The sequence below is a fragment of the Pseudomonas sp. NFACC32-1 genome (genome assembly GCF_900101215.1).
In the GTDB taxonomy this organism is placed as follows: domain Bacteria; phylum Pseudomonadota; class Gammaproteobacteria; order Pseudomonadales; family Pseudomonadaceae; genus Aquipseudomonas.
This window is the reverse complement of record NZ_FMUL01000004.1, coordinates 57,672-115,342: the sequence shown is the minus strand read 5'-3', so window position 1 is coordinate 115,342 and position 57,671 is coordinate 57,672. Positions and strand designations below refer to the sequence as shown.

51 protein-coding genes (2 of these 51 cut by a window edge) are annotated in these 57,671 nt (G+C 61.7%); 22 read left to right on the top strand and 29 right to left on the bottom strand.

Annotated features, from left to right (window positions below):
• From BLP99_RS08430 to pmbA, 3 genes are all read right to left on the bottom strand, one after another.
• Positions 1–1,145, bottom strand: partial view of a class II fumarate hydratase gene (locus BLP99_RS08430; RefSeq protein ID WP_076405556.1) — the 5' portion only. The gene continues 232 nt to the left of window position 1, outside the view; 1,145 of the gene's 1,377 nt are visible here — the first part of the coding sequence; its start codon is at positions 1,143–1,145; the stop codon falls past the left edge of the window.
• A complete protein-coding gene (locus BLP99_RS08425; RefSeq protein WP_072388402.1) occupies positions 1,138–1,533 on the bottom strand; it encodes a FagA protein in 396 nt (131 codons plus the stop codon). The genes BLP99_RS08430 and BLP99_RS08425 overlap by 8 nt, the downstream gene beginning before the upstream one ends.
• Positions 1,534–1,715: 182 nt before the next feature.
• Positions 1,716–3,062, bottom strand: a complete 1,347-nt coding sequence (pmbA, locus tag BLP99_RS08420; protein ID WP_092180151.1) for a metalloprotease PmbA — start codon at positions 3,060–3,062, stop codon at positions 1,716–1,718.
• A 152-nt stretch (positions 3,063–3,214) separates the two neighbouring features.
• Here pmbA and yjgA point away from each other — a divergent pair, with 152 nt between their 5' ends.
• Positions 3,215–3,739: a ribosome biogenesis factor YjgA gene (gene yjgA, locus BLP99_RS08415; RefSeq protein ID WP_072388406.1), complete on the top strand. Its 525-nt coding sequence runs from the start codon at positions 3,215–3,217 to the stop codon at positions 3,737–3,739.
• A gap of 44 nt (positions 3,740–3,783) precedes the next feature.
• Here the strand turns inward: yjgA and tldD are convergent, their stop codons facing one another.
• The 8 genes from tldD to mreB form a co-directional block, all read right to left on the bottom strand.
• On the bottom strand, positions 3,784–5,226 hold the full coding sequence (gene tldD, locus BLP99_RS08410) for a metalloprotease TldD (RefSeq protein WP_072458690.1): 1,443 nt from the start codon (positions 5,224–5,226) through the stop codon (positions 3,784–3,786).
• Positions 5,227–5,231: 5 nt separating this feature from the next.
• Entirely contained in the window at positions 5,232–6,095 is an 864-nt protein-coding gene (locus BLP99_RS08405; RefSeq protein ID WP_072388409.1) for a carbon-nitrogen hydrolase family protein, read from the bottom strand.
• A 78-nt stretch (positions 6,096–6,173) separates the two neighbouring features.
• On the bottom strand, positions 6,174–9,977 hold the full coding sequence (locus BLP99_RS08400) for a YhdP family protein (RefSeq protein ID WP_072430758.1): 3,804 nt from the start codon (positions 9,975–9,977) through the stop codon (positions 6,174–6,176).
• A gap of 61 nt (positions 9,978–10,038) precedes the next feature.
• Positions 10,039–11,496 (bottom strand): ribonuclease G, encoded by a 1,458-nt coding sequence (gene rng, locus BLP99_RS08395; RefSeq protein ID WP_072388413.1) that lies wholly within the window; start codon positions 11,494–11,496, stop codon positions 10,039–10,041.
• 56 nt (positions 11,497–11,552) lie between these two features.
• Positions 11,553–12,149 (bottom strand): Maf family protein, encoded by a 597-nt coding sequence (locus BLP99_RS08390; RefSeq protein WP_092180149.1) that lies wholly within the window; start codon positions 12,147–12,149, stop codon positions 11,553–11,555.
• Between the two features lie 32 nt (positions 12,150–12,181).
• Positions 12,182–12,670: a rod shape-determining protein MreD gene (mreD, locus tag BLP99_RS08385; RefSeq protein ID WP_072388417.1), complete on the bottom strand. Its 489-nt coding sequence runs from the start codon at positions 12,668–12,670 to the stop codon at positions 12,182–12,184.
• Positions 12,667–13,755 carry a rod shape-determining protein MreC gene (gene mreC, locus BLP99_RS08380; RefSeq protein WP_072430756.1) on the bottom strand — a complete coding sequence of 363 codons (1,089 nt, stop codon included), beginning with the start codon at positions 13,753–13,755 and terminating at the stop codon, positions 12,667–12,669. Before mreC ends, mreD begins: the two co-directional genes overlap by 4 nt.
• A 140-nt stretch (positions 13,756–13,895) precedes the next feature.
• Complete coding sequence (mreB, locus tag BLP99_RS08375) at positions 13,896–14,933, bottom strand: rod shape-determining protein MreB (RefSeq protein WP_002555108.1); 1,038 nt, start codon at positions 14,931–14,933, stop codon at positions 13,896–13,898.
• Positions 14,934–15,304: 371 nt separating this feature from the next.
• Between mreB and gatC the strand changes: the two genes are divergently transcribed.
• The 6 genes from gatC to BLP99_RS08345 all read left to right on the top strand — a co-directional run bounded on the left by gatC (position 15,305) and on the right by BLP99_RS08345 (position 20,531).
• Entirely contained in the window at positions 15,305–15,592 is a 288-nt protein-coding gene (gene gatC / locus BLP99_RS08370; RefSeq protein WP_072388421.1) for an Asp-tRNA(Asn)/Glu-tRNA(Gln) amidotransferase subunit GatC, read from the top strand.
• Between the two features lie 16 nt (positions 15,593–15,608).
• Complete coding sequence (gene gatA, locus BLP99_RS08365; RefSeq protein WP_092180147.1) at positions 15,609–17,060, top strand: Asp-tRNA(Asn)/Glu-tRNA(Gln) amidotransferase subunit GatA; 1,452 nt, start codon at positions 15,609–15,611, stop codon at positions 17,058–17,060.
• A gap of 10 nt (positions 17,061–17,070) precedes the next feature.
• Positions 17,071–18,516: an Asp-tRNA(Asn)/Glu-tRNA(Gln) amidotransferase subunit GatB gene (gene gatB, locus BLP99_RS08360; RefSeq protein WP_072388425.1), complete on the top strand. Its 1,446-nt coding sequence runs from the start codon at positions 17,071–17,073 to the stop codon at positions 18,514–18,516.
• A 149-nt stretch (positions 18,517–18,665) separates the two neighbouring features.
• Complete coding sequence (locus tag BLP99_RS08355; RefSeq protein ID WP_072388427.1) at positions 18,666–19,043, top strand: septal ring lytic transglycosylase RlpA family protein; 378 nt, start codon at positions 18,666–18,668, stop codon at positions 19,041–19,043.
• A gap of 49 nt (positions 19,044–19,092) precedes the next feature.
• Positions 19,093–20,154 (top strand): calcium/sodium antiporter, encoded by a 1,062-nt coding sequence (locus BLP99_RS08350; protein WP_072388753.1) that lies wholly within the window; start codon positions 19,093–19,095, stop codon positions 20,152–20,154.
• Complete coding sequence (locus BLP99_RS08345; protein ID WP_092180145.1) at positions 20,151–20,531, top strand: carboxymuconolactone decarboxylase family protein; 381 nt, start codon at positions 20,151–20,153, stop codon at positions 20,529–20,531. Before BLP99_RS08350 ends, BLP99_RS08345 begins: the two co-directional genes overlap by 4 nt.
• 170 nt (positions 20,532–20,701) lie before the next feature.
• Here the strand turns inward: BLP99_RS08345 and BLP99_RS08340 are convergent, their stop codons facing one another.
• The 6 genes from BLP99_RS08340 to kdgD form a co-directional block, all read right to left on the bottom strand.
• A complete protein-coding gene (locus BLP99_RS08340) occupies positions 20,702–21,661 on the bottom strand; it encodes a DUF4917 family protein (RefSeq protein WP_072388431.1) in 960 nt (319 codons plus the stop codon).
• A gap of 85 nt (positions 21,662–21,746) precedes the next feature.
• Complete coding sequence (locus BLP99_RS08335) at positions 21,747–22,688, bottom strand: AEC family transporter (RefSeq protein WP_072388433.1); 942 nt, start codon at positions 22,686–22,688, stop codon at positions 21,747–21,749.
• Positions 22,689–22,900: 212 nt separating this feature from the next.
• Positions 22,901–24,454 (bottom strand): galactarate dehydratase, encoded by a 1,554-nt coding sequence (gene garD, locus BLP99_RS08330; protein WP_072388436.1) that lies wholly within the window; start codon positions 24,452–24,454, stop codon positions 22,901–22,903.
• A gap of 13 nt (positions 24,455–24,467) precedes the next feature.
• A complete protein-coding gene (locus BLP99_RS08325; RefSeq protein ID WP_072388438.1) occupies positions 24,468–25,832 on the bottom strand; it encodes an MFS transporter in 1,365 nt (454 codons plus the stop codon).
• A gap of 84 nt (positions 25,833–25,916) precedes the next feature.
• A complete protein-coding gene (locus BLP99_RS08320; RefSeq protein ID WP_072388445.1) occupies positions 25,917–27,362 on the bottom strand; it encodes an aldehyde dehydrogenase family protein in 1,446 nt (481 codons plus the stop codon).
• Positions 27,363–27,489: 127 nt separating this feature from the next.
• On the bottom strand, positions 27,490–28,401 hold the full coding sequence (kdgD, locus tag BLP99_RS08315) for a 5-dehydro-4-deoxyglucarate dehydratase (RefSeq protein WP_072388447.1): 912 nt from the start codon (positions 28,399–28,401) through the stop codon (positions 27,490–27,492).
• A gap of 451 nt (positions 28,402–28,852) precedes the next feature.
• Here kdgD and BLP99_RS08310 point away from each other — a divergent pair, with 451 nt between their 5' ends.
• Together BLP99_RS08310 and BLP99_RS08305 are read left to right on the top strand one after the other, a co-directional pair.
• Complete coding sequence (locus BLP99_RS08310) at positions 28,853–29,284, top strand: hypothetical protein (protein WP_072388449.1); 432 nt, start codon at positions 28,853–28,855, stop codon at positions 29,282–29,284.
• A 49-nt stretch (positions 29,285–29,333) separates the two neighbouring features.
• Complete coding sequence (locus BLP99_RS08305) at positions 29,334–29,684, top strand: hypothetical protein (protein WP_072388451.1); 351 nt, start codon at positions 29,334–29,336, stop codon at positions 29,682–29,684.
• Positions 29,685–29,887: 203 nt separating this feature from the next.
• On the opposite strand, the gene BLP99_RS08300 is transcribed toward BLP99_RS08305, so the two are convergent.
• From BLP99_RS08300 to BLP99_RS08285, 4 genes are all read right to left on the bottom strand, one after another.
• Positions 29,888–30,634 (bottom strand): FadR/GntR family transcriptional regulator, encoded by a 747-nt coding sequence (locus BLP99_RS08300; protein ID WP_072388453.1) that lies wholly within the window; start codon positions 30,632–30,634, stop codon positions 29,888–29,890.
• Positions 30,635–30,877: 243 nt separating this feature from the next.
• On the bottom strand, positions 30,878–32,605 hold the full coding sequence (locus BLP99_RS08295; RefSeq protein WP_072388455.1) for an ABC transporter ATP-binding protein/permease: 1,728 nt from the start codon (positions 32,603–32,605) through the stop codon (positions 30,878–30,880).
• A gap of 88 nt (positions 32,606–32,693) precedes the next feature.
• Positions 32,694–33,254 (bottom strand): response regulator transcription factor, encoded by a 561-nt coding sequence (locus BLP99_RS08290; RefSeq protein WP_025211826.1) that lies wholly within the window; start codon positions 33,252–33,254, stop codon positions 32,694–32,696.
• A complete protein-coding gene (locus tag BLP99_RS08285) occupies positions 33,247–34,509 on the bottom strand; it encodes an ATP-binding protein (protein ID WP_072388458.1) in 1,263 nt (420 codons plus the stop codon). Before BLP99_RS08285 ends, BLP99_RS08290 begins: the two co-directional genes overlap by 8 nt.
• A 227-nt stretch (positions 34,510–34,736) precedes the next feature.
• Here BLP99_RS08285 and BLP99_RS08280 point away from each other — a divergent pair, with 227 nt between their 5' ends.
• Positions 34,737–35,453 carry an SIMPL domain-containing protein gene (locus tag BLP99_RS08280; protein ID WP_072388460.1) on the top strand — a complete coding sequence of 239 codons (717 nt, stop codon included), beginning with the start codon at positions 34,737–34,739 and terminating at the stop codon, positions 35,451–35,453.
• A 188-nt stretch (positions 35,454–35,641) separates the two neighbouring features.
• Here the strand turns inward: BLP99_RS08280 and BLP99_RS08275 are convergent, their stop codons facing one another.
• Positions 35,642–35,950 (bottom strand): Txe/YoeB family addiction module toxin, encoded by a 309-nt coding sequence (locus BLP99_RS08275; protein ID WP_072458692.1) that lies wholly within the window; start codon positions 35,948–35,950, stop codon positions 35,642–35,644.
• A complete protein-coding gene (locus tag BLP99_RS08270; protein WP_072388464.1) occupies positions 35,916–36,200 on the bottom strand; it encodes a type II toxin-antitoxin system Phd/YefM family antitoxin in 285 nt (94 codons plus the stop codon). The genes BLP99_RS08275 and BLP99_RS08270 overlap by 35 nt, the downstream gene beginning before the upstream one ends.
• A gap of 399 nt (positions 36,201–36,599) precedes the next feature.
• Here BLP99_RS08270 and BLP99_RS08265 point away from each other — a divergent pair, with 399 nt between their 5' ends.
• The 9 genes from BLP99_RS08265 (at position 36,600) to BLP99_RS08225 (ending at position 49,224) form a co-directional block, all read left to right on the top strand.
• Positions 36,600–38,201 (top strand): ABC transporter substrate-binding protein, encoded by a 1,602-nt coding sequence (locus BLP99_RS08265; protein WP_072388466.1) that lies wholly within the window; start codon positions 36,600–36,602, stop codon positions 38,199–38,201.
• 255 nt (positions 38,202–38,456) lie between these two features.
• A complete protein-coding gene (locus BLP99_RS08260; RefSeq protein WP_072388468.1) occupies positions 38,457–40,082 on the top strand; it encodes an ABC transporter substrate-binding protein in 1,626 nt (541 codons plus the stop codon).
• 315 nt (positions 40,083–40,397) lie between these two features.
• Positions 40,398–41,999 (top strand): ABC transporter substrate-binding protein, encoded by a 1,602-nt coding sequence (locus tag BLP99_RS08255; protein ID WP_072430747.1) that lies wholly within the window; start codon positions 40,398–40,400, stop codon positions 41,997–41,999.
• A gap of 171 nt (positions 42,000–42,170) precedes the next feature.
• A complete protein-coding gene (locus tag BLP99_RS08250; protein WP_072388472.1) occupies positions 42,171–43,586 on the top strand; it encodes an OprD family porin in 1,416 nt (471 codons plus the stop codon).
• A 75-nt stretch (positions 43,587–43,661) separates the two neighbouring features.
• Positions 43,662–45,257 carry an ABC transporter substrate-binding protein gene (locus tag BLP99_RS08245; protein WP_072430746.1) on the top strand — a complete coding sequence of 532 codons (1,596 nt, stop codon included), beginning with the start codon at positions 43,662–43,664 and terminating at the stop codon, positions 45,255–45,257.
• A gap of 75 nt (positions 45,258–45,332) precedes the next feature.
• A complete protein-coding gene (locus BLP99_RS08240) occupies positions 45,333–46,343 on the top strand; it encodes an ABC transporter permease subunit (protein ID WP_072388476.1) in 1,011 nt (336 codons plus the stop codon).
• Positions 46,344–46,353: 10 nt separating this feature from the next.
• A complete protein-coding gene (locus tag BLP99_RS08235; RefSeq protein WP_072388478.1) occupies positions 46,354–47,265 on the top strand; it encodes an ABC transporter permease subunit in 912 nt (303 codons plus the stop codon).
• 10 nt (positions 47,266–47,275) lie between these two features.
• On the top strand, positions 47,276–48,244 hold the full coding sequence (locus BLP99_RS08230; RefSeq protein ID WP_072388480.1) for an ABC transporter ATP-binding protein: 969 nt from the start codon (positions 47,276–47,278) through the stop codon (positions 48,242–48,244).
• Positions 48,244–49,224, top strand: a complete 981-nt coding sequence (locus BLP99_RS08225) for a peptide ABC transporter ATP-binding protein (protein WP_072388482.1) — start codon at positions 48,244–48,246, stop codon at positions 49,222–49,224. Before BLP99_RS08230 ends, BLP99_RS08225 begins: the two co-directional genes overlap by 1 nt.
• Positions 49,225–49,410: 186 nt before the next feature.
• Here BLP99_RS08225 and BLP99_RS08220 read toward each other — a convergent pair whose 3' ends face one another.
• From BLP99_RS08220 to BLP99_RS08195, 6 genes are all read right to left on the bottom strand, one after another.
• Positions 49,411–49,872 (bottom strand): hypothetical protein, encoded by a 462-nt coding sequence (locus BLP99_RS08220; RefSeq protein WP_072388484.1) that lies wholly within the window; start codon positions 49,870–49,872, stop codon positions 49,411–49,413.
• A gap of 170 nt (positions 49,873–50,042) precedes the next feature.
• Positions 50,043–50,270, bottom strand: a complete 228-nt coding sequence (locus BLP99_RS08215) for a hypothetical protein (RefSeq protein WP_072388486.1) — start codon at positions 50,268–50,270, stop codon at positions 50,043–50,045.
• 200 nt (positions 50,271–50,470) lie between these two features.
• Positions 50,471–51,754 (bottom strand): C4-dicarboxylate TRAP transporter large permease protein DctM, encoded by a 1,284-nt coding sequence (dctM, locus tag BLP99_RS08210; RefSeq protein ID WP_072388488.1) that lies wholly within the window; start codon positions 51,752–51,754, stop codon positions 50,471–50,473.
• Complete coding sequence (locus BLP99_RS08205; RefSeq protein ID WP_072388490.1) at positions 51,751–52,383, bottom strand: TRAP transporter small permease; 633 nt, start codon at positions 52,381–52,383, stop codon at positions 51,751–51,753. The genes dctM and BLP99_RS08205 overlap by 4 nt, the downstream gene beginning before the upstream one ends.
• A gap of 66 nt (positions 52,384–52,449) precedes the next feature.
• Complete coding sequence (locus BLP99_RS08200; protein WP_072388492.1) at positions 52,450–53,445, bottom strand: TRAP transporter substrate-binding protein; 996 nt, start codon at positions 53,443–53,445, stop codon at positions 52,450–52,452.
• Between the two features lie 283 nt (positions 53,446–53,728).
• Positions 53,729–55,312, bottom strand: a complete 1,584-nt coding sequence (locus tag BLP99_RS08195; protein WP_072388494.1) for a peptide chain release factor 3 — start codon at positions 55,310–55,312, stop codon at positions 53,729–53,731.
• Between the two features lie 351 nt (positions 55,313–55,663).
• Between BLP99_RS08195 and BLP99_RS08190 the strand changes: the two genes are divergently transcribed.
• The 3 genes in view from BLP99_RS08190 to BLP99_RS08180 are tightly spaced (at most 24 nt apart) and all read left to right on the top strand, a layout consistent with a single transcriptional unit that may run on beyond the window.
• The gene (locus BLP99_RS08190) at positions 55,664–56,380 is read left to right on the top strand and encodes an ABC transporter permease (RefSeq protein WP_072388496.1); all 717 of its coding nucleotides are present in this window, start codon (positions 55,664–55,666) and stop codon (positions 56,378–56,380) included.
• Between the two features lie 24 nt (positions 56,381–56,404).
• On the top strand, positions 56,405–57,298 hold the full coding sequence (locus tag BLP99_RS08185) for a glycine betaine ABC transporter substrate-binding protein (protein WP_092180143.1): 894 nt from the start codon (positions 56,405–56,407) through the stop codon (positions 57,296–57,298).
• A 12-nt stretch (positions 57,299–57,310) separates the two neighbouring features.
• Positions 57,311–57,671 carry the 5' portion of an ABC transporter permease gene (locus BLP99_RS08180; protein WP_072388500.1) on the top strand. It continues 332 nt past the right edge of the window, so only the first 361 of its 693 coding nucleotides appear in the window; the start codon lies at positions 57,311–57,313; the stop codon falls past the right edge of the window.

Sequence of the window (57,671 nt, the reverse complement as noted above, 5' to 3'; positions counted from 1 at the left end):
ATGGCCTTGTCCGCCAGCAACCGGCTGACATTGGCCATCAAGGCGATGCTGCTCAGCAGGTTCTGAGCGATGATCGGCAACATCACATTCAGTTCGAAGTTGCCCGACTGGCCGGCCACGGTGATCACCGTGTCGTTGCCGATCACCTGGGTCGCGACCATCGCGGTGGCTTCCGCAATCACCGGGTTGACCTTGCCGGGCATGATAGAGGAGCCCGGCTGCAAGCCCTCCAGTTCGATCTCGCCCAGGCCAGCCAGGGGCCCGGAATTCATCCAGCGCAAGTCGTTGGCGATTTTCATCAACGACACCGCCGTGGTCTTGAGTTGCCCGGAAACCGCCACCGCGGTGTCCTGGGAACCGATCAGGGCGAACAGGTTCTTGCCAGGAGTGAATTGCACCTGGGTCAGCAGGGTCAGCTGCTGGCTGAACAGCTCGGCGAAGCGAGGGTGGGCATTGACCCCGGTCCCCACCGCAGTGCCCCCCTGGGCCAGGGCCTGCAGGCTTGGCAGCAGGTCCTGCAGATGGCCGATATTGGCTTTCAACTGCTGCGCCCATCCCTCCAGCACCTGGCTCAGGCGGACCGGCATCGCATCCATCAGGTGGGTGCGACCGGTCTTGATGAACGGATGAACCGCCACCGCCTTGCGCTCGATCACCTGGACCAGATGTGTCAGCGCCGGCAACAACTGCTCATGCAAGGCCAGTGCGGCGCTGACATGAATGCAGGTGGGAATGATGTCGTTACTGCTCTGCCCGCAGTTGACGTGGTCGTTAGGATTGACCGTCTCTCCCAGCAGCCGGCTGGCGAGGGTGGCGATCACTTCGTTGGCGTTCATGTTGGAACTGGTGCCGGAGCCGGTCTGGAAGATATCCACCGGGAAGTGATCCATGAAATGACCTTCGAGCAACCCTTGGGCCGCATCGACGATGGCTTTGCCCTGGGCCGCGCTGATCTGTCCCAGCTCCACGTTGGCCCGGGCGGCGGCGGCCTTGGCCAGGATCAGTGCGCGAATGAACGCCGCCGGCATGCGCTGGTCACTGATGGGGAAGTTATCCACGGCACGCTGGGTCTGCGCGCCGTACAGGGCATCTGCCGGGACATGGAGCTCGCCCATGCTGTCGCGTTCGATACGGGTATTACTCATCGGGAAATCCTTGTACCGGTTCATTGAGAGAGAGGGAGGGTGCCAGGACACAGGTCGCCAGCGCCCAGGCATGGCTCTGCCAACGCCTCAGGCGACATTGGCAGAGTGATTGGCGTTCGAGATCGCGCAATGGCCGCCAGGCCTGGTCAAGACAGAGCGCCCGCCAGTGCCAGGGCAGCGCGATATCCGAGGCGGTGTCGAGCAGCAAGCGAAAGGCCGTTTCGCCGATCATCCATGGCGAAGTGGCGGTACAACAGGCCAGATAGCGCCCCTCAGCCAGGTAATGCTCAATCAACCGCGGTTCGTCCGGGTTCATCGCGCAACGGATCTGGCGACTCATCCAGCGCCAGCTTTCAAGGTAAGGCTGTTCGTGCAAGGCAGGACTCATGACCGGGGCTCAATCGGCAAATGAGATTCATTATTAGATGATAATAAGAAGCAACACAAGTCTGGAAAGGAACAGATTGTGCCATCGGGAGCCCATGTCCTTGGGCCAGATAGGGTCAAGCGGACACAAAAAAAGGCGCGTCACCCGCTAGGATGACGCGCCGTCCTTATTGCGATGGCAGGTCAGCTGCCCGCCACCGTCATCCGTTCGATCAGCACGGAACCGGTGCGGATGTTGCTGCGCAGTTCCAGGTCGTTCCCCACGGCGAGGATCTGCTTGAACATGTCGCGCATGTTGCCGGCGATGGTCACTTCCTGGACCGGGAACTGGATCTCGCCATTTTCGACCCAGAACCCCGCCGCCCCCCGGGAGTAATCCCCAGTCACCATGTTCAGGCCGTGGCCCATCAGTTCGGTCACCAGCAACCCACGTCCCATGCGGCGCAGCAAGGCCGCCTGGTCCTCTTCGCCATGGCTGACGAACAGGTTGTGCACGCCACCGGCATTGGCGGTACTCGGCATACCGAGCTTACGGCCCGAATAGGTGCCCAGGATGTAGGACACCAGCTCGCCCTTCTCCACGAACGGCTTGGCATAGGTCGCCAGCCCATCGCCGTCGAAGGCCGAACTGCCCATGGCTCGCATCAGGTGCGGCCGCTCATCGATCGTCATCCATTCCGGAAACAGTTTCTGCCCCAGCGCGCCTTCGAGGAACGAAGACTTGCGATACAGATTGCCGCCGGACACTGCCGACAGGAAACTGCCGAACAGCCCACCGGCCAGTTCGGCGGCAAACAGCACCGGCACTTCGCAGGTCGGCACCGGCCGCGCGCCCAGGCGGCTGGCCGCCCGCTGTGCGGCTTTCTGGCCGATGCTCACCGGGTCCGCCAGCAGGCTGCCCTGACGGTTCACGTCGTACCAGTAGTCGCGCTGCATCTGCCCGTCGGCCTCGGCAATCATCACGCAGCTGAGGCTGTGACGGGTCGAGGCGTAGCCACCAATGAATCCGTGACTGTTGCCGTAGACCCGGCAGCCCTGGTGGGTATTGAGCGTCGTACCGTCGGCGTTCCGGATCCGGCTGTCGGCATCGAACGCCGCCGCCTCGCAGCGCAACGCCTGTTCGATGGCCTGCTCGGGCGTGATGTCCCAGGCGTGAAACAGGTCGAAATCAGGTTGTTCCTTGCACATCAGCGCCGCATCGGCCAACCCCGAGGCTTCGTCTTCGGACGTGTGCCTGGCAATCGCCAGTGCCGCGGCGACGGTTTCGCGGATGGCATCAGGACCACTGGCCGAAGTGCTGGCCGAGCCCTTGCGCTGGCCCACGTACAATGTGATACCGAAACCCTGGTCGCGGTTGAACTCGACGGTCTCCACCTCCCGCTGGCGCACCGACGTCGACAGTCCCTGCTCCAGGGACACTGCCACTTCGCAGGCGCTGGCGCCCTGTCGCCGGGCTTCGGCGAGGATCTGCTCGACTTGTTCCTGCAGTGCCGGCAATGCTTGCGGACCGACGCTTTGAACTGCACTCATGGTGTTCTCCACTCAAATTCTGCTTTCGGTCGGGGCCTGCGGGAAAAGTGCCTGCGCGACTTTTCATACAAACCCGAGGCCTTCGAGCGACCGGGCCGGACAAGCGGCCCCCGACTGGTTATCATGGCGGCGTTTCTTTGCGGACTGCCACCATGGTTGATTCTTACGACGACTCCCTCTACGAGGGCGAAAAAAGCAAATCCCAGGTCAAACGCGAGCTGCATGCTCTGGTTGACCTCGGCGAGCGCCTCACGACACTCAAGCCCGACTTGCTGGCCAAACTGCCCCTGACCGACGCCCTGCGCCGGGCCCTGGCCGATGCGCCCAAGCACACCGCGAACATCGCGCGTAAACGGCACCTGCAGTTCATCGGCAAACTGATGCGAGATCAGGACACCAGCGCCATCCTGGTCCTGCTCGATCAACTCGATGCCTCCACCCGGCAATACAACGAACGCTTCCATAACCTGGAGCGCTGGCGTGATCGCCTGATCGCGGGCGACGACGGCACCCTGGAAAAATTCGTCATCGAGTACCCGGAGGCCGATCGCCAGCAATTGCGCTCCCTGATCCGTCAGGCCCAGCACGAACTGGCGCAGAACAAGCCACCGGCCTCGAGCCGTAAAATCTTCAAGTACATCCGTGAGCTGGACGAGACTCAACGCGGTTTGCGCTGAGTCGCGCCACGGGTGGAGGCCTTGCACTCCACCCGACGCTCCCATCATGCGCCCGTGCCACCCACGGTAATCGCATCGATCTTCAGGGTCGGCTGCCCGACACCCACTGGCACCGATTGCCCATCCTTGCCACATGTACCCACGCCGCTGTCCAGCGCCAGGTCGTTACCCACCATCGACACCTTGCTCATCGCCTCCGGTCCGTTGCCGATCAGCGTCGCGCCCTTGACTGGCGCGGTGATCTTGCCGTCTTCGATCAGGTAGGCCTCGCTGGTGGAGAACACGAACTTGCCGCTGGTGATGTCTACCTGGCCGCCGCCGAGGTTGGCGCAGTAGATGCCTTTCTTCACCGAAGCGATGATCTCAGCCGGGTCGCTCTGGCCACCCAGCATGTAAGTGTTGGTCATGCGCGGCATGGGCAGGTGCGCGTAGGATTCCCGGCGCCCGTTGCCGGTGCGGGCCACGCCCATGAGCCGGGCGTTGAGCTTGTCCTGCATGTAACCCTTGAGCACGCCGTTTTCGATCAGCGTGGTGCATTCGGTCGGGGTGCCTTCGTCATCGACGCTCAATGAACCGCGCCGTCCGGCCAGGGTGCCATCATCGACAATGGTGCAGAGTTTCGAGGCGACCATCTCGCCCATGCGTCCGCTATAGGCCGAACTGCCCTTGCGGTTGAAATCCCCTTCCAGGCCATGGCCCACCGCTTCATGCAGCAGCACGCCGGACCAGCCGGACCCCAGCACCACTGGCAACGTGCCAGCCGGCGCCGGAATCGCTTCCAGGTTGACCAGGGCCTGGCGCAACGCCTCGCGGGCGTAGCCCATGGCGCGGTCTTCGCTGAGGAAATAACGGTAGTCGGTACGTCCGCCACCGCCGTGGCCGCCACGCTCGCGGCGACCGTTCTGCTCGACGATCACGCTGACGTTGAAACGCACCAGTGGCCGTACGTCCGCCGCCAGGCCGCCATCGGTGGAGGCCACCAGGATCCGCTCCCAGACCCCGGCCATGCTCACCGACACCTGCTGGATACGTGGGTCCAGGGCACGGGTGGCGACGTCGATACGCTTGAGCAGCTCGACCTTTTCGGCGCGGCTCATCACCTCAAGCGGGTTGTCCGGCGCATACAACTGCGCGACGTCCTGGCGGGTGAATGCCTGGACCTTGCCGTTCTGCCCGGCACGGGAAATCGAGCGGGCCGCGCGGGCGGCAGCTGCGAGGGCTTCCAGGGTGATGGCGTTGCTGTAGGCAAAACCGGTCTTTTCCCCGGACTGGGCCCGTACACCCACCCCCTGGTCAAGGTTGAAACTGCCTTCCTTGACGATACCGTCTTCCAGGGACCAGGACTCGGAAATCTGCCCCTGGAAATACAGGTCGGCTGCATCGATGCCCGGGCCGGCCAGGTCGCCCAGCACGCTCTGCAGGCTTTCCAGGGTCACGCCGCCGGGGGCTAAAAGGTGTTCGCTGACTGAGGACAACAACCCGCTCATATGTTCTACGCCTTGAATTCGTCGTCTTGGACAGGCCGCTGTCGAGCGCCCTGCGAGAAAAAGCGCCGATGGCTTGCCACCGGCATGCGCGCCCTGATGGACGCCTGTTCGCTGCTGTCCAACTCGGCCAGCAGCACGGCTTCGCCTTGATCCTGGTGCGCCAGCACCCGCCCCCACGGGTCGACGATGGCGGCGTGGCCAAAGGTTTCACGTGGCCCCGGATGCACGCCACCCTGTGCGGCCGCCAGCACGTAGCACTGGGTTTCAATGGCCCGGGCGCGAATCAACACCTCCCAATGAGCGGCACCGGTGACCGCCGTGAACGCCGAGGGCGCGGTGATCAGCTCGGCCCCGGCAGCCCGGAGCTCGCTATAGAGTTCCGGAAAACGCAAGTCATAGCAGACCGTCAGGCCCACACGCCCTACGGGCGTATCGGCGACCACCACGTTACCGCCATAAGCATAGTCATCCGACTCACGATAGCGTCCCCGATTGTCCGCCACGTCCACGTCGAACAGGTGCAGCTTGTCGTAGCGCGCCACCACCTGGCCCTGATCGTCCATCAACAGCGAACAGGCATGGGCCTTGGCCTCGGGCCGATCCACCGGCGGCAAGGGCAACGTCCCGGCCACGATCCATAACCTGAGGTCGCGGGCGACCTGTTTCAACCAGGGCAGGATCGGCCCCTGACCAAAGGCTTCGGCGCGACCGATGTCGGCAATGTCACGCCGTCCCATGGCCGCGAAATTCTCGGGCAGCACCGCCAGTCTCGCGCCGCCGGCAGCGGCCTGCTCCAGCAGTACCCGGGCGCGGGCCAGATTGGCGAGCACATCGCTCTGGCTGACCATTTGAATCACGGCGACTGGCATGGTGTTTCCCTCATTTTCTGCATCATTCTCCTGTGGGGGCGAGCAAGCTCGCTCCCACGGGAGTTATCCCATCGTCCATCAGAACGGCTTGTCGAAGGTGATCTTCGGCTCCTTCCAAGGCCCTTTGACGTCGTATCTTACGCTGGCGAACCGCGCCACGCGGTCGCCGATCAGTTTATCGATCAGAAACAATGCGCCTCCCACCGCCGGTGCGCCGACAATCAGCGCGGCAATCGGCAGGTTATTGGTCACCGGCAGCGTCACCAGCAGCTTGGCGTCGACCCGGTCGCCCACCATGTCCAGCGTTCCGTTGAGTTCCAGGTTGCTCGACGGCCCCGTCAGCGTAATGGGTTCACGGGTCACGTAGACACCATCGCTGGCCACCAGCAGCCCCTTGACCCGGTCATAGCTCAGGCCCTTGCCGAACAGATCGGAGAAATCCAGGCGCAGCCGTCGGCCGATGGAGTTGAAGTTCAGCAAACCGAATACCCTCAGCGCCTGGGCGCTGCCTTCGATCTCGACGAACTGGCCCTTGCTCAGCGAGGCATCGAGGCTGCCGGAAAAGCGCTTGGTGGCGACCCACGCCGGCGAGCCGGGCCAACGGCCATCGACATCCAGGCGGAATTCCTGGCTGGTCACGCTGGGGGCGAAGCCCCAACCCTTGAGCACGTCGGCCAGGTTCTTGCCGCTGATGCGTCCCTTGTACCAACTGCTGGTGGCGCCTGGCGCACCTTCCCAACCGCCGCTGCCGTTCAAGACCATGCCCTTGAGCCCCATGTCCAGGTTGCTCAGCGCGATGCCCTTGGCAGTCGGCCGTACTTTCAGAGACCACGCGCCGATCAGGTCAGTGCCCTGGAACAATTGGCCGATGGCGATATCCATGGCCGGGATCCGGGTGGGATCGACCGATGCCAACGGGTCTGGGGCATTTTCGTCGGCCTGTACCGTCGGGTCCGCAGCCGGCAGGCGGACATAATCCAGCTTGATGCCGATGGGCGCGGCCTTGGCGTCCGGCAGGCTGACATTGCCCTTGGCCTGCTGGCTGTCGAGGCGCAAGGCCCAGGCGTCCGGCTTGCGGTCGAGCTGCAGCGCCACCTGGTCCAGGGTCGTGCCCATGGCCGTGAGCTTGCCCACCTTCAGGTCGGCGCCGCTGAGCAGTTGCCTGGCGCTGCCGCCCGGGTCGTGACCTGCGTATTTGTTCACCAGTTCCTGCCAGGGCTCCACGTCCAGCTCAGGCAGCGAGCCTCGCAGCCGTATGCCCTTGGCGCCCGGCAACACGGCATCGCCATCCCCCAGCAGCAGCTCGCCACGCCCTTCGGCCACCTTGCCGCTCGGTGCCGCATAGGTGAAATTGGCCACATCGCCGTAGTCCACCCAATAGCGTCGCTCCGCGCCTTGCAGCGTCATGCGAAACACCGTGTCACGGCCGACATCGGCTGCCAGGCCAAAAGGCGCGGGCAGGTTCACGGCCACGCCCTTGAGATTGGAGTTGACCGACAACTGGCTGTCGGCGCCGTCCAGGATGACTTGCAACTGATACGGAATCACCCCGGATACGGGCAACGCCTGGGTGACGCCCAGCCAGTCGGTGAGCTTCTTGGTCTCCACCCGTCCGGACGCCGTTATCCGGGTATTGAGCGCACCGGCACGGCCTTCGGCAAAGATCTGCGCCGTCACGGGCCGGTCGAATGCCTGGGCGGAAATGTTCTTGCCGCTCAGCCCCTTGCTGCTGTCGAAGCGCAAGTCGCCTTTGAGCTGGGTCAACTCCAGCGCCGGCTCGCTGAGCTTGAGCCGGGCCTTGTCGGTATTGAAGTCCACGAGAATCTTGGGCTGCTCGCCCTTGACCAGGGGAATGTCCAGCTTCACATTGCCTTGCAGGCTCCCCTCGCCTTCCCATCCGGCGAACGTCTCGGCGGTGCCGATCGGTGCCGTCTGGAGGATTTTCAGACCGTCTCCCAGGCCGCCAGCGAACCCGCCGTCCAACAGCAGATGCGAAGGTTGCCCGCTCGGGGCATGGGGAATTTCCACCGTGACGTCCTTGACCTGCGTGTCCAGCAACTGGCCCTGGCTGGCATAGATGCGCACGCCGCTGTCCTCGACGAAGACGTCGCCGCTGACCTTGCTGACCGAAGGCCAGCCCGGCTGGAACGCCAGTTCGGCGTCATGAACCTTGAAAAACAGGCTGATGCTGCGGGCCGCGTCTCCGGCACCGTGGTTAAGCGAGCCTTGGTACTGGAAAAAACCCTGGTCTACCGCCCCTTTGACGATGGCCGTACGCAGCCACTCGTCCAGGGCCGGGCTCAGGACCGCCGGCAGATACTTGGCGGTGTAGCGACCGTCGCCATCCACCAGGCCCACTCGCAGGTCCATGTAGTCTTCCTGGCTGTGGTCCAGGTGCAGGCGAATCAGGAAATCGCCGGCGATCCTGCCCTCTTCTCCCAGTACCTTCAGGTAGGGCGCGATCAGGGTGAAGCTTTGCTTGTCCAGTTTCCAGGTCAACCGTGCGTTGGCCTGCAGGTACTGCCACGGCTTGGCGAAGATCGGGTCCAGGTGCAGGACGAAATCCTTGCTGTCCATGCGCAGCTCACCGCCACCGAGGTCGCCACTGAGGCTGCCCGAGACGTTGCGCGCCGCCGGTGCGCCGCGATAGGCATCGAACCCGACGGTATCCAGGTTGGTGGCGAAGCTGACCTTGCGGTCGCCAGCGTTCTGTGGACGGTAGTCCAGCAGCACGTTGCGCAAGGCGCCGGTCACCTTGAGCCGGTCGATCGCCGTCGCGACGCCTTCGGGCAACGGTGCCAGGGAATGGAGCAGGGGCGTGAGCGGGGTCAGGTCGAGGCGGTCGGCCTGCAGGTGCCAGAGTTCTTCGGCCTTCTCGGTGGCGGCACTCTGTTGCAATTGCAGGCGCGACTCCCAGCGGGTTTCCCCCAGGCTCATCGCCAGGGAGTCGAACGTCGCGGTAAAACCGTCCGCGCCACGCTGGAAATACCCATCGAGCGCCAGGTTGCGGACCTGCACCGGCTTGCGCTCGGCATAGGCCCCCGTGAGCTGCGGCGCATTCAAGCGTACGGCCGCACTTTGCAGCGTCCCCGCGCCCCAGCTCAACCAGAGTTCACCGCCCGCCTTGATCTGGGAGAAATGCCATTGTCGGGTCAGGCCTTTGGGCAGCCATTTCGACCAGTCACTCTGGGGCAGGCTCAGGTAGGCTTCGGCCTGACCGTTCTTCCAATCGCTGGCTCGGATGCGGGTGCGCAGGTTGAGCGCCACCGGTTGGCCGTCGGGCAGGGTCAGGCGGGCATCCAGGCGCTGACGGGTGGCCCCGGTCTTCAGGCTCAGGCCGACATAGGTCAGGGTCAGCGGCGATTGTTCCAGGGGTTGCAAGGTGACCTGGCTGTCGAGGATCGAAAGCCTGGAGATCATCTGCATGCGCTCCAGCAACTGCTGCGGATCCAGGGGCTGGTCGTCCTTCACCGGCAGGCCTTCCAGGGCCCACTGGCCGTCCGCGCCTTCCTTGAGGCTGACTTTCAGGCCGCCAAGCTCCAGATGAGCGATGCGCACCTGACGCGCCAGCAGGCTGCCCCACAAGTCGGGTACGGCCCGCACCTGGTCCAGGTGCAGGGCATTGGCGCCGTCTCCCACCGTCACGTCGTGGGCCGACAGGATCGGCGCCAATGCGCTCCAGCCACCCTCCAGGCTGCCAATGTGCACGGGCATGCCCAAGGCATCGCCGGCCCGGGTCTCGACCTCTGCGCGATACTCCGCCACCAGGGGCGCCAGCTCCCGGCCAAGGCTGACATACAATGCCAGCAGTACCAACAGCAGCGCGCACAGACCCAGCCCCCAACGGGTCAGCGTGGCCAAAATGCGTATCAAACGCTCCATGTCAGCAGACTCCCCTGGCAATGGTGTTCAAATCAGCGAGATCGCTGTTTCAGGAGCCACGTCAGAGCAGCACAACGTCGTATTGTTCCTGGGAATACATGGTTTCGACCTGGAAGCGAATCGTTCGCCCGATAAAGGCCTCCAACTCCGCGACATTACCCGATTCCTCGTCGAGCAGGCGGTCCACCACTTTCTGGTTAGCCAACACTCTATAGCCGGTGGCCTGGTAGGCGCGCGCTTCCCGGAGAATTTCCCGGAAGATTTCGTAACACACGGTTTCCGGGGTCTTGAGCTTGCCCCGCCCCTGGCAGCTGCTGCATGGTTCGCACAGCACTTGCTCGAGGCTTTCACGAGTGCGCTTGCGGGTCATCTGCACCAGGCCCAGCTCGGTGATACCGATGATGTTGGTCTTGGCGTGATCGCGCTCGAGTTGTTTCTCCAGCGTCCTCAACACCTGGCGCTGATGCTCTTCGTCTTCCATGTCGATGAAGTCGATGATGATGATCCCGCCCAGGTTGCGCAGGCGCAATTGCCGGGCAATGGCCGTGGCCGCCTCGAGGTTGGTCTTGAAGATGGTTTCTTCGAGGTTGCGGTGGCCGACGAAGGCACCGGTATTGACGTCGATGGTGCTCATGGCTTCGGCCGGGTCCACCACCAGGTACCCGCCGGACTTGAGCGGCACCTTGCGCTCGAGGGCTTTCTGGATCTCGTCCTCGACGCCGTACAGGTCGAATATCGGCCGCTCGCCGGGGTAATGCTCGAGACGGTCGGCGATTTCCGGCATCAGCTCGGCCACGAACTGAGTGGTCTTCTGGAAGGTTTCCCGGGAATCGATGCGGATTTTCTCGATCTTGGGGCTGACCAGGTCCCGCAGGGTCCGCAGTGCCAGGCCCAGGTCCTCGTAGATCACGCTGGGAGTGGCGATGGTCTTGATCTGGGCGGCAATCTGGTCCCAGAGCCTGCGCAGGTAGCGGATATCCATGAGGATCTCATCGGCCCCGGCCCCTTCGGCGGCGGTGCGCAGGATAAAGCCGCCGGTCTCCTTGATGCCTTCTTTTTCCACACAGTCGCTGACCACCTGCTTGAGGCGCTCGCGCTCGGCTTCGTCCTCGATCTTCAGGGAAATCCCGACGTGGGCGGTACGCGGCATGTACACCAGGTAGCGCGACGGAATGGACAGTTGCGTGGTCAGGCGCGCGCCCTTGGAGCCGATGGGGTCCTTGGTGACCTGCACCACCAGGCTCTGGCCTTCATGGACCAGGGCGCCGATGCTTTCCACCGCCGGCCCCTCGCGCATGGAGATTTCCGAGGCATGGATGAACGCTGCGCGGTCCAGGCCGATATCGACGAATGCCGCCTGCATGCCCGGCAACACCCGCACCACCTTGCCCTTGTAGATATTGCCGACAATGCCGCGCTTCTGCGTGCGCTCGACATGAACCTCTTGCAACACACCGTTTTCAACCACCGCCACGCGCGATTCCATCGGCGTGATGTTGATCAGGATCTCTTCACTCATGGCAGGGTCTCGTTCAGGCATGTTCACGATAATGGCCGCATTAGGTCGGACGGCGCTCAACGCGCATTGAAGGTTTGCCAACAGGGTATGCCGAAATGGCCCAACAGTTCTGCGGTTTCGCACAGCGGCAGGCCGACCACCGCCGAATAGCTGCCCTCGAGCCCGGCGACGAACACCGCTCCCAGCCCCTGGATACCATAGCTGCCGGCCTTGTCCCGGGGTTCACCGCTGGCCCAATAGGCAAGGGCCTCCCGTTTAGTGATCGTGCGAAAACGCACCCGACTGCCGACGACACGAGACTCGCAGCGCTGCCCGTCCAGCACGGCGATGGCCGTCAACACCTGGTGGTCGCGACCGGACAAGGCCATCAGCATGGCCAGGGAATCCGCCTGATCCAGCGGTTTGCCGAGGATCCGCCCATCCAGTACCACGGCGGTATCGGCTCCCAGCACACAGCCGTCATCGCCGACGGGCATGGCCCGTCGCCCGGCCTCGGCCTTGCCGCGCGCAAGGCGTTCGACATAGGCCGATGGGCTTTCGTTGTCCTGGGGAGTTTCGTCGATATCCGCTGCGATAGCGGTAAAGGTCACGCCGATCTGCGTGAGCAGTTCACGTCGGCGCGGTGAGCCGGAGGCGAGGTAAAGCGATTTCATCAAGACACTTTCCTCTCAAATGCCCGAACGAATCAGTTGATTTTGAAACGCAGGCGCAGGCCGCGCAAACCGAAGCTGATCCATGGCCAGAGCAACGCACTGACCAGGGCGGGCAATACCAGCGCCAGGGTCGGCTGGCGATTGCCGGTCAGGGCGCTGAGCCATAGTTGCACCAGTTGCGCCAGGCCGAAGATCACCAGGATCACCAGGCTTTGCTGCCACATCGGGAACATCCGCAGGCGTTGCTGCAACGACAGCACCAGAAAGGTGATCAGGGTGAGGATCAGCGCGTTCTGGCCCAGCAGCGTGCCGTAGAGCACATCCTCGGCCAGCCCCAGGCACCAAGCGGTGACCATGCCCACCTTGTGCGGCAGCGCCAGGGCCCAGAAGGCCAGCAGCAGCGCCAGCCACAGCGGGCGCAGGATTTCCATGAACTGCGGCAAGGGCGAAACGCTGAGCAACAGGCCGAGGGCAAAGGTCAGCCAGACCATCCAGCCGTTACCGGATTGAGTACTGCTCATTCTTCTCGTGCTCCCCTGGTGGCCGGCGTGGCGGCAGGTGGCTTGGTCGCGGGACGGGGCGCCGGCGCATGGGCGGCAGGCCTGGCCGGTGTGGCCGCGGGTGCAGCGGCCGGTGGGGTTGGCGAGGCAGGCGCGGCTGGTGCGGGTGTCGATGGGCTCGGCGTCGCGGCCGGGGTCGCGCCGCCAGGAGTCGCGGCGTCACCACCCTGCCGGTCCTGGGCTTCCTGGGCCACGGCAGCGTCGTTGGCGCGCTCTTCCGGCGTACGGTTGTCGCTGAACACCAGCAGCAGGTAGCGACTGCGGTTCAGCGCGGCCGTCGGTACCGCACGAACGATGGCGAATGGCTGGCCGGAGTCATGGATGACTTCCTTGACCGTCGCCACCGGATAACCGGCCGGGAACCGCTGGCCGAGGCCGGAGCTGACCAGCAGGTCGCCTTCCTTGATATCGGCGGTATCAGCCACGTGCCGCAACTCCAGTCGCTCGGGGTTGCCGGTGCCGCTGGCAATCGCCCGCAAGCCGTTGCGGTTGACCTGCACGGGAATGCTGTGGGTGGTGTCGGTCAGCAGCAGCACACGGGATGTGTAGGGCATCAACTCCACCACCTGGCCCATCAGGCCACGGGCGTCGAGCACCGGCTGGCCAAGGACCACGCCGTCGCGCTCACCCTTGTTGATGATGATGCGATGGGTGAAGGGGTTGGGGTCCATGCCGATCAACTCGGCCACTTCGACCTTTTCGTTGACCAACGCGGAAGAATTGAGCAACTCGCGCAGCCGCACGTTCTGCTCGGTGAGGGCTGCCAGCTTTTGCATGCGCCCCTGCAGCAGCAGGTTTTCAGTCTTGAGTTTCTCGTTTTCGGCGACCAGCTCGGTGCGGCTGCCGAACTGGCTGGCCACACCTTGCCACAACCGTTGCGGCAGGTCGGTGATCCAGTACGACTCCATCAGGACCAGGGACATCTGGCTGCGCACGGGCTTGAGCAGCGTGAAGCGGGCATCGACCACCATCAGCGCGACCGATAGCACGGCCAGCACCAGCAGGCGCACACCCAGCGAGGGGCCTTTGGCAAAAAGCGGTTTAATAAGCCGCTCCTCCCAGGCAAACGTTCTCTTTATTCATACGGTATCGAACCGGCCTGGATACGAATGACAGAAGATAAACGCCAACAGGCAGCACTGCAAAGTGCTGCCTGTGCGCGCCCCCATGTAACGCAATCCGGCGATTATTCGCTGGAGAGCAGGTCCATGGTGTGCTTGTCCATCATCTCCAAGGCACGGCCACCGCCGCGGGCAACGCAAGTCAGCGGGTCTTCGGCCACGATCACCGGCAGGCCTGTTTCCTGGGCCAGCAGCTTGTCGAGGTCACGCAGCAGCGCACCACCACCGGTCAGCACCAGGCCGCGCTCGGCGATGTCCGACGCCAGTTCCGGCGGCGACTGCTCCAGGGCGCTCTTGACGGCCTGAACGATAGTGGCCAGGGATTCCTGCAGCGCTTCCAGAACTTCGTTGGAGTTCAGGGTGAAGGCCCGTGGAACGCCTTCTGCCAGGTTACGGCCACGAACGTCGACTTCGCGAACTTCGCCGCCCGGGTAGGCCGTACCGATTTCCTGCTTGATGCGCTCGGCGGTGGACTCACCGATCAGGCTGCCGTAGTTGCGACGCACGTAGGTGATGATCGCTTCGTCGAAACGGTCGCCGCCCACACGCACGGATTCGGCGTAGACCACCCCGTTGAGGGAGATCAACGCGATTTCGGTGGTACCGCCGCCGATGTCGACGACCATCGAACCACGGGCCTCTTCCACCGGCAGGCCGGCACCGATGGCCGCGGCCATCGGTTCTTCGATCAGGAACACTTCGCGGGCACCGGCGCCGAGGGCCGACTCACGGATGGCCCGACGCTCTACCTGGGTAGACTTGCATGGAACGCAGATCAGCACACGAGGGCTGGGCTGCAGAAAACTGTTTTCGTGAACCTTGTTGATGAAATACTGCAGCATCTTTTCGCAGACGCTGAAATCGGCGATCACGCCGTCTTTCATGGGACGAATGGCTGCGATGTTGCCCGGTGTACGGCCCAGCATGCGCTTGGCTTCCGTACCGACAGCCACGACACTCTTCTGGTTGCCGTGGGTGCGGATAGCCACGACCGAGGGTTCATTCAGGACGATACCGCGCTCGCGCACGTAAATAAGGGTGTTGGCAGTGCCCAGGTCGATGGAGAGATCGCTGGAAAACATGCCACGCAGTTTCTTGAACATGGGAAAGGGACCCTAGGCAACGCGTGGGTAAAAAAGTGCGGCAAACTCTAACAACGACAGGGATTTTGGGCAAGGCGCCAATATGTTAAATTGGCCGCTTTTCTATGCACCAAACCCCACGATCGCGGCCAGTGCCCTGTTTTGCAGATACGTTCCTTTTTGACGAGCGGCTATTGTCGGCAGGCAAGACGCCGCGAAGAGTCATCGCCCGCCAAGGCGAGAAGCGGCAACGCAGCATGATGGCAACAGACGCCGTCAAAAAAGGGACAGAATTCGTGATACAGGGCACTGGACCGTAGAAATGCGGTAGTGTTCCGACAATCTAACACACGGACAGACTGCGTCCGTTTTGTTTTCCACTGGAGAAACCCATGGCGCTTGAACGCTCCGACGTGGAAAAAATCGCTCATCTGGCCTGCCTGGGCCTCAATGAAGCCGATCTTCCACACATCACTTCCGCCCTGAACAGCATTCTGGGGCTGGTCGACGAGATGCAGGCCGTCGATACCGACGGTATCGAACCCCTGGCCCATCCACTGGAAGCCAGCCAGCGCCTGCGCGCCGACGTCGTGACCGAATCCGATAACCGCGAGGCCTATCAGTCCATCGCACCAGCGGTCGAAAACGGCCTGTACCTGGTTCCGAAAGTCATCGACTAAAGGGAAAGAGCCTCTCATGCATCACATGACACTGGCCGAGATCGCCCGCGGACTCGCCGATAAAAAGTTTTCCTCCGAAGAGCTGACCAAGGCCCTGCTGGCGCGTATCGCCCAGCTCGACCCACAGATCAACAGCTTCATCAGCCTTACCGAAGAATTGGCCTTGAGCCAGGCCAAGGCCGCCGATGCCCGTCGCGCCAACGGTGAAAGCGGTGCCCTGCTCGGCGCGCCGATTGCCCACAAGGACCTGTTCTGCACCCAGGGCATCCGCACCAGCTGCGGCTCGAAGATGCTGGACAACTTCAAGGCGCCCTATGACGCCACCGTGGTCGCGAAGCTGGCCGCCGCCGGGGCCGTGACCCTGGGCAAGACCAACATGGACGAATTCGCCATGGGCTCGGCCAACGAGTCGAGCCACTACGGCGCCGTGAAGAACCCGTGGAACCTGGAACACGTGCCGGGCGGTTCATCCGGTGGTTCCGCCGCCGCCGTGGCCGCGCGCCTGCTGCCGGCCGCCACCGCCACCGACACCGGCGGCTCGATTCGCCAACCTGCGGCCTTCACCAACCTCACCGGCCTCAAGCCCACCTACGGCCGGGTTTCGCGCTGGGGCATGATCGCCTACGCTTCCAGCCTCGACCAGGGCGGCCCGCTGGCCCGTACCGCCGAAGACTGCGCGATCCTGCTGCAAGGCATGGCCGGCTTCGACCCGAACGATTCCACCAGCATCGATGAGCCAGTGCCCGACTACAGCGCCAGCCTCAACGGCTCGCTGCAAGGCCTGCGCATCGGCGTGCCGAAGGAATACTTCGGCGCCGGCCTCGACCCGCGCATCGCCGAGCTGATCCACAACAGCATCAAGGAACTGGAAAAGCTCGGCGCGGTGGTCAAGCAAATCAGCCTGCCGAACATGCAGCACGCCATTCCTGCCTACTATGTCATCGCCCCGGCGGAAGCCTCCTCGAACCTGTCGCGCTTCGACGGCGTGCGTTTCGGCTACCGCTGCGAGAACCCGCAGAACCTGGTGGACCTGTACAAGCGCTCCCGTGGCGAAGGCTTCGGCGCCGAAGTGCAGCGCCGGATCATGGTCGGCACCTACGCGCTGTCCGCTGGCTACTACGACGCCTACTACCTCAAGGCGCAGAAAATCCGCCGCCTGGTGAAAAACGACTTCATGGCCGCCTTCGACGAAGTCGACGTCATCCTCGGCCCGACCACGCCGAACCCGGCCTGGAAACTCGGCGCCAAGAACAGCGACCCGGTCGCCGCGTACCTGGAAGACGTCTACACCATCACTGCCAACCTCGCCGGTTTGCCGGGCCTGTCCATGCCGGCCGGCTTCGTCGATGGCCTGCCGGTGGGCGTGCAACTGCTCGCGCCGTATTTCCAGGAAGGTCGCCTGCTCAATGTGGCGCACCAGTACCAGCTCAATACCGACTGGCACACCCGCCCCCCAACCGGCTTCTGAGGAGAAACACATGCAATGGGAAGTCGTGATCGGGCTGGAGATTCATACCCAGCTCGCCACCCGATCGAAAATCTTTTCCGGTAGCGCCACCACGTTCGGCTCCGAGCCCAACACCCAGGCCAGCCTGGTCGACCTGGGCATGCCCGGCGTACTGCCGGTGCTCAACGCTGAAGCGGTGCGCATGGCGGTGATGTTCGGCCTGGCCATTGATGCCGAGATCGGCCAGCACAACGTGTTTGCCCGCAAGAACTACTTCTACCCGGACCTGCCCAAGGGCTACCAGATCAGCCAGATGGAGCTGCCGATTGTCGGCAAGGGCCACCTGGATATCGCCCTGGAAGACGGCACGGTCAAGCGGGTCGGCATCACTCGTGCCCACCTGGAAGAAGACGCCGGCAAGAGCCTGCACGAGGAATTCAACGGCGCTTCCGGCATCGACCTGAACCGTGCCGGCACCCCGCTGCTGGAAATCGTTTCCGAGCCGGACATGCGCAGCGCCAAGGAAGCCGTGGCCTACGTCAAGGCGATCCATGCACTGGTACGCTACCTGGGCATCTGCGACGGCAACATGGCCGAAGGCTCGTTGCGCTGCGACTGCAACGTGTCGGTCCGCCCCAAGGGCCAGGTCGAGTTCGGCACGCGCTGCGAGATCAAGAACGTCAACTCGTTCCGCTTCATCGAGAAGGCGATCAACAGCGAGATCCAACGCCAGATCGAACTGATCGAGGACGGCGGCAAGGTCATCCAGCAGACCCGTCTGTACGATCCGAACAAGGACGAGACCCGTCCGATGCGCAGCAAAGAGGAAGCCAACGACTACCGTTACTTCCCCGACCCGGACCTGTTGCCGGTGGTCATCGAGGACTCGTTCCTCAACGACGTGCGCGCCACCCTGCCGGAACTGCCACCCCAGAAGCGCGAGCGCTTCCAGGCGCAGTTCGGGTTGTCGAGCTATGACGCCAACGTCCTGGCCAGCAGCCGCGAGCAGGCCGACTACTTCGAGAAAGTCGTGAGCATCGGTGGCGACGCCAAGCTGGCGGCCAACTGGGTGATGGTCGAACTGGGCAGCCTGTTGAACAAGCAGGGGCTGGAGATCGACGAGTCGCCGGTCTCGGCCGAGCAACTGGGCGGCATGCTGCTGCGGATCAAGGACAACACCATTTCCGGCAAGATCGCCAAGATGGTCTTCGAAGCCATGGCCAATGGTGAAGGCAGCGCCGACGAGATCATCGAGAAGCGCGGCTTGAAGCAGGTCACCGATACCGGCGCCATCTCTGCCGTGCTCGATGAAATGCTCGCGGCCAATGCCGAGCAGGTCGAACAGTACCGTGCGGCGGACGAAGCCAAGCGCGCCAAGATGTTCGGCTTCTTCGTCGGCCAGGCCATGAAAGCCTCCAAGGGCAAGGCCAACCCGCAACAGGTCAACGAACTGCTGAAAAGCAAGCTCGAGGGCTGATGGACATGGAGCCAGTCTTGCTGTCTGGCTCAATTCCCTGTGGGAGCGAGCTGGCGCGCGATAGCGGCATGACAGTCAACACAGATGTTGAAAGTGATGGCCTCTTCGCGAGCCAGCTCGCTCCCACATCTGGATCTGGAAAACCCTACATGAAGCGTCTCCTCGGCGCCTGCGCGCTGCTGTCCCTGCTGGCCGGCTGTGCCAGCCAGAGCGGGACGGTCGATCCACACGGCTACGACCAGACCGGCGTTGCCTCTTATTACGGTGCTCGCCACCATGGCAAACGCACCGCCAGCGGCGAGCGTTTCGACCAGCATGGCCTGACCGCCGCCCATCGCCAGTTGCCGTTCGGCACACGGGTGAAAATCACCAACCTGGGTAACAACGACAGCGTCGTGGTGCGCATCAACGACCGCGGTCCGTATTCCCGCGGGCGCCTGATCGACGTATCCCGCGCAGCGGCCGAGCAACTGGGCATGCTGCGCAGCGGCACCGCCCGGGTGCGTGTGCAAGCCCTCGACGATTGATAGACGGAGCCTGGCCATTTCCCTACTGACTGCCCTGCCCCTGCTCAGCCTGCTCGAACTGTCCGGCGGCTTGCTGTTGCTGATCACCGGCGCCGAGCTGCTGGTGCGAGCCGCCGTCGGCCTGGCGGCACGCCTGCAGGTGCGTCCACTGATCATCGGCCTGACGGTCGTCGCCTTCGGCAGCAGCGCGCCGCAGATGGCCGTCAGCCTGCAGGCGACCCTGGCGCAGAACGCCGATATCGCCGTGGGCAGCGTGATCGGCAGCGGCATCTTCAATATTCTCGTTACCCTCGGGCTGTCGGCGCTGATCATTCCGCTGCGCGTCTCGCGCCAGTTGGTGCGCCTGGATATTCCATTGATGATCGGCGCCAGCCTGCTGGTTTTCGTGCTGGCGTGGAACGAGACACTGACGCAGCTGGACGGCGTCCTGCTGCTGGTGGCCCTGGCGATCTATCTCGGCCTGCTGTTGCGCCAGTCTCGGCATTCGGGGCGCCCCCATGCGGTGGCGGTCGATGTGACCCCGGCGTCCTGGTTCAAGAGCCTGTCGATGATCGTGCTGGGGCTGGCCATGTTGATCTTCGCCGGGCACCTGCTACTGGGCGCGGCGGTGGAAGTGGCCACCGATCTCGGGCTGTCGGAACGCATCATCGGCCTGACCATCGTGGCCGTCAGCACCTCGTTGCCGGAGCTCGCCACTTCGCTGATCGCCGCCCTGCGGGGCCAGCGGGACATCGCCGTGGGCAACGTGATCGGCAGCAACCTGTTCAACCTGCTGGGGGTCCTGGGGGTGACGGCCCTCGTCGCGCCCTCGCCGCTTTCGGTCTCCCCCAACGCCCTGGACTTCGACCTGCCAGTGATGCTCGGTGTGGCAGTGCTGTGCCTGCCGGTGTTCTATTCCGGCTACCGCGTCACCCGCGCCGAAGGCCTGTTGTTCCTGGGCCTGTACCTGGCCTATGGGCTGCACGTGGTGTCGTTCACTACCGGCATGCCCCTGGCCGGCCAGCTGGAACGCTTGATGCTGTTCTATGTCCTGCCGGCGCTGCTCGCCTTTTTGCTCTACACCTCCGTGCGCGCCTGGCGCCGCCAACACCACAAGAGGGATTTGCCATGACCGACTCTCCAAAGACAGGCCTGGACATGCGACGCCAGGTGATGGGCGATGCATTCGTCGACCGCGCCCTGGGCAACGCCACTGAATTCACCCAGCCGCTGCAAGACTTCGTCAACGAACATGCGTGGGGCAGCGTCTGGAGCCGCGAAGGCCTGCCGCTGAAAACCCGCAGCCTGATCACTCTCGCCGCCCTCACCGCCCTCAAGTGCCCGCAGGAACTCAAGGGGCATGTTCGCGGCGCGCTGAACAACGGCTGTACGGTGCAAGAGATTCGCGAGGCATTGCTGCATTGCGCGGTGTACGCCGGCGTGCCGGCGGCGATCGATGCGTTTCGGGCGGCGCAGGAAGTGATCGATAGTTATCAAAAACCGGAGTGACCGTCAGATCGCTATCGCGAGCAGGCTCGCTCCCACAGCAGGGTGCACATGCGTTCTGTGTCTACTGAAATCCAATGTGGGAGCGGGCTTGCCCCCACATTAAAAACGCGCACGGCCAATGATAATGTGGAGGCGAACCTGCTCGCGAATCCGGGCCTGAGGCCCGGCCGTTAACCCCAGATCCGAGCGCTCTCAGCCTGGAAGAACTCCACCCGGTGCGCTCCCAGGTAAGCTTGAGCGCGTCCTTTGAGCAAGACATTGTCTTCACTGTCCTTATCGCCGTAGACACTCACAAAAACCTTGCTTACCGAGCTCTGTTTTATCTGATCGAAGATGTGTCGGTCATTGTCATCGAACGAATGTCCATAGATAAACAACACCCCTTGCAACCGGCCCAATCGTTCAAAACAATAATTGAGATAGGGGTTGTGCTGAATTCTTACCTTCTTTCGCTCATGTGTAGGTTCTGAGACAAAGGTGGGGAACTTTCTGTGTTCCATGTTCCGTTTCACTTGCTCAATGATCGACTCGCCCTGATCCGAACATGCGTGCTTTCTGATACCGCCCTGGGTGTCATAGATGTGCAGCCCGCCATGGAGGAAATGAACATTCTGGGTTTCAGGGCCCTCCCACGGCCCGCCTCGAAACCCATCGTCCGTGTAATATTCCGGCTCAAGACCAAACTGGTTTCTCGCCCAATAAAACAACAAGTCATAATTGAGCGTGAACACATTGCTGAAGGGCTTGAGAAATTTCCTCACCGAAACATATTGCTCATCCGTCACTTCACGAGGCAACTCCGGGTGGGTTGCCGATATCACCTCAATCAGGGCGTTTTTGATGGCTTCCTGATCGGCCTTGATCTCTTCAATCAGCCCCTGGTCGGCATTGTAGATCCTGAGGATGTCTTCTGCGGCGATCAGCCGTTTCATGACCTTCTCAAAATCATATGTTTTGAACGTATCGAAGATACGTCGGATCACCCGATGCCTTTCACCGAAGTGCGCACTGGAAAACAGACTCTTGTAACTGAAAACATCTTTGTTCCAGGCTTGAGAAAACCCATTCGCCAATAAAATGGAACGCTGGCAGCTGTAATCGAAGGAAAAAGCTTCTTCGAAAGTGATCATATAGTCTTCCTTGTGTCGTTCTGATTAAGTCCCAACACAATGATACCAATGAGCCATCACTCTTAACCATTCAGAAGATCGTGGGCTAGATCCAGCCACCCCACTGCAACACAAAGATCCCCACGTTGGTGGTAATCGCCGCCATCAAGGTGGTGATGACGATGATCGCCGCCGCCAGTTCATGGTTGCCGTCGGCGGCCCGGGCCATGACGAAGCTGGCGGCCGCGGTGGGGCTGCCGAAGTACAGGAACAGGATCCCCAGTTCCGCGCCGCGAAAGCCCCAGAGCCAGGCCCCGAGGGTGGTCACCAGCGGTAGGCCGACCATCTTCACCAGGCTCGAACTCAGGGCCATCTTGCCGCTCTTGCGCAGGGCCGCCAGCGATAGCGTGCCGCCGATGCAAATCAGCGCCAGGGGCAAGGTCATTTGCGACAGGTATTTGGCCGAGGTCTCGAACCAGTTCGGCACGCCGATCTGCCAATAGGCGAACGGCGCGGCGACGATCACGCTGATGATCAGCGGATTGCTGATCACGCTCTTGCAGATGCTCCACGGATCGGACTTGATCACCGGGCTGTAGACCGCCAGCACGATGGTCGACAGGGTGTTGTAGAACAGGATCACCAGCGCCGCGAGGATCGCGCCCAGGGAAATCCCGTAGTCGCCGTACATGCTCGCCGCCAGCGCCAGGCCGATGACACCGTTGTTGCCGCGAAATGCACCCTGGGTGTAGATGCCGCGATCTTCCCGCGGGCAACGCCAGATCGCCCAGCCCCAGGCCATCGCGAAACTCAACAGGGTCGCGATGCAAAAGTAGATCAACAGATCCGGCTGCAGCGCTGCATGCAGATCCGCGTGCAGGATGCCGAGAAACAACAGCGCCGGCATGGTGACGTTGAATACCAGGGACGAGGCGATGTGGATGAAATTGTCGTTGATCCAGTCGATGCGCTTGAGCAACACCCCCAGAAACAGCATGGCGAACACCGGCGCGGTGACGTTCAGGGTTTCGAGGAAAATTGCCAGCATGCCGGGGGACCTTGAGAGGGGTGTCGTTAGGAGGCTAATGATAAGCCACTAACGACGTTGGCGTCTGGTGAAGCGCTATCGCGAGCAGGCTCGCTTCCCTGTTTTTGGGTGAATACAGAACCTGTATTCGCCACAAATCCCCTGTGGGAGCAAGCCACCGCCATCGCGAGCAAGCTCGCTCCCACACCGGGTCTGCGGCGATCACCAAATCATCAGGTAATCGGCGCCGGGTTGAACAAGGTAATGTCGTTGTACAGCTTGTGCCGCTCGGCCCAGGTCTGCTTCTTGCCGCTGGCCACGTCCAGGTAGTAGTGGAACAGCTCCCACCCCAGCTCTTCGATGGAGGCCCGGCCGGTGGCGATCCGTCCGGCATCGATGTCGATCAGGTCCGGCCAGCGCTGGGCCAGTTCGGTGCGGGTCGAGACCTTCACCACGGGGGCCATGGCCAAGCCGTATGGCGTGCCCCGGCCGGTGGTGAACACATGCAGGTTCATCCCCGCCGCCAGTTGCAAGGTGCCACAGACAAAATCACTGGCCGGTGTGGCACAGAAGATCAGGCCCTTTTGCTTGAAGCGCTCGCCCGGGCCGAGCACGCCGTTGATCGCACTGCTGCCGGACTTGACGATCGACCCCAGGGATTTCTCGACGATGTTCGACAACCCGCCCTTCTTGTTCCCCGGCGTGGTGTTGGCACTGCGGTCGGCCTCGCCCTTGGCCAGGTAACGGTCGTACCAGTCCATTTCCCGCACCAGCTCTTGAGCAACTTCTCGGGTCTGCGCCCGGGAGGTCAGCAGGTAGATCGCATCGCGCACTTCGGTGACTTCGGAAAACATCACCGTCGCCCCGGCACGCAGCAGCAGGTCCGAGGCATAGCCCAGCGCGGGGTTGGCGGTGATGCCGGAAAACGCATCGCTGCCGCCGCACTGCATGCCCAGGATCAACTCCGAAGCCGGCACGGTCTCGCGACGGCGCTGGTCGAGTTTTTTCAGGCGGGTCTCGGCCAGTTCCATGATCTGCTCGATCATTTCGGTGAAGCCGTGGCTGGAATCCTGCAGGCGATACAACCACGGCTCGCTCAAGTCCACCGAAGTGTCGTTCTCGTGCATCACCTGCCCGGCCTGCAATTTCTCGCAGCCCAGGCTGATCACCAGCGCTTCTCCCCCCAGGTTCGGGTTGCGTGCCAGGTTGCGCACGGTACGAATCGGGATGTAAGCGTCGGTGGCGGTGATCGCCACGCCACAGCCGTAGCTGTGGGTCAGCGCCACCACGTCATCGACGTTCGGGTACTTGGGCAGCAGCTCATCCTTGATGCGCTTGACCGCATGATCCAGCACCCCGGTCACGCACTGCACGGTGGTGGTGATGCCCAGGATGTTGCGCGTGCCGACGGTACCGTCGGCGTTGCGATAACCTTCGAAGGTATAGCCTTGCAGTGGTGCATCGGCCGCCGGCACGTCGGTGGACAGCGGCAGGCTTTCCAGCGGCGGCGCGGTGGGCATGCGCAGCTGGTCTTCCTTGACCCAGCTGCCACGGGGGATCGGTTGCAGCGCATAGCCAATCACTTGGCCGTAGCGGATCACCTCGCCACCCTCGGGGATGTCCTCCAGAGTGACCTTGTGGCTCTGGGGCACGAAGTCCACGGTAACCAGGCCGTCCGGGAACTCGGTCCCGGCCGGTACGCCCTGGTCGTTGACGACGATTACCACGTTGTCCCGCTCATGCAGGCGGATGTAACGAGGCGAGTCGGCATGTTCAATCAGTTGCATCGACACGGCTCCTTCAGGATTTGGCTTCGGACAGGCTGGAAAGGCCGGCATCCTTGGCAGCAGGCTCCTTGAGCACCACGCGCTTGATCGGCCCGACGATGACCAGGTAGCTGAAGACCGCCATCAGCGCGTTGCAACCCACGAACACCAGCGCCCACTTGAACGAACCGGTGGAGCTGATGATGTAGCCGATGACGATCGGCGTGGTGATCGATGCCAGGTTACCGAAGGTATTGAACAGGCCACCGCTCAAGCCGGCAATCTGCTTGGGCGATGTGTCGGACACTACGGCCCAGCCCAGCGCGCCCACGCCTTTGCCGAAGAAGGCCAGCGCCATGAAACCCACCACCATCCATTCGATGTCCACGTAGTTGCACGCCACGATGCTGCTGGACACCAGCAGGCCGGCGATGATCGGCGTCTTGCGGGCGAAGGTCAGCGAGTGCCCCTTGCGCAGCAGGTAATCGGAAATCACCCCACCCAGCACACCACCGATGAAACCGCAGATGGCCGGCAAGGAGGCGATGAAACCGGCCTTGAGGATGGTCATGCCACGCTCTTGAACCAGGTACACCGGGAACCAGGTGAGGAAGAAGTAGGTGATGCCGTTGATGCAGTACTGGCCCAGGTACACGCCAAGCATCATGCGGTTGGTCAGCAGTTGGCGGATGTAGTCCCACTTCGGGCCTTCGGTTTTCTTGTCCTTGCCCTTGTCCTGGTCCATGTCGACCATCGCCCCATTGGATGCGATGTGATTGAACTCGGCTTCGTTGATCATCGGGTGCTGGCGCGGGCTGTAGATCACTTTCAGCCAGATCAGCGAGAACACGATGCCAATCAGGCCCATCACGATGAACACGTGCTGCCAGCCGAAGCGATAGACGATCCAGCCCATCAGCGGCGCGAACAGTACGGTGGCGAAGTATTGGGCCGAGTTGAAGATCGCCGATGCCGTACCGCGCTCGGCGGTAGGGAACCAGGCCGCGACAATGCGCGCGTTCCCCGGGAACGATGGGGCTTCGGCCAGTCCTACCAGGAAGCGCAGCATGAACAGGGCGACCACGGCGGTGGAGAGGCCGAATTCACCGACGTAGCCTTGCAGCACGGTGAACAGCGACCAGGTGAAGATGCTCAGGGCATAGACTTTCTTCGACCCGAACCGGTCGAGCAGCCAGCCGCCGGGGATCTGCCCGGCCACGTAGGCCCAGCCGAAAGCGGAGAAGATATAACCGAGGGTGACGGCATCGATGCCGAGGTCTTTCTGCAGGCTGGAGCCTGCAATGGCGATGGTGGCACGGTCGGCATAGTTGATCGTCGTCACCAGGAACAGCATGAGCAGGATCAAATAGCGGACGTGTGTCGGCTTGGTCGCTTGCATCTAGAGGTACTCCCACTATTTATTTTTATGCGGGTCAGCAGATTGTACGTCCGGGCTGGAAGACCAGCCCGGACGGTGTTGCAGTCAGGAACCGATGTAAGAAGTTTTCACCACGGTGTAGAACTCTTGCGCATAGCGACCCTGCTCGCGCGAACCATAGGACGACCCTTTGCGGCCGCCGAACGGCACGTGGTAATCCACGCCGGCGGTTGGCAGGTTGACCATCACCATGCCCGCCTGGGAATGGCGCTTGAAGTGATTGGCGTATTTCAACGACGTGGTGGCGATACCCGCCGACAGGCCGAACTCGGTGTCATTGGCCATGGCCAGCGCCGCCTCGTAATCCGCCACACGCACAATGTTGGCCACCGGGCCAAAGATTTCTTCACGGCTGATGCGCATCGAGGCCTCGCTGTCGGCAAACAGCGTCGGCGCCAGGAAATAACCTTCGGTGTCGCAGGTTACCAGGCCGCCGCCGCTGACCAGCCGCGCACCTTCGCTCTGGCCGATGTCGATGTATTTCAGGTCCTGGCTGAGCTGGGCTTCGGAAACCACCGGGCCGATATCGGTGCCGGCCTTCAACGCATGGCCAACCTTGATCGACTGCATGCGCTCGGCCATGGCCGCGACGAACTTGTCGTGGATGCCGGCGGTCACGATCAGGCGGCTCGAGGCGGTGCAACGCTGGCCGGTGGAGTAGAACGCGCTCTGCACCGCCAGTTCGACAGCCTGCTTGAGGTCGGCATCGTCGAGGATGATCTGCGGGTTCTTGCCGCCCATTTCCAACTGCACCTTGGCCTGGCGCGATACACAGTTGACCGCGATCTGCCGACCTACGCCCACGGAACCGGTGAAGCTGATGCCATCGACTTTCGGGCTGTTGACCAGGACGTCGCCGACTACGCGACCGCTGCCCATCACCAGGTTGAACACACCGGCAGGGAAGCCGGCGCGGGAAATGATTTCGGCCAGGGCCCAGGCACATCCTGGCACCAGTTCGGCGGGCTTGATCACCACGCAGTTGCCGTAGGCCAGGGCGGGGGCGATTTTCCAGGCCGGAATCGCGATCGGGAAGTTCCACGGGGTGATCAGGCCGACCACACCGAGGGCCTCACGGGTGACTTCGACGTTGACGCCCGGACGCACCGACGGCAGGTAATCGCCGGACAGGCGCAGGCATTCACCGGCGAAGAATTTGAAGATATTGCCGGCGCGAGTCACCTCGCCGATGGCTTCGGGCAGGGTCTTGCCCTCCTCCCGGGCCAGCAATTGGCCGAGTTCCTCACGGCGGGCGAGGATCTCGGTGCCGACCTTGTCCAGCGCATCGTGACGCGCCTGGATACCCGAAGTCGACCAGGCCGGGAATGCGGCGCGTGCCGCGTCGATGGCGGCGTTGACTTGGGCGGCGTCAGCCTTGGCGTATTCACCGATGACATCGGACAGGTCGGACGGGTTGATGTTGGCGCAATAGTCGGCACCGGCTACCCACTGACCGTTGATGTAGTGATCGAAACGCTTTGAATCTGCCACGTAGCTACTCCTCTTACAAAGCTGTCTGGGAACGCAGAGCGTCCCTGGCTGCACTCCCACGCCGGGCATGGGAACGCTCAAGCCTTACGCAAAAAGCCGCTGATTGCTCAGCGGCCTTGTCGGTCTGTTATTGCTTGCCTTGCTTGTCGATCAGCGCGGCCAGGGCTTCGTATTCTTCTGGCAGCAGGTCGGTCAGCGGCGTGCGCACAGGGCCCGCGTCGTAGCCAACGATCTTCGCGCCGGCCTTGACGATGCTCACTGCGTAACCGGCCTTGCGGTTGCGGATGTCCAGGTAAGGCAGGAAGAAGTCGTCGATGATCTTGCCGACGGTTGCGTGATCGTCACGAGCGATGGCGTTGTAGAAGTCCATGGCGGTCTTCGGAATGAAGTTGAACACCGCCGAGGAATAGACCGGCACGCCCAGGGCCTTGTAGGCCGCGGCGTAGACTTCGGCGGTCGGCAGGCCGCCCAGGTAGCTGAAACGGTCGCCCAGGCGACGACGGATCGACACCATCAACTCGATATCGCCCAGGCCATCCTTGTAGCCGATCAGGTTCGGGCAGCGCTCGGCCAGGCGTTCCAGCTGAACGGCGTTCAGGCGGCAAACGTTGCGGTTGTACACCACCACGCCGATCTTCACCGATTTGCACACGGCTTCAACGTGGGCGGCGACGCCGTCCTGGCTGGCTTCGGTCAGGTAGTGCGGCAGCAGCAACAGGCCCTTGGCGCCCAGGCGCTCGGCTTCTTGAGCGTATTCGATGGCCTGGCGGGTGGCACCGCCAACACCGGCAAGGATTGGCACGCTGGTGGCGCAAGTGTCGACGGCGGTCTTGATGACTTGCGAATACTCGCTGGCGGCCAGGGAGAAGAATTCACCGGTGCCGCCTGCTGCGAACAGCGCAGAAGCGCCGTACGGGGCCAGCCACTCGAGGCGCTTGATGTAGCTGTCGCGATTGAAATCGCCTTGGACAGTGAAATCGGTGACCGGGAACGACAGCAGGCCAGACGAGAGGATGGACTTCAGTTCTTGTGGATTCATTATTCGAACACCCTGGGACGCAAGTTGTGTGTGTATGAAAGGTAAGCTTCTGTCAGAAGTTGTAAGTCATCGTACAACTTAAAATGAGAACGTCAACTGCATTTCATCTTTTGTGTGGAGCGCCACTGCTCGGAATCCATCAGGGGCCTTGTAGACCGCGCTTTTGAGCGTGGTCCAGGTGACAGCTACGAAGGTGAAGATTCCTGGAGCCGCCCGAGGTGAAGACCGTTGGTCGTCACTGTCAACTCTGTCAGTAGGCGTCGTCATGGGATGGGGGGATAACGCAGCTGTGGCTGTTCAGCGCCGACGGGTAAGGCGTGAGCAAGCCCTCTTAGGAAGAGCCTGTGTGAAGCAGCTGGTCGCGCGTGGTCAGGTTCCTTCCTGCATTCGAAATGAAGCTGGAAGTGAGTCGCCCCCTCGATGCAAAGGCGACTCCTTAAGGAGAGACCCCATGTCGGACGACAATGACAGTGCAAAGACCCAAGAGAGATTCGAGAAACCCATTCTCACGCAATTTCCTGCCGAACAGCTCTGCGAAGAAGTGACGGTCAGCCTGTCGAAGCTTGGCGATGGGCTAACGGTCCGGATTCCGTATCCGAACAAGATCTCGGTCACCTCATCGTGTCGGTTGGTCCTGGAGTCCGAGACGCACCCTGGATGGGAAGACACCCACGCTGAAGCGATGGGTGTCTACGACAAGGATCCGGAGACTCATCCGGATGATTTCGACGTGCCTTCGCCCCGAAAGGATGTGTTGATGAGCGTATCCAACGATGTATTGAAAGCCTACATCGGCACATCGGTGAAGCTGCGCTACCGGTGTTCGAACGAGAGCTATGACCCGGATAACTCCAAGCCGATCACGTTGAAAATCGTACCCTAAGGCCATGGTACGAGCTGCGCGCCAATCCATTCCTGTAAAGGAAACCATCATGAAAACGTCGAGACAACTGGAAAAACCTTACTTCTCACATGCCACAGAGGGTGTGGTTGACGTACCCAAACTCCCCGACCCTGCGAAGGCAGAGGTTCGACAATACGAAAACCATCGGGCAGGCGACGAGGTTAGATTCACCGTGACGACCAGCACCGGTAATACCTGGACTGACAGTGTTGCTTTAACCGCTGACCAGCGCTTCCCACTGGGCTTCGCAATTCCAAAATCGACGTTCGAGAAAGGGCTGACGGCTGGAGCGACAGCCAAAATGCAGTACACCGTTATTAACTACAATACTGGCAACCCAACACGCTCTGAAATCCTGGAGCTTTCGTTGGTGCTGTAGGGGCTTTCTGCGTCCCCTTACGCCAGCCCCGTTGTGCGGGGAGCCGCTGAACCTGCTTATCGTTGGAGTTGACCATTGCGTTGTCCTCTTGCCCCATCAATGGGGAGGCGCGTTCATTCGCACCGCCAGTCAAGGGCAAATAGGGACAGCGATCGAACTGTCAGGACTGACAGTTGCGACGGTCGGTATCGTTCAACTTTCAGCTAGCCCTGCGCCTGGGCCTCTTCATGGGCCTGGCGCAACCGCTCGCGGCTGTTGGTCAGGTGCAAGCGCATCGCGGCACGGGCGGCGTCGGAGTCCTGGCGGGCGATGGCCTCGTAGATTTCCTCGTGCTCACGGCTCAGGCGGTCCATGTAGTGTTGCTGGTCGTCATGGGCCAGGCGCGCCGAGTTCACGCGGGTGCGCGGGATGATGCTGGTGCCCAGGTGGGTCATGATGTCGGTGAAATAACGGTTGCCGGTGGACAGGGCGATTTCCAGGTGGAAGGCGAAGTCCGAGGCCACCGCATCGGTGGCGTGGGCCGCGCTCTCGCTCAAGGCATCGAGGGCGGCGCGCATCGTTGCCAATTGCTCGTCGGTGCGACGCTGGGCGGCGAGCCCGGCCGACTCCACCTCCAGGCTGATGCGCAATTCCAGGATCGCCAGCACATCACGCAACGTGACCACCGTGGCCGGATCGATACGGAAACCGCTCGGGCTGGGCGTGTCCAGCACGAACGTGCCGATGCCATGGCGGGTTTCCACCTGGCCGGCCGCCTGCAAGCGGGAAATCGCCTCGCGAACCACGGTACGACTTACACCGTGGGCCTCCATGATCGCCGACTCGGTGGGCAGTTTATCGCCCCGCTTGAGCACGCCGTCGCGGATCTGCTCGGACAACACCGTCACCAGCTCCTGCGCCAGGCTGCGGCGCTTGCGGGGGAGGCGTGGTAAATCGATGGGGTTTTCCATGGGTCAGTGTCTCGGCAGGCGGCTAATGGTCATCATCATAGCGCAACGTGGTTGTACGATCACCGTCCTACCGTACAGCCCTCGTTGGGAATTGTCGTTGTGGCGAGGGGATTGTCCCCACCGGGGCGCGAAGCGCCCCTATCAAATCAAGCGCAACACCGTGGCGTATATAGGTAGAGCAAGGGCTGCTGCGCAGCCCGGCGGGGATAAATCCCCTCGCCACAGTAATGTTCGGCATGGTCATCAAGCGGTCACGGTGTGCTCCACCAGTTGGCCATTTTCGATGCGCACCTGTCGTGGGTGGAAACGTTTCAAACTGCTTCGGTGGCCGACGCTGACAATGCTCAATCCCGGCAACTGATCGATGAGCGCCTGGTACAGCGTCGCTTCGTCTTCCTCGTCCATGGCCGACGTGGCCTCGTCCATGTACAACCACAGCGGGGCATAGAGCAATGCCCGGGCAAAGGCCAGACGCTGCTGTTCACCCGGCGAGAGCATGCGCTGCCAGTGATTGCTTTCGTCCAGTCGAGAAACCAGGTGTGGCAGACGACAGGTTTCCAGCACCTGTGCATAACGCTCGTTGGGGTATACATCCCCGGGCTGTGGATAACTGAGCACTTCGCGCAGGCTGCCGATCGGCAGATAGGGTTTCTGCGGCAGGAACAGGTAACGCGCCGCCGGCAACAGGATGCGCCCGTGCCCGGTGGGCCACAGGTGTCCCATCGCCCGGAACAGCGTGGATTTACCGCTCCCGGAGCGGCCGCTGAGCATCACCCGCTCGCCGGGTTCGACGGTCATGGCGGCGTTGCTGAGCAGATGCCGACCGTCGGCCACATCCAGCCCCAGGTTCTCCACCTTCAGCAGGCTGCCCTGGTTCTCCACTTCGATGGCCGGCACCCGCTCTTCGTTGTCGCTCATGGCCTGGCGGAAGCTCAGCAGACGATCGCACGTGGCGCGCCACTCGGCGAGCTGGGCGTAGGCATCGATGAACCAGCTGAAATTCTCCTGCACATTGCCGAACGCCGAGTTGATCTGCATGAGCTCGCCCAGTTGGATCTTGCCGGCGAAGTAACGCGGTGCAGCAACCATGAATGGGAAGATGATCGCGATCTGACCATAGCCGGAAGTGAAGAAGGTCAGCCGCTTGGACACCCGCATGATGTCCCAGAAGTTATGCCAGACCAGGCCGAAACGCCCGCTCAGGCGTCGGTTCTCGTTGGGCTCGCCGTTATAGAGCGCAATGCTCTCGGCGTTTTCGCGCACCCGCACCATGGAAAAACGCAGGTCCGCCTCGAAGCGTTGCTGGTTGTTGTTCAAGCCGATCAGCCGGCGACCGATCAGGTGCGTCAGCCAGCTGCCCACCGCGGCATACACCAGGGCGCACCAGAACATGTAGCCAGGGATGGTGTAGCCGAACACTTCGATGCTGCCCGACACGCCCCACAAAATGATCGAGAACGACACCAGGCTGACCACGGTGCGCAGCAGGCCCAACCCCAGGCCCAGGGTGTTGGTGGTGAAACTGTTGAGGTCTTCGGAAATCCGCTGGTCCGGGTTGTCGGTATAGCCGCCCTGCTCCAGTCGGTAGTAATTCTTGTTGTTCAGCCAGCGGGCGAAATGCTGTTCGGTGAGCCAGGCCCGCCAACGGATGGTGAGCATCTGCGTCAGATATAGCCGGTATACCGCCCCCAGGATCGCCACGGCGGCAATGCCGCAGAAATACAGGATCAGTTGCCAGAATGCCGTGTCGTTCTTCTCTTGCAGGGCATTGTAGAAATCCTTGTACCAACTGTTGACCCACACCGAGATCGCCACGCTGAACAGCGACAGCGCGATGACGGCGATCAGCAGCGTCCAGGCCTTTCCCTTCTCCTCGCTACGCCAGTACGGAGTGGTCATTTGCCAGACACGACGGAAAAACTGTCCGCGCACCGCATCGTTGACCGCGGAATATTCAGCGTTCTGATTCATGGTTTAAAGCCCGATCAAAAGAATCGGGCCGATCATAGAGCATCGGCCCGATTTATCGCGAGAGGGAGAACATCCGTTCAGCGCTGGTTCAGCGGCGCACCGGACGCTTCTGCAATTTGCGCTGCAAGGTGCGCCGGTGCATGCCCAGGGCGCGAGCGGTGGCGGAGATATTGCCTTCGTGCTCGGTCAGCACCCGCTGGATGTGCTCCCATTGCAGGCGATCCACCGACATCGGGTTTTCCGGCACCAGGGTGTCGAGGTCGGCATGCTCGGACAGCAGCGCGGCCAGCACGTCATCGGCGTCCGCCGGCTTGCACAGGTAGTTGCAGGCGCCGCGCTTGATGGCTTCGACCGCCGTGGCGATGCTCGAATAGCCGGTGAGGATCACCACGCGCATTTCCGGGTCCAGCTCCAGCAGCTTGGGCAGCAGCACCAGGCCCGAGTCGCCGTCCATCTTCAGGTCCAGGGCCGCATAGTCCGGCAGGTCGGCCTGGGCGATGGCCAGGCCTTCTTCAGCGGAACCGGCGGTGCTGACGCGAAACCCGCGACGGGACATGGCGCGGGCCATGACGCGGGTGAACGTGGCGTCATCATCAACCAGCAACAGGTGCGGCAGCTCTTCGCCGTCGACTTGGATCTCGTCACTCATGTTCGTCTCCTCGGTCGGCACGGGGCAGGCGCAGCTCGGTGAGCGTGCCGCCTCCCTCATGGGGGTAGAGTTTCACCGAGCCGCCGGCGCGTGTCACGCTGGCTTTGCTCAAAAACAGGCCCAGGCCCAAACCTTTGCCCTTGGTGGTAAAGAATGGCTTGCCGATCTGTTCGGCAATCGCCAGCGGCACGCCGGCGCCGTGGTCGCGGATGCAGATGGTCATCTCGTAGGCGTTCCAGTCCAGCGCCACTTCCAGGTTGTCGGGACAGGCATCGGCGGCATTGTTCAACAGGTTCAGCAACGCCTGGGTCAGGTCCGGCGGCGGCGCCATGCGCGGTACCACGCCCTTGCCCAGGTGTTGCAAGCGATAACTGGCTTCCGGACGCATCAGGTGCCAGCGGTTCAGGGCCTCGTCGAGCCAGAAAGTCACCGCCTGCATGTCGATGTCCAACCGGCGGTTCGCCTCGGCGGCGCGCACCAGGTACTGCAGGGTTTCCTTGCAGAGCTTGACCTGGTCCTGCAGCACGCCGAGGTCGTCCTGCAGGGCCGGGTCGGGATGGTCCTGGCGCATTTCCTTGAGCAACACGCTCATGGTCGCCAGCGGTGTTCCCAGCTCATGGGCAGCGCCAGCCGCCTGGGTGGCCACGGCCAGCAGTTGTTCGTCCCGCAGGCCTTCTTCACGACGAATGGCCCGCAGCTCTTCCTGACGGCGCAGTTCTTCGGCCATGCGCGCGGCAAAAAACGTGATGACCGCCGCGGCCAGGGCGAAACTCAGCCACATGCCATAGATCTGCAGGTTTTCCCGGGCGATGGGGAAGGTTTCCAACGGATAGAAGCGCGCCAGCAGCAAGGTGTACAGCGCCAGGGCGATGCCGGAGAGAATCAGCGAATAACGCCACGGCAGGGTCACCGCGGCGATGGTCAGCGGCACCAGGTAATAGGACACGAACGGGTTGGTGGAACCGCCGGAGAAGTAGAGCAGCGCACTGTGGATAAACAGGTCGAAGGCCAGTTGCACCGCGTATTCCAACTCGGTCACCGGCCAGGACGTGCGCAGGCGGATGACCGTCAACACGCACAGCCCCATGGAACAGGCCAGGGTGATCCCCAGTTGCAGCCAGGGCAACGGCAGCAGGTCGAACCAGTAGGCAAGCCCTACCGAGCCGGCCTGGGCGGCCAGGACCAGGATCCGGATGAACGTCAGGCGCCAGAGGTTCTGGCGAGAGGCGGAAGTCATTTGCAAAGGGACGAGCATGAGCTCTCCTGATGAGCGCTCCAGGCGAATCGCACGGAGTATAACCAAGGCATGGGCGGCACAGACAGCTATGCGGCAAAGCGCCACAGCTTCGAAATGACACACTGCCCACTCTGGCAGGTATCTGTATAGAAGTTGTAACTGTGCGAACCCGCCCATAAAAGCTAGAGTCTTATCCTTCACGCAGGCCCGGACCTCACCCCTGCGCCTCATTCCAAGGAGCTTTCATGCACACGTTCAGTCGCCACGCCGCCCTGCTCGCCGTCAGCCTCGGCACCGTCGCCAGCCTGCCGGCCATGGCCGCCGACGAGCTTCACTACAACCAGATTTCCCTGCGCGCCGAAGCCAGCCAGGAAGTGGCCCGTGACCTGATGATCGTCACCCTCTACACCGAGGACCAGAACGCCGACCCGGCCAAGCTCGCCGCCGCCGTCAGCACGACGCTGAACAAGGCCATCGGCCAGGCCAAGCAGGTCAAGGACATCACCCTGCGCCAGGGCAGCCGCAACAGCTACCCGATCTACGACAGCAAAGGCCAGAAAATCACCGGCTGGCGCGAACGCGCCGAACTGCGCCTGGAAAGCGCCGACTTCGCCGCCCTGTCCAAGCTCACCGGCGAGTTGCTCACCGACATGAAAATGGGCGGCATGGACTTCGCCATCTCCACCGCCACCCGCCAGAGCAGCGAAGACGCCCTGCTCAAGGACGCGGTCAACGCCTTCAAGGCCCGCGCCCAACTGGCCACCGAGGCCTTGGGCGGCAAGGGTTACAAAATCGTCAACCTGAACCTCAACACCAACGGTTATCCACAACCCTTCATGCGCCCGCAAATGATGATGAAAGGCGCGTCCATGGATGCGGAGTCCGTGACGCCGGAAGTGGCACCCGGTACCAGTCAAGTGAGCATGACGGCGGATGGGGCGATTGAGGTGTTGATGCAGTAATCGATGGACTGACTGTGCCATCAGCCCAGAGAAGCCCTTGTGGCGAGGGGATTTATCCCGCTGGGCTGCAATCAGCCCCCCTGACACCGCAATGTGTCAGATGAATGGCAGCAGGGCCTCTGCAAGAGCTCCACCGCTCAAGGCACCACAAATACAAAAGCCCGCAACCGCGGGCTTTTTGTCGGGCATTACTTCGTGTAGTGGAAGCGACATGAAATGACTGTCAGCGTGTCATTCTCATAGGCGTAGACAAAGCGATGCTCTTTGTCGATACGGCGTGACCAATAGCCCGTTAAATCCCCTTTCAACGGTTCAGGTCGACCAACCCCCTTGAATGGGTCGCGAAGACAGGCCTCGATAAGCTCATCTACCGTCGCGTGTTTGGTTGGATCGTTTGCGTCCCAGTATTGGTAGTCTTCCCAACCGTCTGGCACAAATGCAATTACCACGTTCTCGCGGGCGTTAGCTTTGTTCTTCTGTTTCTGTTTTGCCGACATTTAAAGGAAGCTCCCTGGCAAAGGCTTTCCCGGCTTTGTGCAGCGCAACAGAACGGCGTAAGCGCGTGGCATTCGACTCTGTACCTAACAGATACATCGTCTCGGCCATAGAGTTGTAGTCCTCCAAGGAGAGGATCACTACATGATCACCACGCTGACGGGTGATGACCGTCGGCTCATGATCTCGGCATACATCGTCCATCGTCTGCTTCAGGGCGGCACGAGCCTGGCTGAAAGTTATTACATGCATCGTCTAATTCCCTCCTGAGGCCAGCTCAGGCGAAACCAGGACCGCCCTGGTGGTTTGAGAGTTTCCCGCGGAACAACAGCGGGGCACTTGTCTCCTCCGCTGAGAAGCGGAGTCCTTGAATCCACGCCGCAAGCGGGGGTATCAAGGTAAATCTGGCACTTGGCTAAACCTCGATGCCTTCTCAGTCGTCCAGCAAAAGCGATGACGGCCGAGCGCGCACATAGTACAACGTTCTGTACAATTTCAAAACTCTGCGCCGGACAACTCGACTCGTACGAAATGCCTTCAAGCACTGCACGGTATATCCAAATCCACCAGTCCCTCGCACTTTTGGCTATTTCCCCCGTCCCACCCCAACCGCTACCCTCAGGAAAATCGTCACCACCGCTAAGGGATTTCATGGACAGAACCACCTTCAAACCACTCCTACTCACCCTCGCCCTGATCGGCAGCATTCCAATGGCCCAGGCCGCCACCACCCTGGTCTACTGCTCCGAAGCCAGCCCCGCCGGATTCGACCCCAGCCAGTACACCAGCGGTACCGACTTCGACGCCTCGGCCGAAACCGTCTTCAACCGCCTCACCCAATTCAGACGCGGTGGCACCGAGGTGGAACCGGGGCTGGCGACAAGCTGGGAGGTGTCGGCCGACGGCCTGGCCTACACCTTCCACCTGCGCGAGGGCGTCAAGTTCCACACCACCGACTATTTCACCCCCACCCGCGAGTTCAACGCAGACGACGTGGTGTTCACCTTCCAGCGCCTGCTCGACCCGCAGCATCCGTTCCGCCAGGCCTACCCCACCGAGTCGCCGTACTTCACCGACATGGGCCTGAACACCACGATCAAGCGCGTCGAGAAAATCGACCAGCACACCGTACGCTTCGACTTGAACAACGTCGATGCGGCCTTCGTGCAGAACCTGGCGATGAGTTTCGCCTCGGTCCAGTCCGCCGAATACGCCGCGCAGCTATTGAAGGAAGGCAAGGCCGGCGACCTCAACCAGAAACCGGTCGGCACCGGCCCGTTCGTGTTCAAGCGCTACCAGAAGGACTCGCAGATCCGCTACGCCGGCAACAAGGCCTACTGGAAACCCGAGGATGTGAGGATCGACAACCTGATCTTCTCCATCACCCCCGACGCCGCCGTGCGCCTGCAGAAGCTCAAGCGCAACGAATGCCAGGTCAGCGGCTACCCGCGTCCGGCCGACATCGAAGTGATGGAACAGGACCCCAACCTGCAAGTGCTCAAGCAGCCGGGATTCAACCTGGGCTTCCTGGCCTACAACGTCACGCACCCGCCCCTGGACCAGCTCAAGGTCCGCCAGGCACTGGACATGGCCATCGATAAGCCGGCGATCATCAAGGCTGTCTACCAGGGCGCCGGCCAACTGGCGCAGAACGCCTTGCCGCCGGCGCAATGGTCGTTCGATCCGGCCATACGCGATGCGCCCCATGACGTGACCAAGGCCAAGGCGCTCCTCGAGGAGGCCGGGGTTGCGCCAGGTACTACCATCGATTTATGGGCGATGACGGTGCAGCGCGCCTCCAACCCCAACGCCCGGATGTCGGCGCAGATGATCCAACAGGATTGGGCCAGGATCGGCATCAAGGCCAACATCGTCAGCTATGAGTGGGGCGAGTACATCAAGCGCGCCAAGAACGGCGAGCACGACGCGATGATCTACGGCTGGACCGGCGACAACGGCGACCCCGACAACTGGCTGGGGGTGCTCTACAGTTGCGCGGCGGTCAAGGGCAGCAACTACGCCAAGTGGTGCGACCCGGCCTATGACCGCCTGGTCCAGCAAGCCAAGGTCTCCACCGACCGCCAGCGACGGATCGACCTGTATCGCCAGGCGCAGCAGATCCTCAAGCAACAGGTGCCCATCACCCCCATTGCCAACTCCACGGTGTTCCAACCGATAAACAAACAGGTGGTGGATTTCAAGCTCAGTCCGTTTGGCCTGACACCCTTCTACGGCGTGGGTTTGCACAAGTAAAACCCGCCCCGAACCGGTGCCCGGCCACGCCGCCGCGCACCGATAAAGGGCGCGTTTTGCACCGAAAAAACCCGCGCAAACGATCAACCGCGTCAGAAGTTACACAGATGCGACATTAAGGTACGTTCGTGCCACTGTTTCAGATTTGCAACCGCTCTGGATCTTGCATTGGGTATGGGGCCTGCATAAGTATCCGCAGGACGACTCACGAGGTCGCCCTCAAATCCAAAAATGACAACAAATCATGAGGCCAACATGCTTAAACACGCGGTCATTCCGTTTTTAGTCGGCGCCAGCTTATTAGCCAGCGCACCCTTCGCCCAAGCGGCGGCTAACCTGGTGTTCTGCTCCGAGGGCAGCCCGGCCGGTTTCGACCCGGGTCAATACACCACCGGAACCGACTTCGACGCCTCAGCCGAAACCATCTTCAACCGTCTGACCCAGTTCGAGCGTGGCGGTACCGCCGTGATCCCGGGCCTGGCGACCAAGTGGGACATTTCCGAAGATGGCCTGACCTACACCTTCCACCTGCGTGAAGGCGTCAAGTTCCATACGACCCCGTACTTCAAGCCGACCCGTACCTTCAACGCCGATGACGTGCTGTTCACCTTCAACCGCATGATCAGCAAGGACGATCCGTTCCGTAAGGCGTACCCGACCGAATTCCCGTACTTCACCGACATGGGCATGGACACCAACATCGCCAAGGTCGAGAAGCTGGACGACAAGACCGTCAGGTTCACCCTCAATGCCGTCGACGCTGCGTTCATCCAGAACATGGCCATGCACTTCGCCTCCATCCAGTCGGCCGAATACGCCGCCCAGCTGCTCAAGGAAGGCAAGCCCGCCGACATCAACCAGAAGCCCATCGGCACTGGTCCGTTCGTCTTCAAGAGCTACCAGAAAGACTCGAACATCCGCTTCACCGGCAACAAGGAATACTGGAACCCGGATGACGTGAAGATCGACAACCTGATCTTCGCCATCACCACCGACCCGTCGGTGCGTATCCAGAAGCTGAAGAAAAACGAATGCCAGGTCACCCTCTTCCCGCGTCCGGCCGATCTCAAGGCCATCCGTGAAGACAAGAACCTGAAGATGCCGGACCAACCGGGCTTCAACCTGGGCTACATCGCCTACAACGTGATGGACAAGATCAAGGGCAGCGACCAGCCCAACCCGATGGCCCAGCTGAAGGTGCGCCAGGCACTGGACATGGCCGTCAACAAGCAGCAGATCATCGATTCGGTGTACCAGGGCGCCGGCCAACTGGCCGTCAATGCCATGCCGCCTACCCAGTGGTCCTACGACACCACCATCAAGGATGCGCAGTACAACCCCGAGAAAGCCAAGGAACTGCTCAAGGAAGCGGGCATCAAGGAAGGCACCGAGATCACCCTGTGGGCGATGCCGGTCCAGCGCCCCTACAACCCGAACGCCAAGCTGATGGCCGAAATGCTGCAGTCCGACTGGGCCAAGATCGGCATCAAGGCCAAGATCGTGACCTACGAGTGGGGCGAGTACATCAAGCGTTCCAAGGGCGGCGAGAACGGCGCGATGCTGATCGGCTGGAGTGGCGACAACGGTGACCCGGACAACTGGCTCAACGTGCTGTTCGGTTGCGACTCGCTGCAGGGCAACAACTTCTCCAAGTGGTGCGACAAGAAGTTCGACGACATCGTCAAGCAGGCCAAGCGCACTTCGGACCAGTCCAAGCGCACCGAGCTGTACAAACAGGCACAACACATCCTCAAGGATGCGGTGCCGATGACACCTATCGCTCACTCTACGGTGTTCCAACCCATGCGCACCAATGTGCAGGACTTCAAGATCAGCCCGTTTGGCTTGAACTCCTTCTACGGTGTCAGCGTCGACAAATAAGGTATGCAACGGCGACGTTTCTTGACGTCGCCGTTGCTTTATCTGCCGAGACCCAGGAAATCGCCTACGTCCCTCAGGCCCTGTCCCAGGCTGCACTTTTGCAAGCCTGACAGCAAGACCAGGACTATCGCCCTTTCTTACAAGTCTTTCAGGCGTTACGCATTTACGACCCGGCTCGCGACTCATACCGTCGAATCCTGGTCGATCTGCCGGCACCTGTGTCATCGCTGCACGCAATGGAATGAACCCAGTGACCCGGCCCTTCGGAAGGTTGCCGCCTCACTGTCAAACACCCCGAACGAGAGAGGGAGCGTCATGCGCCATACCCTGGTTTTATCCGCATTGCTGAGTACCGGCCTGCTGGCCACGACATCCGCGGCCCTGGCCGCCAACGGCAGCCTGGTGTTCTGCTCCGAAGGCAGTCCCGCCGGCTTCGACACGGCGCAATACACCACCGCCACCGACAACGATGCCGCCGAACCGCTGTACAACCGCCTGGCCGAGTTTGAAAAGGGCGCGACCAATGTCGTCCCAGGCCTGGCGACGAGCTGGGACATTTCCGAAGACGGCTTGAAATACACCTTCCACCTGCGCGAAGGCGTGAAATTCCATACCACCGACTACTTCACCCCGACCCGGGATTTCAACGCCGACGACGTGGTGTTCACCTTCACCCGCATGCTCGATCCGCAGCACCCGTTCCGCAAGGCCTACCCCACCGAGTTCCCCTATTTCAACGGCATGAGCCTGAACAAGAACATCGCCAAGGTGGAAAAGACCGGGCCGTTGACGGTGGTCATGACCCTCAACAGCGTGGACGCCGCGTTCATCCAGAACATCGCCATGAGCTTCGCCTCGATCCTGTCGGCCGAGTACGCCGACCAGTTGCTCAAGAACGGCAAGCCGAGCGACATCAACCAGAAACCCATCGGCACCGGGCCTTTCGAGTTCAAGAGCTACCAGAAGGATTCCAACATCCGCTACGTGGCCAACAAGCAGTACTGGGCGCCGGAGCGGGTCAAGCTGAACAACCTGATCTTCTCCATCAACACCGACGCTTCGGTGCGGGTGCAGAAGCTCAAGGCCAACGAATGCCAGGTCACCCTGCATCCGCGCCCGGCCGACGTGCCGGCGCTGAAGAACGACCCCAAGCTGCAGTTGATCGAACGACCCGGCTTCAACCTTGGCTATATCGCCTATAACACTCGCCACAAACCGTTCGACCAGGTCGAAGTACGCCGGGCACTGGACATGGCGGTGAACAAGCAGGGCATCCTCAATGCCGTGTACCAGGGCGCGGGGCAACTGGCACAGAACGCCATGCCACCGACCCAGTGGTCCTACGACGACACCATCAAGGACGCGCCCTACAACCCGGAAAAAGCCAAGGAGCTGCTCAAGGCCGCCGGGGTCAAGGAAGGCACCGAAATCACCCTGTGGGCCATGCCCGTGCAGCGCCCCTACAACCCCAACGCCAAGCTGATGGCCGAGATGCTCCAGGCCGACTGGGCGAAGATCGGCTTGAAAGTGAAGATCGTCAGCTACGAATGGGGCGAGTACATCAAGCGCACCAAGAACGGCGAACACGACATCAGCCTGATCGGCTGGACGGGCGACAACGGGGACCCGGACAACTGGCTCGGCACGCTGTACAGCTGTGATGCCATCGGTGGCAACAACTACTCCATGTGGTGCGACCAGGACTACGACAAGCTGATCAAGCAGGCCAAGGTCGTCACCGACCGCGACCAGCGCACCGTGCTCTACAAACAGGCCCAGCAGTTGCTCAAGCAGCAAGTGCCGATCACCCCTGTCGCTCACTCGACGGTCAACCAGCCGTTGAGCGCCAAAGTCGAAGGATTCAAGGTCAGCCCCTTCGGGCGCAACGTGTTCTCCGGCGTCAGCCTGGCGCCATAACCCAACCATGCATTGGCGGGGGTCCCTTGCGGGACCCTCATGCAGCCGTTTTGCCTGAATTCGCCATTCAGACACCCAGCAAACGTTTGCGAACTGTGATGAGTTGTAAAACCAAAGCCGTATCACCAAAAAAGACCGGCGTTAAATAAAGAAAGAAAAAGGAGCTTCACAATGAAATTAAGCAGCAGCGCGTTACTGGCCCTGGCCATCAGCAGCGTTACCGCGACCGCCTATGCGGAGTCGCAGAGCCAGGCGGTCACTCCCGTGACCCTCAAGACCACCAGCGCGCAAAGTGAAGCCACTGGTTTCATCGAAGGGCAATCGGTGACCGGCACTACCCGTAACTGGTATGCCAACGAGCAGTTCAAGCGCGGTACGAAACTCACCTATCGCAAGAACGGCGAAGCCCGTGAGACCGACCGCCGCATCAACTGGGTACAAGGCACCATCGTCAAGTACAACTCCGGTTTCACCGAAGGTACCGTGGGCTTCAGCACCGAATTGGCGGCCTACAACGCCATCGCCCTGGACCAGGACCGCAAGGACCTGGCGTCCAACAACGGCGGTGCCCCGACCACCCGTCCTGGCGCCGGCAACAACCGTACGCTGACCCGTGAAGGCGGCGACGCCGTCGGCCAATGGAGCAAACTGGGCCTGGCCAACGTCAAGGCGCGCGTTTCCAATACCACCCTGACCGCCGGCCGCCAGAACTTCAGCAGCCCGATGGTCGACGTCATCGGCAACCGTGCACTGCCCTCCAGCTTCCAGGGTGTGAGCCTGCACAGTGAAGAGTTCGAGAACCTGGCTTTCGATATCGCCACCTTCGACCGTAACTCGCCACGTACCGAACAGAGCCAGCGCAAGTTCCGCTCCGAATACGGCGACAGCAGTGTCGAGACCGATCACGTCAACACCGCCGGTATCACCTACCAGCCACTGGCCAGCCTGAAGACCAGTCTCTGGGCAACCGAAGCCGAGGACATGTGGAACCAGTACTACTTTGGCGCCACCCATGAGCTGGGGGACAGCTCGGTGCTGAGCCTGACCACCGGCCTGAACTACTACAAGACCGTGGACTCGGGCAAAAGCAAGCTGGGCGAGATCGACAACGACACCTACTCCCTGTCGTTCGGACTGACCCACCAGGCCCACAGCCTGACGTTCTCCTACCAGGAAGTGAACGGCAACGAGTACTTCGACTACCTGCACGAGACCAACGGCATCTACCTGGCCAACTCCCTGCTGTCGGACTTCAACGGCCCGAACGAGAAATCCTTCCAGATCGCCTACGGCCTGAACATGGCCGAGTACGGCGTGCCTGGCCTGAAGTTCAACATCTACCAGGCGCGCGGCTGGGGTATCGACGGTACCCACTACAACAGCACCGGATATAGCGATGTGCGGGCGATGGACGGTGAACACCACTACGAATACGGCATCGGCGCGTCCTATGCCGTGCAGAGCGGCCCTCTGAAAGCCACTGCTATCCGAGCGACCTATACTGCCCACCGCGCCAGTGAAAACCAGGCCGACGGCAGCCTCAACGAGTTCCGCCTGGTCACCACCATCCCGTTCAACATTCTGTAAACCCTGCGCCGGGCGGTCGACTCACGAGGTCGGCCGCCCGGCTTTACCGTTACATCGATTGCAGAGGATTTGACGATGAACATGATTCCCCTACGCGCAGCCATCGCCGCCGCGTTGCTGAGTGTCGCCGTTGGCGCCACGGCCAAGCCCCTCGTGGTTTGCACAGAAGCCAGCCCGGAAGGCTTCGACATGGTCCAGTACACGACTGCAGTCACTGCCGACGCCGTGGCAGAAACCATTTTCAACCGCCTGGCCGACTTCAAGCCCGGCACCACCGAAGTGATTCCGGCCCTGGCCGAATCCTGGGACATCAGTGACGATGGCCTGACGTACACCTTCCACCTGCGCAAGGGCGTCAAGTTCCACACCACCGAATACTTCAAGCCGACCCGCGACATGAACGCCGACGACGTGGTCTGGAGTTTCCAGCGCCAGCTGGACCCGAACCACCCGTGGCACAAGCTGTCGAGCGTGGGCTTCCCCTACTTTGAAAGCATGGGTTTCAAAGAGCTGCTCAAAAGCGTCGAGAAAGTCGACGAACACACGGTCAAGTTCAGCCTGACCCGTCGCGAAGCGCCGTTCCTGGCCGACATCGCCATGGCCTTCTCCTCGATCTACCCGGCCGAATACGCCGATCAGTTGCTCAAGTCCGGCAAGACCGGCGATCTCAACAGCAAGCCGGTGGGCACCGGGCCGTTCGTCTTCCAGCGCTACAACAAGGATGCCCAGGTACGCTTCAAGGCCAACCCGGATTATTTCCGCGGCAAGCCGCCGGCCGATGCCCTGGTACTGGCCATCGCCACCGACAACAACGTCCGCCTGCAGAAACTCAAGGCCAACGAATGCCAGGTCGCGCTGTATCCCAAGCCCGATGACATTCCAAGCATCAAGAAAGACCCCAACCTGAAAGTCGATGAACTGGACGCCATGACCGTGTCCTACGTTGCCATGAACACCCAGCACAAGTACCTGAGCGACGTCCGGGTCCGCAAGGCCATCGACATCGCCTTCGACAAGGAAGCCTACGTCAATGCCCTGTTCGGCAAAGGCAACGCCACCGTCGGCGTCAACCCGTACCCGCCGACACTGCTGGGCTTCAATCATGAGCTGAAGAACCCGCCGCGGGACCTGGACAAGGCCCGCCAGTTGCTCAAGGAAGCCGGCGTGCCGGAAGGCACCGTGCTGACCCTGTTCACCCGCAACGGTGGCGGCCCGACCAACCCCAACCCGATGCTCGGCGCACAGATGATGCAGGCCGACCTGGCCAAGATCGGGCTCAAGGTGGACATCCGTGTGATGGAATGGGGCGAAATGCTCAAGCGCGCGAAAAACGGCGAGCACGACATGGTGTCCGCCGGATGGGCGGGCGACAACGGCGACCCGGATAACTTCCTGACGCCTATGCTCAGTTGCGAGGCGGCCAAGAACGGCGAAAACTACGCCCGCTGGTGCAACGAGAAATTCCAGGCGCTGATCGACCAGGCCCGCGCCACAGTGAACCCCGAAGAGCGGATCAAGCTCTATGAACAGGCCCAGGTGATTTTCAACCAGGACCAGCCATGGATCAGCATGGCCCACACCCGGATGTTCACGGCAATGCGCAAGAACGTAGAGGGCTACTCCATTAGCCCGCTCACCACCAATAACTTCGCCACCACCCAGGTGAAGTAGATAAGAAGATGCCCCGGCATCCCTGACCCCAGGGCTGCCGGGCACGCCTAACCGGCTGATGAGGTACACCTGAAGATGTTTAGTTTTATTGCCCGCCGACTGGGATTATTGATCCCCACGTTCTTCGGCATCACCTTGCTGACCTTCGCGTTGATTCGCATGATCCCCGGCGACCCCGTGGAAGTGATGATGGGCGAACGTCGGGTCGATCCCGAAATGCATGCTCAGGCAATGGAACGCCTTGGCCTGAACAAGCCGCTGTACGCCCAGTACCTGGACTACATCGGCAAACTGGCCCACGGCGATCTCGGCGAATCGCTGCGCACCCGTGAAAGCGTATGGACCGAGTTCAGCTCCCTGTTTCCCGCGACCCTGGAACTGTCCATGGCCGCCCTGTTGTTCGCCGGTATCCTGGGCCTGCTGGCCGGGGTGATCGCGGCACTCAAGCGAGGGTCCCTGTTCGACCATGGGGTGATGGGCGTCTCCCTGGCGGGTTATTCCATGCCGATCTTCTGGTGGGGCCTGATCCTGATCATGTTCTTCTCGGTGTCCCTGGGCTGGACCCCGGTGTCCGGACGGATCGACCTGCTCTACGACATCGAGCCGAAAACCGGCTTCATGCTGATCGACACCTTGCTGGCCGATGAGCCGGGCGCCTTCCTCGATGCCTTGCACCACCTGATCCTGCCGGCCATCGTGCTGGGCACCATTCCGCTGGCGGTGATCGCCCGGATGACCCGCTCCTCGATGCTGGAAGTGCTGCGCGAGGACTACATCCGTACCGCCCGGGCCAAAGGCCTTTCGCCGGCGCGCGTGGTATTCGTCCACGGCCTGCGCAACGCGCTGATCCCGGTACTGACCGTGGTCGGCCTGCAAGTCGGCACCCTGCTGGCCGGCGCGGTCCTGACCGAAACGATCTTCTCCTGGCCGGGCATCGGCAAGTGGCTGATCGAAGCCATCGGCGCCCGGGATTATCCCGTGGTGCAGAACGGCATCCTGTTAATCGCCTGCCTGGTGATTCTGGTCAACTTCGTCGTGGACATCCTCTACGGCTTTGCCAACCCACGTATCCGTCACCAGCGCTGAGATCAAATCAATGAGTACTCCAACTACCTCGGTAGCAGTCGATCAAAGCCTGCTGTACCCGTCCCCCTACAAAGAGTTCTGGCAGGCGTTTTCCCGCAACAAGGGCGCCGTGGCCGGGCTGATGTTCATGATCCTGGTGGTGTTCTGCGCGATCTTCGCGCCTTGGGTCGCCCCCCATGACCCGAGCGAGCAGTACCGCGACTTCCTGCTGACTCCGCCGGCCTGGCTCGAAGGCGGGCAGATCCAGTTCCTGCTGGGCACCGACGAACTGGGTCGCGACCTGCTGTCGCGCCTGATCCAGGGTTCGCGCCTGTCGCTGCTGATCGGTTTGTCGTCGGTGGTGATGTCGCTGATCCCGGGCATCCTGCTGGGGCTGTTCGCCGGGTTCTTCCCGCGGGTCCTCGGCCCGACCATCATGCGCCTGATGGACATCATGCTGGCCCTGCCTTCGCTGCTGCTGGCCGTGGCCATCGTCGCCATCCTCGGCCCAGGCCTGATCAACACCGTGATCGCCATCGCCATCGTTTCCCTGCCGTCCTACGTGCGCCTGACCCGCGCCGCGGTGATGGGCGAACTGAACCGCGACTACGTGACCGCCGCACGCCTGGCCGGTGCCGGCCTGCCGCGCCTGATGTTCATCACCGTGCTGCCCAACTGCATGGCGCCGCTGATCGTCCAGGCCACCCTGAGCTTCTCCTCGGCGATCCTCGACGCCGCCGCCCTGGGCTTCCTCGGCCTTGGCGTCCAGCCGCCCACCCCGGAGTGGGGCACCATGCTGGCTTCGGCCCGCGACTACATCGAACGCGCCTGGTGGGTGGTGAGCCTGCCCGGTTTGACCATTTTGCTCAGCGTGCTGGCAATCAACCTGATGGGCGACGGCCTGCGCGATGCGCTGGACCCGAAACTCAAGAATGCCGCCTGAGGAGATTCCCATGTCACTGCTAGAAATCAAGAATCTCAACGTCCGCTTCGGCGATGCCAACGCCGTTCCAGTGGTCGACGGCCTGGACCTGACCGTGGAAAAGGGTGAAGTGCTGGCCATCGTCGGCGAGTCGGGATCCGGCAAGTCCGTGACCATGATGGCGTTGATGGGTCTGATCGATCATCCCGGTATCGTCACGGCCGACGCGCTGAACTTCGACGGCAAGAACATGCTCAAGCTCAACAGCCGCCAGCGTCGGCAGATTGTCGGCAAGGACCTGGCGATGGTGTTCCAGGACCCGATGACCGCGCTCAACCCCAGCTATACCGTGGGTTTCCAGATCGAGGAAGTGCTGCGCCTGCACCTGAAGATGACCGGCAAGGCGGCCCGCAAGCGCGCCATCGAACTGCTGGAAAAAGTCGAGATCCCCGGCGCCGCCAACCGCATGGACGCCTACCCTCACCAACTGTCCGGTGGCATGAGCCAGCGCGTGGCGATTGCCATGGCCATCGCCGGCGAACCGAAGCTGCTGATCGCCGACGAACCCACCACCGCCCTGGACGTGACCATCCAGGCCCAGATCATGGACCTGCTGCTGGCGTTGCAGAAAGAGCAGAACATGGGTCTCGTGCTGATTACCCACGACCTAGCCGTGGTGGCCGAAACCGCCCAGCGCGTGTGCGTGATGTATGCCGGGCAGGCCGTGGAAGTGGGCAAGGTCCCGCAGTTGTTCGACATTCCCGCCCACCCGTACAGCGAAGCGTTGCTGGCGGCGATTCCGGAACACAGCATGGGTGCCGAGCGCCTGGCCACACTGCCGGGCATCGTCCCCGGTCGCTACGACCGTCCCCAGGGCTGCCTGCTGTCGCCGCGCTGTCCGTACGTGCAGGATAACTGCCGCCAGCAACGTCCCGCCCTCGACCCGAAAACCAACAGCCTCGCCCGCTGCTTCTACCCGTTGAACCAGGAGGTGGCGTGATGGCCGTCGTACTTACCGCCCGTGACCTGACCCGTCACTACGAAGTGTCCCGCGGCATGTTCAAGGGCCACGCCACCGTGCGCGCCCTCAATGGCGTGTCGTTCGAACTGGAGGCCGGCAAGACCCTGGCCGTGGTGGGCGAATCCGGTTGCGGCAAATCCACCCTCGCCCGGGCCCTGACGCTGATCGAGGAGCCGACCGCCGGTTCCCTGAAAATCGCCGGGCAGGAAGTGGCCGGCGCCAACAAGGCCGAGCGCAAGCAGTTGCGCAAGGACGTGCAGATGGTGTTCCAGAGCCCCTATGCGTCCCTCAACCCACGGCAGAAGATCGGCGATCAGCTGGCCGAGCCGTTGTTGATCAACACCAGCCTGTCGGCTTCCGAACGGCGGGAAAAAGTCCAGGCGATGATGAAGCAGGTGGGCCTGCGCCCCGAGCATTACCAGCGCTATCCGCACATGTTCTCCGGCGGCCAGCGCCAGCGCATCGCCCTGGCCCGCGCCATGATGCTGCAGCCTAAGGTACTGGTGGCGGACGAACCGACTTCGGCCCTGGACGTGTCGATCCAGGCCCAGGTGCTGAACCTGTTCATGGACCTGCAGCAGGAATTCAACACCGCCTATGTGTTCATTTCCCACAACCTGGCGGTGGTGCAGCACGTCGCTGACGATGTGATGGTGATGTACCTCGGCCGTCCGGTGGAAATGGGCCCCAAGGAAGCCATCTACAGCCGCCCGCTGCACCCGTATACCCAGGCGCTGCTGTCGGCTACCCCGACCATCCATCCGGACCCGAACAAGCCGAAGATCAAGATCGTCGGCGAGCTGCCCAACCCGCTCAACCCGCCACCCGGCTGCGCCTTCCACAAGCGCTGCCCTTACGCCACCGAGCGCTGCAAGACCGAAGAGCCGGCCCTGCGCCTGCTGGATAACCGTCAGGTAGCGTGTCACTACGCCGAGCAGTTCCTCGGCGGTGCGGCATAAGAGCCTGATTGGAAGGGCGGTATTGTCTATCAATGACACACCGCCCTTGTGGCGAGGGGATTCATCCCCGTTGGGCTGCGCAGCCCCCCTGAAAACTGACCATTCAATGTTCCAGACAAAAATCATGTCTGAAGTTTTGGGGGCTGCTTTGCAGCCCAGCGGGGATGAATCCCCTCGCCACAGGGTTCAGGCCAAGGCAAACCGCTGACGCATGCTCTTACCCCAGGGCGATGCCCCAATGGCCTGCCCCTCTCCTTTAATCCACACAGCCTGCCCATCGAGATTGACTTCAAAATTGAACCCCAGCAGCACCTGCCATTGCGCTGAGTCGGACGACGTAAAATCCACCCGCTCCCGGGTAATGGAACCGCCCTGCCAGTCCATGGTTCGCTCTCCCGCGATCTCATAGTAGGCGCCCGCGCCTTCAATAGAAGGAAACCGATAGACCTTCGGCTCCCGACCGCGCTCGGGAATATAGAAGATCAGCTCTCTCTGACGCCCATCGCCGCCTCTCCAACTGGCCTGGATCACAAAATCCTCACTGCTCTCGTCAGCCATCAACGTGAGCGAAGTTGAATCAAACGCGACGCCGCCTACCCATCCCTTCAAGTATCCCATCGCTTGTGCTGATTGGTCGTTGATGCTCATTTTTCTGCTCTCCACTCCCAGCTGAATCGCATTCGAGTTATAAGAGCCAACCGCACAAGCGTCTACTGTCAGACCTGACAGTGAATGATGGGTTTACCCGGACGCACACATAAAAAACGCCCTGTTACCAGGGCGTTTTTTATTGAAAGCAGCGAACCGCGACGCCTGGATCAGGTCTGGCTATCGCCCTCTTCATCCGTATCGATGGACGAGTCGTCATCGTCCGTATCGCCGGATGTCCCTTCGTCATTCGTCGCGATCATCATCGCGCCCTGCGTCACCTGGCCATTGAGCGCCTGCTTGTCATGTTCATCGCACTCGGCCCAGGCGAGCGATGAACCGAGGGACAGCATCACCAGCACTTTCAATACGAACATCATGTGCAGAAACCTGTTCATAGCCGATTCCTCTTGTCTGAAATGAAGCCGTGACCCGACGGCATCCGGGATACCACTCCCCTAGAGGCTGGCTCCTAAGGATTAGGACGCGCAACCCGAGGCAGAATGCCCTGAACCTACAGACCACTTTCGAATAACGCTTATTTCCAAGCGTTATGCTGTGTAGCGGCCCGCAGGCCGGTCTCCCGACAGAATCAGGCTCAGCTCATGCCCATCCAGTTAGGCAGCACCAGGGAAATCCACGGCACATAGGTAATCAGGACCAGGAACGCCAGCAGAATCATCAACCAGGGCATGGCCGCCCGAATGGTGGCGGGCAGGGACATGCCGGTCACGGCCGACGTGACGAACAGGTTCAGCCCCACCGGCGGCGTGATCAAGCCGATTTCCAGGTTCACGACCATGATGATGCCCAGGTGGATCGGATCTATGCCCAGCTTCATGGCGATGGGAAACAGGATCGGTGCCAGGATCAGGATGATCGCCGAAGGCTCCATGAACGCACCGGCAATCAGCAGCACGATGTTCACCACCAGCAGGAACGTCACGGGGGTCAGGCCGGCATCGAGCACCCACGCGGTGATTTGCTGCGGCAATTGCTCGGTGGTCAGCACATGAGCGAAGAGCATGGCGTTGGCGATGATGAACATCAGCATGATGCTCAACTTGGCCGATTCCAGCAGCACCTTGGGCGTCTCGCGGAACGAGAGGTCCTTGTAGACGAACAATGCGATGAACGCCGAGTACACCGCAGCCACGGCGGCCGCCTCGGTCGGTGTGAACATTCCTGAATAGATCCCGCCAAGAATGATGACCATCAGCAACAGGCCCCAGATCGCCTGGCGCGCGGTGCTCAGCCACTCCCGCAGTGTCGCCCTGGGCATGGCCGGCAGGTTTTTCTTCACCGCGACGATGTAGATCGCCACCATCAATGCAAACCCCAGCAGCAGGCCTGGGACGACACCGGCCATGAACAGCTTGCCCACCGACGTTTCTGTCGCGGCGGCATAGACCACCATGACGATCGATGGCGGGATCAATATCCCCAGGGTGCCGGCATTGCACACGATGCCCGCACCAAACGCCTGTGGATAACCCGAGCGCACCATCCCCGCAATGGCGATGGAGCCAACCGCCGCCACGGTTGCCGGGCTGGAGCCCGAGAGTGCCGCAAACAGCATGCACGCCAGCACCGCCGCGATCGCCAGCCCGCCACGGATATGTCCGACGCAGGCGTTGGCGAAATCGATCAGCCTTCGTGCCACGCCGCCCGTGGTCATGAACGCACCCGCCAGCAGGAAGAATGGAATCGCCAGCAACGTATAGTGTTCGGACGTTTCGAACAGCTTGATCGCCAGCGAACGCACCGAGTCGGGGCTGAAGAAGATGATGGTCAGCGAACCGGCCAACCCCAACGAAATCGCAATGGGCACGCCGATGAACATCAGCACGAACAGCGCCACGAACAGGAAGGCAATGGTCATGGTCTGTCTTCCTCGTGTTCGGTCAGCTTGACGGCTTCGGCCGCTTCATCGGCCAGGCCCAGGCCCGTCTGGCGATTGCCCAGGATCCGGACAAGAATTTCGGCGAACCGGATGAACACCAGGGCGAAGCCGACCGGCACGATCAGGCCGATGTGCCATTGCATGATGCCGAAATGGCCCAGGTCCTCGGCGCCGATCTGGGCAATCATCAGGGTGTTGATCCATTCGAAGCTCGCCACCGCCAGCAACCCGGCGTAAGCGAGGCAGCACAGGCAAGCGATGACACCGATGAAGCGTTGCACCGGCTTGCTGGCCAGTTTCACCAACGCATCGACACCGATGTGCCCGGCGGTGCGGACACCGTAGGACAGCCCGAAAAAAATCAGCCAACCAAACAGTGCCTTGGTCAGGGACGTGCTCCAGGTCATGGCCTGAGCCATGGCCATGATGGAATCGCCCGTGGCGAACAGCAGCTCACTGGCGCCCGGCCAACGGTCACCCAGGCTGTAGAAGACGCTGTAGAGATTGTTGAGCACCACATAGACGAAGGTAACCAGCGTCATGGCGGCGAGGAGGAAGGCGATGAACCCTTCCTCGAAATGTTCCCAGGTGCGCCGAAGGGCGTTCATGGCGTGACCTCTGCTGTGGAAGACGACGACAGGCCGACGCTGCCGGACGGCAGCGCGGCCAACCAATCACTGGGCCTTGTTGGAGGCTTCGGCCGCCTTGATCAGGTCAGCGCCGATATCGCTTTCGAACTTTTTCCACACCGGCTTCATCTTGTCGCGCCATGCGTTGCGCTCTTGCGGGGTGAGCGTAATGATCTCGGTGGTCTTGGCGTCGAGGATGCGCTGCTTGTCGTGCTCGTTCAGTTGCGCCGCTTCCTTGTTCACGTGGGCAGTGACTTCGACCAGGATCTTGTCCAGCTCAGTGCGGATGTCAGCCGGCAGGTCGTTCCAGAACTTGGTGTTGGTGATCAGCATGTAGTCGAGTAAGCCGTGGTTGGACTCGGTGATGTACTTCTGCACTTCATGCATTTTCTGGCTGTAGATGTTCGAGTACGGGTTTTCCGCACCGTTGACCACACCGGTCTGCAACCCTTGGTACACCTCGGCAAAACTCATCTTGCGCGGGTTGGCATTGACGGCCTTGAACTGCTCCTCCAGAACAGCCGAAGCCTGTACCCTGAATTTCAGGCCACGCGCATCCTTGGGTTCGCGCAGCGGTTTGTTGGCCGACAACTGTTTCATCCCGTTGTGCCAATAAGCCAGACCCGTGATGTTCTTGCTCTCCATGGACTTGAGCAACTTCTGCCCCTCGGGGCTCAACTGAAAACGGTCCACCGCGGCAATGTCATCGAACAGGAACGGCAGGTCGAACAACTGCACCGTCTTGGTGTACTGCTCGAACTTGGCCAGCGAGGGCGCAATCATCTGCACGTCCCCCAACAGCAGGGCTTCCATTTCCTTGCCGTCGCCGAACAGCGAGGAGTTGGGGTAGACCTCCACCTTCACCTTGCCTGGCAGCCGCTCTTCCACGAGTTTCTTGAACATCAGCGCGCCTTGGCCTTTGGGCGTCTGCTCGGCGACCACATGGGAAAACTTGATGACCACCGGATCTGCGGCCATGACCGTGCTCAACGCACTGAGGGCCAACATGCAGACGAGCGCTTTCCATACAGGTTTGAACATGGCAGGACTTCCTCTTGGTTTTATTTTTTTCGTACGGCTCATTCAAAACGCGGTGCACGGCGAAACAATCTGAGTCTAGGCAGAAAAACGGCTTGCCGGAGGGCGATGAAGATTTTCAAACGGTTGGCGAACAAACGCCGCAGGGGAGGCAAGCCACGGAGGCAGGCCCCTATGACGCGCAGATTCGGATCTGATGGGATTTTTCGGCGATTCGACGGTATCGCCTGGATGACTTGGAATGGGGGAGCCAGGCCAGCCCCCCATTTTTTTGCCGCTTTGACGTTTAGTGATGCTCGCGGGTCGCGCGGAATTTCACATCCGGCCAGCGCTCTTCCATCAGCGCCAGGTTGACCCGGGTCGGTGCCAGGTAGGTCAGGTGACCGCCACCGTCCAATGCCAGGTTTTCCACGGCCTTGTTGGAAAATTCCTCGAGCTTCTTCTTGTCGCTGCAATCGACCCAGCGGGCCGAGTACACGGTGATCGGCTCATAGGAACATTCGACCTTGTATTCCTCTTTCAAGCGACTGGCGACCACATCGAACTGCAGCACACCCACGGCGCCGAGGATGATGTCGTTGCTGCGCTCCGGGAAGAACACCTGGGTGGCACCCTCTTCGGCCAGTTGCTGCAAGCCCTGGCGCAGCTGCTTGGACTTGAGCGGGTCCTTCAGGCGTACGCGGCGGAACAGCTCCGGGGCGAAGTGCGGGATGCCGGTGAAGCCCAGGGTTTCGCCTTCGGTGAAGGTGTCGCCGATCTGGATGGTGCCATGGTTGTGCAAACCGATGATGTCACCGGCGAAGGCTTCTTCCAGCTGCTCGCGTTCCGAGGAGAAGAAGGTCAGGGCGTCGCCGATGCGCACGTCCTTGCCGGTGCGCACGTGGCGCATCTTCATGCCTTTCTCGTATTTGCCCGAGCAGATGCGCATGAACGCGATACGGTCGCGGTGCTTGGGGTCCATGTTCGCCTGGATCTTGAAGATGAAGCCCGAGAACTTCTCCTCCACCGGTTCCACGGTGCGCTCGTTGGCAACCCGTGGCAGTGGACGCGGGGCCCAGTCCACCACGGCATCGAGCACATGGTCCACGCCGAAGTTGCCCAGGGCGGTGCCGAAGAACACCGGCGTCATCTGGCCGTCGATGAAGGCCTGCTGGTCGAATTCGTGGCAGGCGCCCTGCACCAGCTCCAGTTGCTCGATGAAGCGTTCGTACTCGTCCCCCAGGTGTGCGCGCGCCTCGTCGGAGTCCAGGCGTTCGATGATCTTGGTTTCAGTGCGCTCGTGGCCGTGACCGGCGGTGTAGACGATGATGTAGTCGCCAGCCAGGTGGTACACGCCCTTGAAGTCGCGGTAGCAGCCGATCGGCCAGGTGATCGGCGCCGCCTTGATCTTGAGCACCGCTTCGATCTCGTCGAGCAGCTCGATCGGATCACGGATGTCGCGGTCGAGCTTGTTGATGAAGCTGACGATCGGGGTATCGCGAAGGCGGCAGACGTCCATCAGGGCGATGGTCCGCGGCTCGACGCCCTTACCGCCGTCGAGGACCATCAGCGCCGAGTCCACCGCCGTCAGGGTGCGGTAGGTATCCTCGGAGAAGTCTTCGTGGCCCGGGGTGTCGAGCAGGTTGATCATGTGATCGCGATACGGGAACTGCATCACCGACGTGGTAATCGAGATACCCCGCTGCTTTTCCATCTCCATCCAGTCGGAGGTGGCATGACGGTCGGACTTGCGGGATTTCACCGTGCCGGCGACCGCAATGGCCTTGCCCATCAGCAAGAGCTTTTCGGTGATGGTGGTCTTACCCGCGTCGGGGTGGGAAATAATGGCGAAAGTGCGGCGTTTCGCGACTTCGGCGGCCTGTTTGGTCATGGGAAATCGCCTGGCAGGTGGTTCAAAAAAGGGCGGCGAGTATAGCCCAAAACCACTGCCCTGGACCACCGTACGTAAGGGCAGCCCCCGCCCGGACGCCCAATCTGCCGGAGCCCGACGACATCCCGGGAGGGAACCTTTTCGACAGCACGCACGTCCACTCCCCTGTTACGGCTTCGCCAGGGCCTGAAAAATCAGCACGTTAGCCTGGCGAGGCTGCGCTCATGGCTCCAATGACCTGCCGTTCGCCGGCATTGGCAGAGCCGCTTCTCGCGCCCCTTTTCCCGACACCCCTCATGGGGCTGCCGCCAGGGAAAGCGGGTGCCGACCGAAAGAAAAAGGAGTCCGCCTGTGGCTATCCGCTATGGCAAAGGGCTGACAGGAGGCGTGGTCGTCGTCGCGCTCCTGGCCCTGTTGGTCCACTGGATCGGCATCGATACGATCCAACATTATCGCGACGACTTGCTGTTCTATCTCCAGGCTCACCTGATGCTGGTCGTGGTTTCCATGCTGGCGGCCCTGGTCGTCGGCCTTCCCGCCGGCGTCGTCCTCAGCCGTCCCGCCATGGCCGGGCGCGCCGAGCGCTTCATGCAACTGTTCAACATCGGCAACACCGTGCCGCCCCTGGCCGTACTGGCCATCGCCCTGGGCATCCTGGGCATCGGCAGCGGGCCCGCCATCTTCGCCCTGTTCCTCGCCTCGCTGCTGCCCATCGTGCGCAACACCTATGAGGGTCTGAAGAACGTCCAGGGTTCTCTCAAGGAAGCCGCCACCGGCATCGGCATGACCCCGCGCCAGGTGCTGTGGAAAGTCGAGCTGCCCAACGCCGTGCCGATCATCGTCGGCGGCGTGCGCGTGGCACTGGCCATCAACGTCGGCACCGCACCGCTGGCCTTCCTGATCGGCGCCAACAGCCTCGGCAGCCTGATCTTCCCCGGCATCGCCTTGAACAACCAGCCGCAACTGCTGCTCGGCGCGGCCTGCACCGCCCTGTTGGCGCTGCTGCTCGACGGCCTGGTGACACTGGCCAGCCGCCTCTGGCTGGAACGCGGCCTGCGCCCGTCATAAACCGGGTTGGATAAAGGAATCGTGATGAAGAAGACAAGCTTGTTGCTGGGCTGCCTGCTGCTGTTCGCAGGGATAGCCCAGGGCGCGGAAAAACCACTGATCCGCCTCGGCGCCCGGGTGTTCACCGAACAGACCCTGCTGGCGGAAATTACTGCCCAGTACCTGCGCGCCAAAGGCTACGACGCGCAGATCACCGGCGGCCTGGGCAGCAACCTGGCCCGCAGCGCCCATGAGACCGGGCAACTGGACCTGCTTTGGGAATACACCGGGGTGTCACTGGTGTCCTACAACCATGTCACGGAAAAACTCGACAGCGCCCAGTCCTATTCCCGGGTGAAAGAACTCGATGCGAAAAAAGGCCTGGTCTGGCTTTCGCCGTCGAAATTCAGCAACACCTACGCACTGGCCTTGCCCGAGAAAGTCGCCCGGCAGTACCCGCAGATCAACAACATCAGTCAGCTCAACGCCGTGCTGCAGGCCGAAGCCGACGACAATCACCTGGTGGCGCTGGATACCGAATTCGCCAACCGCTCCGACGGTCTGGCGGGCATGGTGGAACAGTACGGCATGAACCTGACCCGCAAGAACATTCGGCAGATGGATGCGGGCCTGGTCTATACCGCGCTGCGCAACAGCCAGGTATTCGCCGGGCTGGTCTACACCACCGATGGCCGGCTGAACGCCTTCAAGCTGAAACTGCTGGAAGACGACAGGCACTACTTCCCCGACTACACCGCCGCGCCGGTGGTGCGCCAAGCCTTCCTTGACGCGCATCCGCAACTGGCTGCCCAGCTCAAGCCACTGGCCGAACTGTTCGATGACCAGACCATGCGCCAGCTCAACGCCCGTGTGGACGTCGACCACGAGAGCCCTTCCGCTGTCGCGGCCGATTTCCTGCGCCAACACCCAATCGACTGAGGAGGAAAAGTCATGGAATTATTGAACGCCTTTTCCCATCTCGACTGGCAACAGGTCCTGCACCTGACCTGGCAACACATCACCCTGGTCGGCATTGCCGTGACCCTGGCGATCGTCATCGGCGTACCGCTGGGCATTTTCATGACCCGTTTCCCTGCCCTCGCCGGCCCGTTGCAGGCCAGCGCCACCGTACTGCTGACGATTCCGTCGATTGCCCTGTTCGGCCTGCTGCTGCCGTTCTATTCCACTTTCGGCCAGGGCCTGGGACCGCTGCCGGCGATCACCGCAGTGTTCCTTTATTCCCTGTTGCCCATCATGCGCAACACCTACCTGGCCCTCACGGGCGTGGAGCCGGGCATCCGTGAAGCCGCCC

Coding starts and splice junctions, on each gene's coding strand:
- dctM (WP_072388488.1), bottom strand. CDS start 51,754: ATGACCATTGCCTTCCTGTTCGTGGCGCTGTTCGTGCTGATGTTCATC.
- BLP99_RS08340 (WP_072388431.1), bottom strand. CDS start 21,661: ATGATCACTTTCGAAGAAGCTTTTTCCTTCGATTACAGCTGCCAGCGT.
- BLP99_RS08250 (WP_072388472.1), top strand. CDS start 42,171: ATGAAATTAAGCAGCAGCGCGTTACTGGCCCTGGCCATCAGCAGCGTT.
- BLP99_RS08205 (WP_072388490.1), bottom strand. CDS start 52,383: ATGAACGCCCTTCGGCGCACCTGGGAACATTTCGAGGAAGGGTTCATC.
- garD (WP_072388436.1), bottom strand. CDS start 24,454: ATGCAACTGATTGAACATGCCGACTCGCCTCGTTACATCCGCCTGCAT.
- BLP99_RS08240 (WP_072388476.1), top strand. CDS start 45,333: ATGTTTAGTTTTATTGCCCGCCGACTGGGATTATTGATCCCCACGTTC.
- BLP99_RS08355 (WP_072388427.1), top strand. CDS start 18,666: ATGAAGCGTCTCCTCGGCGCCTGCGCGCTGCTGTCCCTGCTGGCCGGC.
- BLP99_RS08345 (WP_092180145.1), top strand. CDS start 20,151: ATGACCGACTCTCCAAAGACAGGCCTGGACATGCGACGCCAGGTGATG.
- gatA (WP_092180147.1), top strand. CDS start 15,609: ATGCATCACATGACACTGGCCGAGATCGCCCGCGGACTCGCCGATAAA.
- BLP99_RS08220 (WP_072388484.1), bottom strand. CDS start 49,872: ATGAGCATCAACGACCAATCAGCACAAGCGATGGGATACTTGAAGGGA.
- BLP99_RS08335 (WP_072388433.1), bottom strand. CDS start 22,688: ATGCTGGCAATTTTCCTCGAAACCCTGAACGTCACCGCGCCGGTGTTC.
- BLP99_RS08285 (WP_072388458.1), bottom strand. CDS start 34,509: ATGCTCGTCCCTTTGCAAATGACTTCCGCCTCTCGCCAGAACCTCTGG.
- BLP99_RS08215 (WP_072388486.1), bottom strand. CDS start 50,270: ATGAACAGGTTTCTGCACATGATGTTCGTATTGAAAGTGCTGGTGATG.
- BLP99_RS08305 (WP_072388451.1), top strand. CDS start 29,334: ATGAAAACGTCGAGACAACTGGAAAAACCTTACTTCTCACATGCCACA.
- gatB (WP_072388425.1), top strand. CDS start 17,071: ATGCAATGGGAAGTCGTGATCGGGCTGGAGATTCATACCCAGCTCGCC.
- yjgA (WP_072388406.1), top strand. CDS start 3,215: ATGGTTGATTCTTACGACGACTCCCTCTACGAGGGCGAAAAAAGCAAA.
- BLP99_RS08290 (WP_025211826.1), bottom strand. CDS start 33,254: ATGAGTGACGAGATCCAAGTCGACGGCGAAGAGCTGCCGCACCTGTTG.
- BLP99_RS08405 (WP_072388409.1), bottom strand. CDS start 6,095: ATGCCAGTCGCCGTGATTCAAATGGTCAGCCAGAGCGATGTGCTCGCC.
- gatC (WP_072388421.1), top strand. CDS start 15,305: ATGGCGCTTGAACGCTCCGACGTGGAAAAAATCGCTCATCTGGCCTGC.
- BLP99_RS08280 (WP_072388460.1), top strand. CDS start 34,737: ATGCACACGTTCAGTCGCCACGCCGCCCTGCTCGCCGTCAGCCTCGGC.
- BLP99_RS08200 (WP_072388492.1), bottom strand. CDS start 53,445: ATGTTCAAACCTGTATGGAAAGCGCTCGTCTGCATGTTGGCCCTCAGT.
- BLP99_RS08195 (WP_072388494.1), bottom strand. CDS start 55,312: ATGACCAAACAGGCCGCCGAAGTCGCGAAACGCCGCACTTTCGCCATT.
- BLP99_RS08400 (WP_072430758.1), bottom strand. CDS start 9,977: ATGGAGCGTTTGATACGCATTTTGGCCACGCTGACCCGTTGGGGGCTG.
- BLP99_RS08265 (WP_072388466.1), top strand. CDS start 36,600: ATGGACAGAACCACCTTCAAACCACTCCTACTCACCCTCGCCCTGATC.
- BLP99_RS08235 (WP_072388478.1), top strand. CDS start 46,354: ATGAGTACTCCAACTACCTCGGTAGCAGTCGATCAAAGCCTGCTGTAC.
- tldD (WP_072458690.1), bottom strand. CDS start 5,226: ATGAGCGGGTTGTTGTCCTCAGTCAGCGAACACCTTTTAGCCCCCGGC.
- mreB (WP_002555108.1), bottom strand. CDS start 14,933: ATGTTCAAGAAACTGCGTGGCATGTTTTCCAGCGATCTCTCCATCGAC.
- BLP99_RS08425 (WP_072388402.1), bottom strand. CDS start 1,533: ATGAGTCCTGCCTTGCACGAACAGCCTTACCTTGAAAGCTGGCGCTGG.
- rng (WP_072388413.1), bottom strand. CDS start 11,496: ATGAGTGAAGAGATCCTGATCAACATCACGCCGATGGAATCGCGCGTG.
- BLP99_RS08295 (WP_072388455.1), bottom strand. CDS start 32,605: ATGAATCAGAACGCTGAATATTCCGCGGTCAACGATGCGGTGCGCGGA.
- pmbA (WP_092180151.1), bottom strand. CDS start 3,062: ATGAGTGCAGTTCAAAGCGTCGGTCCGCAAGCATTGCCGGCACTGCAG.
- BLP99_RS08245 (WP_072430746.1), top strand. CDS start 43,662: ATGAACATGATTCCCCTACGCGCAGCCATCGCCGCCGCGTTGCTGAGT.
- BLP99_RS08325 (WP_072388438.1), bottom strand. CDS start 25,832: ATGCAAGCGACCAAGCCGACACACGTCCGCTATTTGATCCTGCTCATG.
- BLP99_RS08230 (WP_072388480.1), top strand. CDS start 47,276: ATGTCACTGCTAGAAATCAAGAATCTCAACGTCCGCTTCGGCGATGCC.
- BLP99_RS08255 (WP_072430747.1), top strand. CDS start 40,398: ATGCGCCATACCCTGGTTTTATCCGCATTGCTGAGTACCGGCCTGCTG.
- BLP99_RS08270 (WP_072388464.1), bottom strand. CDS start 36,200: ATGCATGTAATAACTTTCAGCCAGGCTCGTGCCGCCCTGAAGCAGACG.
- BLP99_RS08300 (WP_072388453.1), bottom strand. CDS start 30,634: ATGGAAAACCCCATCGATTTACCACGCCTCCCCCGCAAGCGCCGCAGC.
- BLP99_RS08260 (WP_072388468.1), top strand. CDS start 38,457: ATGCTTAAACACGCGGTCATTCCGTTTTTAGTCGGCGCCAGCTTATTA.
- kdgD (WP_072388447.1), bottom strand. CDS start 28,401: ATGAATCCACAAGAACTGAAGTCCATCCTCTCGTCTGGCCTGCTGTCG.
- BLP99_RS08275 (WP_072458692.1), bottom strand. CDS start 35,950: ATGTCGGCAAAACAGAAACAGAAGAACAAAGCTAACGCCCGCGAGAAC.
- BLP99_RS08390 (WP_092180149.1), bottom strand. CDS start 12,149: ATGAAATCGCTTTACCTCGCCTCCGGCTCACCGCGCCGACGTGAACTG.
- BLP99_RS08310 (WP_072388449.1), top strand. CDS start 28,853: ATGTCGGACGACAATGACAGTGCAAAGACCCAAGAGAGATTCGAGAAA.
- BLP99_RS08185 (WP_092180143.1), top strand. CDS start 56,405: ATGAAGAAGACAAGCTTGTTGCTGGGCTGCCTGCTGCTGTTCGCAGGG.
- BLP99_RS08225 (WP_072388482.1), top strand. CDS start 48,244: ATGGCCGTCGTACTTACCGCCCGTGACCTGACCCGTCACTACGAAGTG.
- mreD (WP_072388417.1), bottom strand. CDS start 12,670: ATGAGCAGTACTCAATCCGGTAACGGCTGGATGGTCTGGCTGACCTTT.